Annotated in this window: 51 protein-coding genes, 2 tRNA genes and 1 riboswitch (2 of these 54 only partly in view); of the genes, 32 read left to right on the forward strand and 21 right to left on the reverse strand. The window is 67.4% G+C overall.

Translation table 11 applies throughout. The annotated features are described in order from the left end of the window. From P7D22_RS02235 to P7D22_RS02255, 5 genes are all read right to left on the reverse strand, one after another. Nucleotides 1-267 carry the 5' portion of a RidA family protein gene (locus P7D22_RS02235; RefSeq protein WP_319932573.1) on the reverse strand. 123 nt of this gene lie to the left of the window's left edge, so the window shows 267 of its 390 coding nt (coding positions 1-267); it begins with the start codon at nt 265-267; the stop codon falls past the left edge of the window. A gap of 207 nt (nt 268-474) precedes the next feature. Beyond that, complete coding sequence (hemH, locus tag P7D22_RS02240) at nt 475-1560, reverse strand: ferrochelatase (protein ID WP_442916010.1); 1086 nt, start codon at nt 1558-1560, stop codon at nt 475-477. Then, the gene (locus P7D22_RS02245) at nt 1557-2312 is read right to left on the reverse strand and encodes a metallophosphoesterase family protein (protein WP_319932574.1); all 756 of its coding nucleotides are present in this window, start codon (nt 2310-2312) and stop codon (nt 1557-1559) included. Before P7D22_RS02245 ends, hemH begins: the two co-directional genes overlap by 4 nt. Then, complete coding sequence (gene thiD / locus P7D22_RS02250) at nt 2309-3103, reverse strand: bifunctional hydroxymethylpyrimidine kinase/phosphomethylpyrimidine kinase (protein ID WP_319932575.1); 795 nt, start codon at nt 3101-3103, stop codon at nt 2309-2311. Before thiD ends, P7D22_RS02245 begins: the two co-directional genes overlap by 4 nt. 83 nt (nt 3104-3186) lie before the next feature. Further along, nucleotides 3187-3849, reverse strand: a complete 663-nt coding sequence (locus P7D22_RS02255) for a hypothetical protein (RefSeq protein ID WP_319932576.1) — start codon at nt 3847-3849, stop codon at nt 3187-3189. Between the two features lie 269 nt (nt 3850-4118). Here P7D22_RS02255 and P7D22_RS02260 point away from each other — a divergent pair, with 269 nt between their 5' ends. Beyond that, nucleotides 4119-4604, forward strand: a complete 486-nt coding sequence (locus P7D22_RS02260) for a disulfide bond formation protein B (RefSeq protein ID WP_319932577.1) — start codon at nt 4119-4121, stop codon at nt 4602-4604. On the opposite strand, the gene P7D22_RS02265 is transcribed toward P7D22_RS02260, so the two are convergent. The 3 genes from P7D22_RS02265 to P7D22_RS02275 all read right to left on the reverse strand — a co-directional run bounded on the left by P7D22_RS02265 (nt 4579) and on the right by P7D22_RS02275 (nt 6181). Next, nucleotides 4579-5616, reverse strand: a complete 1038-nt coding sequence (locus tag P7D22_RS02265; RefSeq protein ID WP_319932578.1) for an alpha/beta hydrolase — start codon at nt 5614-5616, stop codon at nt 4579-4581. The two genes, P7D22_RS02260 and P7D22_RS02265, sit on opposite strands and share 26 nt — an antisense overlap. Before the next feature lie 5 nt (nt 5617-5621). Beyond that, a complete protein-coding gene (locus tag P7D22_RS02270; protein WP_319932579.1) occupies nt 5622-5876 on the reverse strand; it encodes a GlsB/YeaQ/YmgE family stress response membrane protein in 255 nt (84 codons plus the stop codon). 86 nt (nt 5877-5962) lie between these two features. After that, nucleotides 5963-6181 (reverse strand): YdcH family protein, encoded by a 219-nt coding sequence (locus tag P7D22_RS02275; protein ID WP_319932666.1) that lies wholly within the window; start codon nt 6179-6181, stop codon nt 5963-5965. 157 nt (nt 6182-6338) lie between these two features. Here P7D22_RS02275 and dapF point away from each other — a divergent pair, with 157 nt between their 5' ends. The 6 genes from dapF to P7D22_RS02305 all read left to right on the forward strand — a co-directional run bounded on the left by dapF (nt 6339) and on the right by P7D22_RS02305 (nt 12760). Continuing rightward, on the forward strand, nt 6339-7205 hold the full coding sequence (gene dapF / locus P7D22_RS02280) for a diaminopimelate epimerase (protein ID WP_319932580.1): 867 nt from the start codon (nt 6339-6341) through the stop codon (nt 7203-7205). Further along, the gene (gene mtaB, locus P7D22_RS02285) at nt 7202-8461 is read left to right on the forward strand and encodes a tRNA (N(6)-L-threonylcarbamoyladenosine(37)-C(2))-methylthiotransferase MtaB (protein WP_319932581.1); all 1260 of its coding nucleotides are present in this window, start codon (nt 7202-7204) and stop codon (nt 8459-8461) included. The genes dapF and mtaB overlap by 4 nt, the downstream gene beginning before the upstream one ends. Nucleotides 8462-8491: 30 nt before the next feature. Beyond that, complete coding sequence (gene uppP, locus P7D22_RS02290; protein WP_319932582.1) at nt 8492-9364, forward strand: undecaprenyl-diphosphatase UppP; 873 nt, start codon at nt 8492-8494, stop codon at nt 9362-9364. Between the two features lie 179 nt (nt 9365-9543). Further along, nucleotides 9544-10980 (forward strand): COG4223 family protein, encoded by a 1437-nt coding sequence (locus P7D22_RS02295; RefSeq protein ID WP_319932583.1) that lies wholly within the window; start codon nt 9544-9546, stop codon nt 10978-10980. A gap of 102 nt (nt 10981-11082) precedes the next feature. Beyond that, nucleotides 11083-12459 (forward strand): heme biosynthesis protein HemY, encoded by a 1377-nt coding sequence (locus tag P7D22_RS02300; protein WP_319932584.1) that lies wholly within the window; start codon nt 11083-11085, stop codon nt 12457-12459. Between the two features lie 227 nt (nt 12460-12686). Continuing rightward, a tRNA-Gln gene (locus P7D22_RS02305) sits at nt 12687-12760 on the forward strand. A gap of 267 nt (nt 12761-13027) precedes the next feature. On the opposite strand, the gene P7D22_RS02310 is transcribed toward P7D22_RS02305, so the two are convergent. Next, the gene (locus P7D22_RS02310; protein WP_319932585.1) at nt 13028-14119 is read right to left on the reverse strand and encodes an NADH:flavin oxidoreductase/NADH oxidase; all 1092 of its coding nucleotides are present in this window, start codon (nt 14117-14119) and stop codon (nt 13028-13030) included. 77 nt (nt 14120-14196) lie between these two features. Between P7D22_RS02310 and P7D22_RS02315 the strand changes: the two genes are divergently transcribed. Together P7D22_RS02315 and P7D22_RS02320 are read left to right on the forward strand one after the other, a co-directional pair. Then, complete coding sequence (locus P7D22_RS02315; RefSeq protein WP_319932586.1) at nt 14197-14523, forward strand: ArsR/SmtB family transcription factor; 327 nt, start codon at nt 14197-14199, stop codon at nt 14521-14523. Nucleotides 14524-14610: 87 nt separating this feature from the next. Beyond that, nucleotides 14611-15990: a deoxyribodipyrimidine photo-lyase gene (locus P7D22_RS02320; RefSeq protein ID WP_319932587.1), complete on the forward strand. Its 1380-nt coding sequence runs from the start codon at nt 14611-14613 to the stop codon at nt 15988-15990. Nucleotides 15991-16006: 16 nt separating this feature from the next. Here the strand turns inward: P7D22_RS02320 and P7D22_RS02325 are convergent, their stop codons facing one another. Both P7D22_RS02325 and P7D22_RS02330 read right to left on the reverse strand, forming a co-directional pair. After that, entirely contained in the window at nt 16007-17176 is a 1170-nt protein-coding gene (locus P7D22_RS02325) for a dimethylmenaquinone methyltransferase (protein ID WP_319932588.1), read from the reverse strand. Between the two features lie 46 nt (nt 17177-17222). Beyond that, nucleotides 17223-19079, reverse strand: coding sequence for an ABC transporter ATP-binding protein (locus P7D22_RS02330; protein ID WP_319932589.1), 1857 nt, complete (start codon nt 19077-19079; stop codon nt 17223-17225). Nucleotides 19080-19216: 137 nt separating this feature from the next. On the opposite strand from P7D22_RS02330, the gene P7D22_RS02335 reads away from it, so the two are divergent. From P7D22_RS02335 to P7D22_RS02355, 5 genes are all read left to right on the forward strand, one after another. Next, nucleotides 19217-20704: a mannitol dehydrogenase family protein gene (locus P7D22_RS02335; protein WP_319932590.1), complete on the forward strand. Its 1488-nt coding sequence runs from the start codon at nt 19217-19219 to the stop codon at nt 20702-20704. Between the two features lie 118 nt (nt 20705-20822). After that, nucleotides 20823-21155 carry a hypothetical protein gene (locus P7D22_RS02340; RefSeq protein WP_319932591.1) on the forward strand — a complete coding sequence of 111 codons (333 nt, stop codon included), beginning with the start codon at nt 20823-20825 and terminating at the stop codon, nt 21153-21155. A 24-nt stretch (nt 21156-21179) separates the two neighbouring features. Beyond that, on the forward strand, nt 21180-21806 hold the full coding sequence (locus P7D22_RS02345) for a hypothetical protein (protein WP_319932592.1): 627 nt from the start codon (nt 21180-21182) through the stop codon (nt 21804-21806). After that, the gene (locus P7D22_RS02350) at nt 21803-22120 is read left to right on the forward strand and encodes a DUF2293 domain-containing protein (protein ID WP_319932593.1); all 318 of its coding nucleotides are present in this window, start codon (nt 21803-21805) and stop codon (nt 22118-22120) included. Before P7D22_RS02345 ends, P7D22_RS02350 begins: the two co-directional genes overlap by 4 nt. 66 nt (nt 22121-22186) lie before the next feature. Then, nucleotides 22187-23116 carry a glycine--tRNA ligase subunit alpha gene (locus P7D22_RS02355; RefSeq protein WP_319932594.1) on the forward strand — a complete coding sequence of 310 codons (930 nt, stop codon included), beginning with the start codon at nt 22187-22189 and terminating at the stop codon, nt 23114-23116. A gap of 15 nt (nt 23117-23131) precedes the next feature. On the opposite strand, the gene P7D22_RS02360 is transcribed toward P7D22_RS02355, so the two are convergent. Beyond that, nucleotides 23132-23488, reverse strand: a complete 357-nt coding sequence (locus P7D22_RS02360; RefSeq protein ID WP_319932595.1) for a YidB family protein — start codon at nt 23486-23488, stop codon at nt 23132-23134. Nucleotides 23489-23630: 142 nt separating this feature from the next. On the opposite strand from P7D22_RS02360, the gene glyS reads away from it, so the two are divergent. Further along, nucleotides 23631-25856, forward strand: a complete 2226-nt coding sequence (glyS, locus tag P7D22_RS02365; RefSeq protein ID WP_319932596.1) for a glycine--tRNA ligase subunit beta — start codon at nt 23631-23633, stop codon at nt 25854-25856. A 210-nt stretch (nt 25857-26066) separates the two neighbouring features. On the opposite strand, the gene P7D22_RS02370 is transcribed toward glyS, so the two are convergent. After that, the gene (locus tag P7D22_RS02370; protein ID WP_319932597.1) at nt 26067-26573 is read right to left on the reverse strand and encodes a cupin; all 507 of its coding nucleotides are present in this window, start codon (nt 26571-26573) and stop codon (nt 26067-26069) included. Continuing rightward, nucleotides 26564-27670, reverse strand: a complete 1107-nt coding sequence (locus P7D22_RS02375) for an SPL family radical SAM protein (RefSeq protein WP_319932598.1) — start codon at nt 27668-27670, stop codon at nt 26564-26566. Before P7D22_RS02375 ends, P7D22_RS02370 begins: the two co-directional genes overlap by 10 nt. A gap of 125 nt (nt 27671-27795) precedes the next feature. Between P7D22_RS02375 and P7D22_RS02380 the strand changes: the two genes are divergently transcribed. From P7D22_RS02380 to P7D22_RS02395, 4 genes are all read left to right on the forward strand, one after another. Next, nucleotides 27796-28464 carry an HAD family hydrolase gene (locus P7D22_RS02380; protein WP_319932599.1) on the forward strand — a complete coding sequence of 223 codons (669 nt, stop codon included), beginning with the start codon at nt 27796-27798 and terminating at the stop codon, nt 28462-28464. A 619-nt stretch (nt 28465-29083) separates the two neighbouring features. Continuing rightward, nucleotides 29084-30940 (forward strand): YadA-like family protein, encoded by a 1857-nt coding sequence (locus P7D22_RS02385; RefSeq protein ID WP_319932600.1) that lies wholly within the window; start codon nt 29084-29086, stop codon nt 30938-30940. 13 nt (nt 30941-30953) lie between these two features. Next, complete coding sequence (locus P7D22_RS02390) at nt 30954-31550, forward strand: invasion associated locus B family protein (protein WP_319932601.1); 597 nt, start codon at nt 30954-30956, stop codon at nt 31548-31550. Nucleotides 31551-31926: 376 nt separating this feature from the next. Next, nucleotides 31927-32003: transfer RNA gene (locus P7D22_RS02395), tRNA-Pro, on the forward strand. Between the two features lie 155 nt (nt 32004-32158). Here the strand turns inward: P7D22_RS02395 and treZ are convergent. The 4 genes from treZ to P7D22_RS02415 all read right to left on the reverse strand — a co-directional run bounded on the left by treZ (nt 32159) and on the right by P7D22_RS02415 (nt 37922). Then, nucleotides 32159-34003 carry a malto-oligosyltrehalose trehalohydrolase gene (gene treZ, locus P7D22_RS02400; RefSeq protein WP_319932602.1) on the reverse strand — a complete coding sequence of 615 codons (1845 nt, stop codon included), beginning with the start codon at nt 34001-34003 and terminating at the stop codon, nt 32159-32161. 46 nt (nt 34004-34049) lie between these two features. Further along, nucleotides 34050-35156: an AI-2E family transporter gene (locus tag P7D22_RS02405; protein WP_319932603.1), complete on the reverse strand. Its 1107-nt coding sequence runs from the start codon at nt 35154-35156 to the stop codon at nt 34050-34052. A gap of 59 nt (nt 35157-35215) precedes the next feature. After that, nucleotides 35216-37171, reverse strand: a complete 1956-nt coding sequence (locus P7D22_RS02410; RefSeq protein WP_319932604.1) for an AI-2E family transporter — start codon at nt 37169-37171, stop codon at nt 35216-35218. Between the two features lie 181 nt (nt 37172-37352). Continuing rightward, nucleotides 37353-37922 carry a hypothetical protein gene (locus P7D22_RS02415; protein WP_319932605.1) on the reverse strand — a complete coding sequence of 190 codons (570 nt, stop codon included), beginning with the start codon at nt 37920-37922 and terminating at the stop codon, nt 37353-37355. Nucleotides 37923-38029: 107 nt separating this feature from the next. On the opposite strand from P7D22_RS02415, the gene P7D22_RS02420 reads away from it, so the two are divergent. The 4 genes from P7D22_RS02420 to P7D22_RS02435 all read left to right on the forward strand — a co-directional run bounded on the left by P7D22_RS02420 (nt 38030) and on the right by P7D22_RS02435 (nt 40987). Then, complete coding sequence (locus P7D22_RS02420) at nt 38030-38689, forward strand: HAD family hydrolase (RefSeq protein ID WP_319932606.1); 660 nt, start codon at nt 38030-38032, stop codon at nt 38687-38689. Nucleotides 38690-38725: 36 nt separating this feature from the next. Next, nucleotides 38726-38840: riboswitch (TPP riboswitch) on the forward strand. Next, on the forward strand, nt 38832-39686 hold the full coding sequence (locus tag P7D22_RS02425; protein WP_319932607.1) for an ABC transporter permease: 855 nt from the start codon (nt 38832-38834) through the stop codon (nt 39684-39686). (Overlaps the previous riboswitch by 9 nt.) Nucleotides 39687-39715: 29 nt before the next feature. Beyond that, complete coding sequence (locus tag P7D22_RS02430) at nt 39716-40651, forward strand: ABC transporter substrate-binding protein (protein ID WP_319932608.1); 936 nt, start codon at nt 39716-39718, stop codon at nt 40649-40651. A 69-nt stretch (nt 40652-40720) separates the two neighbouring features. Continuing rightward, complete coding sequence (locus P7D22_RS02435) at nt 40721-40987, forward strand: accessory factor UbiK family protein (protein ID WP_319932609.1); 267 nt, start codon at nt 40721-40723, stop codon at nt 40985-40987. Here P7D22_RS02435 and P7D22_RS02440 read toward each other — a convergent pair whose 3' ends face one another. Continuing rightward, nucleotides 40988-41506, reverse strand: coding sequence for a VOC family protein (locus P7D22_RS02440; RefSeq protein WP_319932610.1), 519 nt, complete (start codon nt 41504-41506; stop codon nt 40988-40990). Nucleotides 41507-41688: 182 nt separating this feature from the next. On the opposite strand from P7D22_RS02440, the gene P7D22_RS02445 reads away from it, so the two are divergent. The 3 genes from P7D22_RS02445 (at nt 41689) to P7D22_RS02455 (ending at nt 47790) form a co-directional block, all read left to right on the forward strand. Then, nucleotides 41689-43200, forward strand: coding sequence for an efflux transporter outer membrane subunit (locus P7D22_RS02445; protein ID WP_319932611.1), 1512 nt, complete (start codon nt 41689-41691; stop codon nt 43198-43200). After that, nucleotides 43197-44546 (forward strand): efflux RND transporter periplasmic adaptor subunit, encoded by a 1350-nt coding sequence (locus tag P7D22_RS02450; protein WP_319932612.1) that lies wholly within the window; start codon nt 43197-43199, stop codon nt 44544-44546. Before P7D22_RS02445 ends, P7D22_RS02450 begins: the two co-directional genes overlap by 4 nt. A 100-nt stretch (nt 44547-44646) precedes the next feature. Then, nucleotides 44647-47790, forward strand: coding sequence for an efflux RND transporter permease subunit (locus tag P7D22_RS02455; RefSeq protein ID WP_319932613.1), 3144 nt, complete (start codon nt 44647-44649; stop codon nt 47788-47790). A gap of 138 nt (nt 47791-47928) precedes the next feature. On the opposite strand, the gene P7D22_RS02460 is transcribed toward P7D22_RS02455, so the two are convergent. Next, nucleotides 47929-48645: an alpha/beta hydrolase gene (locus P7D22_RS02460; protein ID WP_319932614.1), complete on the reverse strand. Its 717-nt coding sequence runs from the start codon at nt 48643-48645 to the stop codon at nt 47929-47931. Nucleotides 48646-48863: 218 nt separating this feature from the next. On the opposite strand from P7D22_RS02460, the gene P7D22_RS02465 reads away from it, so the two are divergent. The 6 genes from P7D22_RS02465 (at nt 48864) to P7D22_RS02490 (ending at nt 55413) form a co-directional block, all read left to right on the forward strand. Next, a complete protein-coding gene (locus P7D22_RS02465) occupies nt 48864-50027 on the forward strand; it encodes a cysteine desulfurase family protein (RefSeq protein WP_319932615.1) in 1164 nt (387 codons plus the stop codon). Nucleotides 50028-50097: 70 nt separating this feature from the next. Further along, the gene (gene sufB / locus P7D22_RS02470; RefSeq protein WP_319932616.1) at nt 50098-51567 is read left to right on the forward strand and encodes a Fe-S cluster assembly protein SufB; all 1470 of its coding nucleotides are present in this window, start codon (nt 50098-50100) and stop codon (nt 51565-51567) included. 136 nt (nt 51568-51703) lie between these two features. After that, nucleotides 51704-52456 (forward strand): Fe-S cluster assembly ATPase SufC, encoded by a 753-nt coding sequence (gene sufC, locus P7D22_RS02475; RefSeq protein ID WP_319932617.1) that lies wholly within the window; start codon nt 51704-51706, stop codon nt 52454-52456. A 7-nt stretch (nt 52457-52463) separates the two neighbouring features. Further along, nucleotides 52464-53798 (forward strand): Fe-S cluster assembly protein SufD, encoded by a 1335-nt coding sequence (sufD, locus tag P7D22_RS02480; protein ID WP_319932618.1) that lies wholly within the window; start codon nt 52464-52466, stop codon nt 53796-53798. Further along, nucleotides 53774-55021: a cysteine desulfurase gene (locus tag P7D22_RS02485; protein WP_319932619.1), complete on the forward strand. Its 1248-nt coding sequence runs from the start codon at nt 53774-53776 to the stop codon at nt 55019-55021. The genes sufD and P7D22_RS02485 overlap by 25 nt, the downstream gene beginning before the upstream one ends. Then, a complete protein-coding gene (locus P7D22_RS02490) occupies nt 55018-55413 on the forward strand; it encodes an SUF system Fe-S cluster assembly protein (RefSeq protein WP_319932620.1) in 396 nt (131 codons plus the stop codon). The genes P7D22_RS02485 and P7D22_RS02490 overlap by 4 nt, the downstream gene beginning before the upstream one ends. A gap of 78 nt (nt 55414-55491) precedes the next feature. Here P7D22_RS02490 and P7D22_RS02495 read toward each other — a convergent pair whose 3' ends face one another. Next, nucleotides 55492-56599: the 3' end of a YhdP family protein gene (locus tag P7D22_RS02495; RefSeq protein ID WP_319932621.1), read on the reverse strand. 2444 nt of this gene lie beyond the right edge of the window; the window shows 1108 of its 3552 coding nt (coding positions 2445-3552); the start codon falls outside the window, past its right edge — the gene reads right to left on this strand; its stop codon occupies nt 55492-55494.

Genomic DNA, 56599 nt, shown 5'->3' on the forward strand with positions numbered 1-56599 from the left:
ATAGCCCTGCAGGTGCTCGCGCCCCGTCACGAAGGCATTGATGCGGACAACATCGGCGAGCCGCATTCCGGCCTCAGCCAGGATGGCCCCGATGGCGTCGAAGCACAGCGCCGTCTGTTCCTCCACCGTGAGCGGGATCTCGGCCGTGGTGGAGATGCCCAGCTGCCCCGAGCAAAACACGAGCCGCGCGCCGGCCGGAACCGCGATCCCATGCGCGTAACGGGCAAAGGGCGGGTGGAGGCCCGGTGGGTTCAACGTTTTCAGCATGGCGTCACGCTAGGCCGGCCCGGGCGGAGCCGCAAGCCGGCGGGGCGCCAAGCCTGGGGAGCAGGTTCGTTCCCGGGGCCGGCGACCACGTCGATAGGCGTGATCCGTCTTTGCGAGGCGTCGAAGGCGCCGCGGCACCTCAGCCCGACGCCGCAGGTTTGGATGGCTTCGCTCCGCTCGCCATGACGGCTGGGGCGCGACCGGCCCTCAGACCCAGCCCATCAACTCGCGCTGCACGATCGACTCGATCACCGCCATGCCGTCCGGCGAATCGTTCAAACATTCGATGCGGGCGAATTTCTCGCCGCCGCCATGCATGAAATATTCGGCGTTCTCGCCGCCGATCTCCTCGATGGTTTCCAGGCAGTCGGCCGAAAAGCCGGGCGTGATGACGGCGAGGCGCTTCACGCCCTTGGCGGCCAGCGCCTTGATGGTTTCGTCCGTATAGGGCTGCAGCCATTCGGAGCGACCGAAACGCGATTGGAAGGTCAGCATCAGCTTGTCGGGACCGAGCCCCATGGCTTCGCGCAGCAGGCGGGCCGTCTTGGCGCATTGGCAATGGTAGGGGTCGCCCTTCAGCAGGTAGTCCTTCGGCACGCCGTGGAAGGACGCGATGATGACCTCTGGTTCGAAGTCGAGCTTTGCCAAGCCGTCCCGCAGCGACCGGGCCAATGCCGCGATATAGGCGGGCTCGTCGTGGTAGGCGGGCGCGACGCGCAGCGCCGGCTGCCAACGCATCGTCATCAGCGCCTCGAACGCCTTGTCGCAGGCGGTGGCCGAGGTGGCGGCCGCATATTGCGGGTAGAGAGGCACCAGCAGGAACCGGTCGCAGCCCTGGGCCTGCAGCCGCTCCAGCGCGGAGCGGATCGAAGGATTGCCGTAGCGCATCCCCCATTCGACGGCGACGCGGCCCACCGCTGCTTCGCCCAGCAAGCCACCCGCGATGCTGGCCGCGAGCTTGTCGCTTTGGCCCCGCGTGATGGTTTTCAGCGGGCTTTCGTTCAGCTCGCGATTCCAGATCGTGTCGTAGTCTTTGCCTTTGCGGCCGGGCCGCGTCGTCAGGATGATGCCGTTGAGGATCACCCACCAGAGGGCCCGGGGCGCCTCGATGACACGCTTGTCCGACAGGAACTCGGCGAGGTAGCGCCGCATCGACCAATAATCGGTGGCGTCAGGCGTGCCGAGATTGCTCAACAATACGCCGACCTTGCGAGGCATCACGGCGGGGTGGCCGGTCGGCAGCGGGCCGGTGGCCGCCATGGCGGCCCGGGCGGGGGCGAGCGCGACCGTCATGCCGCCACCTGGGGCGTGAAGCCGGTCCGCAGGGCGTGGGCCCAGTCCGGTCGGCCGGCGTCGTCGGCGCGCGCGGCGGCGGCCTCGTGCGGATAAGGGAGCGCGAACATTTCGATCATCGGGGTCGAGTCTGTTGTTTCGAGAATGGCATAGCGGGCCAAGGACGACCCGGATTCGGAGATATGGGGCGGGTTCGTCGAATCGTCGTCATAGGCCGGGCATCCGACGCTGCCGGGGTTCAGCACCCAGCGGCCGTCCGGCAGGCGCAGCATTCCGCCGATGTGGCTATGCGCCGTCAACACCACCGATGCCGTCAGATCGCCGAGGCGGCGCGCGACCGTTTCCGCGGATGCCCGCACCAGGTGGCGACCATGCTGGTCTTCGAGCAGATAGGCCGCGTCGTCATCCGGCCGCGCATGCAGGGCCACGATGCCGTCGTCGAGCCGCAGCAGCGCGGGTCGGCTGCCCAGCCAGGCGCAATCGTCCTCGGACAACCGCTCCCGGGCGAACCGATCCGAGGCGCCGAGTCCAGCCGACGATCCCAACGCGACGGTGCGATCGTGATTGCCCCGTGCGGTCGGCCAGTCGAGGCGCCGCAACAACGCCAGCGTCTCGGCAGGCCAAAGCGGGCCGGACACGCAATCGCCGAGGTTCACCACCGCATCGACGCCGCGCCTGCCGAGATCGGCGATCACGGCCTCGAGCGCCGGCAGGTTGCCATGGATGTCGGCCAGCACGGCCAGCCGGGTCACGCCGTATAGCCGTGGTGGACTGGCCCATGGCCGCCACCGACCGACAGCTTGTCGCTGAAGCGCAGTGCGCCGGTCAGAAAGGCTTTGGCCTCTGCCACCGCCTCGACCAGCGCCGACCCTTGCGCGAGCTTGACCGCGATGGCGGACGACAGCGTGCAGCCGGTGCCGTGGGTGTTGCGGGTCGCCAGTCGCTCGGCCGCGAACCGATGATGACGCTCGCCGTCGAACAGGATGTCGACCGCCTGTTTGCCGGCCAGATGGCCACCCTTGACCAGAACGGCTTTGGCGCCGCGGGCATGGATGGTTTCGGCGATGCGGCGCATCGCGACCTCGTTCTCCGGCACGGGTGCGTCGGCCAAACGCGCGGCTTCCGGCAGATTCGGCGTCACCACGGTGGCCAAGGGCAGCAGAACAGTCCGCAACGCGTCCACCACCCCCGGCGCCCCCAGACTGTCGCCGGAGGTCGCCACGAGCACGGGATCGAGCACCACGTAAGGCTGTCCCTGCGCGGCAAGACGATCCGCGACGGCCGTCACGATGGCGCCGGTCGCCAGCATGCCGATCTTCACGGCGTCAACCCGCACATCCGCGTAGATGGCATCGATCTGCGCCTCCAGAAAATCGACCGGGGGCACGTGCACGGCCGAAACGCCGCGCGTGTTCTGCGCCGTCAACGCGGTCAACACCGCCATGCCGTAGCTGCCCAAAGCCGCAAAGGTCTTCAGGTCGGCCTGAATGCCGGCGCCGCCGCTCGGATCGGATCCGGCGATGGACAGGACGTTGGCGATCATCGGCATCCGTCGGCGACGCGAAAGGGCATGGACCTATTTAACATTCCGCCATTCGGGCGCCCAGCGTACCGATGACGCGGGGTTCAGCCCTTGCGTCGCGCCCGCATGGCCGATTTGGCCGGCACGACGCCGGCACCGGTCGGATCGAAGCCCACCAGGATCGTGTAGTCCTCGTCCGGATGCGCCACGATCGGTACCTGGAACGGTTCGGACACATAGGTGAAGGCGGTCTCGCTCGTGCCCGACGCAATGCTGGCCGAGATGCGGTTGAGCTGCGAAAACACCACCTTCTGCGTGGCATCGTTGCGAACCGCGACGCGGATCGGCACCGTGAAGGCACCCGGCGACCCTGACGGTCCAAGCAGCACCCGCCCTTCGGCCCCGACCTTCAGCAGAAGGTTGCCGCCCGCTTTCGAACATTCCCGCGCGATGTCGCCGAGGGAGAACTGGTAGCGCACGTTGGCGTTGGACTGCTCGCCCGCATAGGTCCGCACCGAGGCCGTGCCGTCCAGCACCTCGATGCTCGGGCATTCGACCTGAACCTCCGTTTGTGGCAGCGGCGCCGCGGAGGGGAACAGCTTGTTGAAGGCGACGAGGTTGGCAAGCTTTGACGACAGGGTCGGGCCGCCCTGGGTTTCGGGCTCGAACCCCGGCGTCCCGGCCGCTCCGCAGCCGGCCAGCACGAGGCACCCCGCCACGCCCATAATGGCGAAGCCGATCCGACGGGCCTTGTCGTGCTGCAACATCCACGGTCTCCCTTCCGGCCACGCTCACGCGCGATGGCGGATTTCGCTGGCGTTGTATCAAGCAGGTGCAGGAATCCAAGTCTTTCGGCAATCCTCGCCCTTCATCACGAGGCGTCATGAGCGCGATGGGAGGCCAAAAACCCAAGACCGGAGTGCCGCCCGGCATTGGCTTCACCGGCCGAAGCGCGTCACGTGGACATAGCGGAGCCGAGCGCCTATGCGTCGCGCCCATGCACGCGCTGCGCTCGAGCCTTCTTTCCCGATCTGCCTTGGCAAGGCCTGCCCTGGCGATCGCGCTCGTGTGCGTCGTCACGATAGCCAGCGTGTGGGCGTTGCAGCACGCCGGCTATGCCCCGTGCGAGCTCTGCCTGCGGGAACGCATCCCATTCTATTGGGGTCTGCCCCTGGCGCTGCTGGTGGCAGCCATCACCGCGCGGGGGCGAGCCGGGCTGCTGCCGGCCGGCTATGTGGCGTTGGGCCTCGTGTTCCTGGCGGGCGCGGGACTGGGGATCTACCATGCGGGGGTCGAATGGGGGATCTGGCCCGGTCCGTCGAGTTGCACCGGTGGCCTCGATCATCCGGCCGCGGTGGAGGACTTCCTGAAGCAGTTGAAGACCACTCAGGTGGTGCGCTGCGACGCGCCTGCGCTGCAGATGGCGGGTTTGTCGCTGGCGGCCTGGAACGCGGTGCTGTGCCTGGCGCTGACCGCGGTGGCGGGATTCGGCTTTCTCAGGAGCGACCGCCAGCGCGGCTGAGCGGTGGGGCTTCCGCCACGGGCGTTGTGGTGCCGGGCACGAAAGCGTCGAAGGCGGCCCAAAAACGGTGTCGCAGCACGTCGCGCTCCATCAGGATCTCGTGACGGGCGCCCGGGATCGACACAAGGGTGCCGGCCTTCAATCGCTGGCCGAAGCGTTCCATCGCAGCAACCGACACCACACGGTCGTCGCCCGGCACCACCATCAGGATCGGGGCGGCGATGCGGGCGGGAAAATCGAAACCGGCCATCGGCGCCATGGCGGCGAGGGCCGCCCGCAGCCAACCGATCGTCGGCGCATCGACGGTCAGGCGGGGTTCGGCCCGGCTGACCGCCATCATGTCGGCGAACCGAACGGGATCGGTGGTCAGCACATTGTCGACGAAGCCTTCTTCCAGCACCGCCGTGCGCTCGCCGGTCGGCACGAACAGCCCGCCAAGGCCGCAAGCCGACGCCAAACCCGACATCACCCGTAAAAACCCCGTCGCCTTGAGGCGGTCCACGGCGATCATCGGGGCCGACAAGACGATCCGCTCGAAGGCGCAAGCGCCCGCCGCATGGCGCAGCATCACGGTGCCACCCATCGAATGAGCAAGGCCGAAGAACGGCTTCGGGCAGGTAGGCTCCAAGACCTCGTCGACGAGGCCAGCCAGATCGGCGTCATAATCGGCGAAGCTGGCGACGTGGCCCTTGCGTCGGTTGGTCAGCGTGCGGGACGACAAGCCCTGCCCTCGCCAGTCGAACACCACCACGGCCAGATGGCGGCGCAGCAGATCGTCCACGACTTCGAAATACTTTTCGATGAACTCGCCGCGCCCGGTGCAGACCAGCACGGTCCCCCGCGCCACCTCTGGCTTCCAGCGTGCGACGCGCAACCTGATGCCGCCGAGGCGGTGCAGCCATTCCACCGTGGCCCCGGGCGGCGCATGGCGTTGCGCGAGCTGGACCAAGGTGGCGGGGGTGTCGGTGTCCAGTTGGGCGCGACCGGATGATGGTCCACCGGTCGCGCCCATGGCGGTCACGCCCGTCTAACGAGACGCAGCAGGAGCAGCAGGATCACGGCGCCGATGAAGGCATCGATCACGGCAGCCACGAAGCCGACGCCCAGGTGCACGCCGATCCGCGGCAGCAGCAGCCCGGCGATGAAGGCCCCCACGATTCCCACCACGATGTCGCCCAGCAGACCAAAGCCGGCGCCACGCACCACGAGTCCCGCCAGCCAGCCGGCCAGCGCGCCGACCACGATCCAGATCAGAATTTCATTCACATCCATCAGCCTGTCTCCTCCAAGGCGAAAGCGACCACCAACGTGGCAGGCGGTCCAACGGTTCCGCTCAAGCTCGCCTTTCGGCGCGGCAATCAGGCGATGATGTCGGGTGTCGACTGGTCATCCAGATAGGCGATGCGGTCGCGCAGCACGAGCTTGCGCTTTTTCAGGCGCTGCAATTGCAGTTGATCCGGCGTTCCGAGATGGATCAACGCCGCGATGGCGCCGTCGAGGTCGCGATGCTCCTCGCGCAGTCGTTCCACCTCCCGCGCGAGCTGAACCTGCTCTTCGGGATTCATGTGCTCGATCATGAGCGGCCAAACTCTCCGGGGGGCGCCGGCCTTTGTCGAATTCACCGGCCGGCGCATAAGTATGGCCGCAGCCGCCTGCGACATCAAGGCAGCGCCCTAGGCTTCGCGGGGCAAGGCCCGTAGAAGATCAGGAAAACATCTCCGAACGCGATCCCCCATGGCGCCTCCCGGCCTCCCCTATTTCAAGATGAACGGCATCGGCAATGCGATCCTGGTGGTCGACGGCCGTACTTCTGGATTCGTGGTGACGTCTTCCACCGCCAGGGCCGCAGCAGCCCAACCAGGGTTGGGCTTCGACCAGTTGATGGCGATCGGGCGGCCCCGTGATGGCCACCGGGACGCCTTCGTGACGATCTTCAATGCCGACGGTACGGAATCCGGTGCTTGCGGAAACGGCACCCGCTGCGTCGCCTGGGCGCTGCTGCGGGACAGTGTCGAGACAGCCGTGACGGTTGAGACAGCGGCCGGTCGCCTGGCCTGCCGGCGCCTGGGGCCGCTACGCTTCTCGGTCGACATGGGTTCGCCGACGCTCGCTTGGAATGCCATTCCGCTGGCGAGGGCGGTTTCGGATCTGCAGCATGTTCCGCTACGGCCCGTCGCGGGCCTTCCGGCGGACCTGTCCCATTGCGCCGCCGTCGGCATGGGCAACCCGCATGCGGTGGTTTTCGTGCCTGACGTTGCCGCGATCCCGCTGGCCGAGGTTGGCCCGGCAATCGAACACGATCCAATGTTTCCCGCCCGCACCAACGTGTCGTTCGCGCAGGTGATCGACCGCAGCACGATCCGGCTGCGGGTATGGGAGCGCAGCGCCGGCGCGACGCTCGCCTGCGGTTCGGCGGCTTGCGCCACTGCGGTGGCGGCGGTTCGCGCCGGGCGCACGGACCGCGAGGTCCGCGTCATGCTTCCAGGCGGCGACCTCGCCATCGAATGGCGCGCGGAGGACGGGCACGTCGTGATGACCGGTGACGTGGTGCTCGAACATGCGGGCCTGCTGCCGGCCGAGGTCGTCGAGGCGACCGGATGAGCGCCGCGCCGCGGGTCGACCTGCTCAGCTTCGGCTGTCGGCTGAACATCGTCGAGTCGGAGGCCATGCGGCGCGAAGCACTGCGAAGCGGCCAGCTTGATCTGACGATCGTCAACACCTGCGCCGTCACGGCCGAGGCGGTGCGCCAGTCCCGCCAGGCGGTGCGACGAGCCCGTGCGGCGCATCCGACCGGGCGCCTCGTGATCACGGGCTGCGCGGCCGAGATCGACCCGGTGGGCTTCGGCGCCATGCCGGGTGTCGACGCGATCCTGCCGAACCGCGTCAAGGCCGATCCCGCGTCCTGGCCGATGGACGAGGGGGCCAGCCCGGAGGCCGACGGCGCGTCGGGCGGGCCTTCCCTCGGCGGGAGGTCGCACTCGAGAGGGTTCGTCGAGGTCCAGAACGGCTGCGACCATCGCTGCACCTTCTGCGTCATTCCGCTCGGGCGTGGCGCCTCGCGTTCGGTCACGCCGGACACCGTTGTTTCGCGCATCCGCGCCTTGGTCGAGGAAGGCGCCAGGGAAGTGGTGCTGACGGGGGTCGACGTGACGTCCTATGGCGGCGACCTCGCTTCAGGGCTCCGCCTCGGCAACCTCCTGGCCCATGTGCTCCGCGCAGTGCCGGAACTGCCACGGCTCCGCTTGTCGTCGCTCGACTGCATCGAGGCGGACCCGGCGCTGCTCGATCTCGTGGCCACGGAGCCACGCTTGATGCCGCACCTGCATGTGTCGCTGCAATCGGGGTCCGACCTGATCCTGAAACGCATGAAGCGTCGCCATGGGCGCTCCGACGCCATCGCGTTCTGCCGAACCTTGAGGGCGCTGCGGCCCGAGATCGTGTTCGGCGCCGACCTCATCGCCGGCTTTCCGACCGAGGACGAGGCCATGTTCGCCGACACGCTCGATCTGATCGAGGCCTGCGGCATCACCTATGTTCACGCCTTCTCCTATTCTCAGCGCCCGGGCACCCCCGCGGCCCGCATGCCGCCCGTGCCGGGCGATGTCGCGCGTGACCGGGGGCGCCGGTTGCGCGAGGCCGGCGAGCGCCGGCTTGGCCAGCACCTCGAGGGCATGGTGGGGCGTACCGTCGAGGTGCTGACCGAGCGCGGCGGTACGGGGCGTGCGCCGGATTTCACCCTGGTGCGGCTGCCACCCGAGACGCCTCCAGGCCTGCTCCAGCCTGCCACGCTATGCGGCCACGACGGACGCGTCGCGATCGCCGATACGGCGGCGTCCGGTCTACGCCGCCCAGCCTGACGAGGTCGCGGCTTCGGGAAGGACATGCCGATGGCTGACGCTTGCACCGGCGGGATCGACACAGGCTTCATCGCGCTCGGCTATGGCAAGGTCGCCGTGCTCGGCGTCGTCCAGGGCCTGACCGAGCTGCTTCCCGTGTCGTCGACGGCCCACATGCGCATCGTTCCGGCGCTGCTGGGATGGCAGGACCCCGGCTCGGCTTTCTCGGCCGCCATGCAGCTCGCAGCCCTGGCCGCGGTGGTGTCGTATTTCTGGGCCGACATCCGCTCGGTCGCCAGTGGGGCGATGAGCGCCATACAGCGCCGCGATTTCCGGGCCTGGGACCTTCGCTTCGTGGTCTGGATCGGGCTCGCCACCATTCCGGGGGTGCTGGGCGGCGCCCTGCTGAAGAGCCGGCTCAACACCTGCGGATCGTCGCTGCGCAGCCTCGAGGTGATCGGCATCGCCTGCCTGGTGATGGGGCTGCTGCTGGCCATTGCGGAGCTTTACTGCAGGCATCGACGCGTTCTGGCAGACATGACGCTGCTGGATGCGATGATCGTCGGCATCGCGCAGGTCGGCGCGCTGATTCCCGGCGTGTCCCGCTCGGGGTCGTCTCTCACGGCGGCGCTGTTTCTCGACCTGCGGCGCGAGGAAGCTGCGCGCTTCTCGTTCCTGCTCGGTCTTCCGTTCATCGCGCTGGCAGGAGCCTTTGAGCTCCTCCAATTGTTCAAGGCTCATCTGGGTGCTCAGGGCTGGTCGATCCTCGCGGTCGGCCTCGTGGTCGGGGCCGTCTCGGCCTTTGCGGCGATCTGGAGCCTGATGCGGATCCTCGAGCGTTTCTCGGCTTGGCCGTTCGTACTCTACCGGATCGTGCTCGGCGTCTTGCTCCTGGTCGGCGCCAAGGCGGGCTGGCTGTCCTGAAGCGCGTCGAGCTTCGGCCCGGCCCATCATGCTGTCGCCCCTTTTGCTTGATCAGCATCGCAACCGCTGACACAAGCGCGGCCTGACCGTCCAACCACGGGGGATGGGACTGGCTTTCGGCAAGCACCGCCCCAAGATGACGAGGGCGGCGCTCGGAAGCGCGAAGCAAGAGGATGGGAATGGCCGACGACGAGGAACGCCGCCAGGGGATGGCCCGGCCGAACCGCCGCGATCCGGCTCGGAGCGGCCGACGCTCGCCTCCGGTGATCGACGGATCGGCCGAGGATGTGACGCCAGCGGGCGAAGCAATGATCCCGGTGAGCCCCGAGGTCGAGCCGTCGCAGGACCAATCCACACCGTCGCCGAACGAGGCGGTGTCGCCCATGCCGGGCGACACCATCGGGACGAGTGAAACGCCACCAGACTCGCACGCTGCCTCGCATCCCTTCACCACGCCCGATCCCGATGCGACGGCCGGTGCGTCGCGGTTCGCGGCATCCAGCTCCGCTATGCCCGCGGCCCCGGCGCGCTCGCCCCTCGCGCTGTTGTCGACCATCGGGGTCCTGATCCTGGCGGCGGGCCTCGTTTATCTGTGGTCGCAATTGACTTCGATCCCGCCGGACCAGTCGGCCGCGGTGGCCGACCTCCGGTCGCGGCTCGCCGCCGTCGAGAACCGCCCCGTGTCAGATGCCGGTGCCGTGGCCGACCGCGTGGCCAAGCTCGAAGCCGCCGCCACGGCGACCCAGTCTATCGAGACCGCGCTTGGCAAGCGCCTTGACGGTGTTGCCAGCGCCATCGCGGCACAATCCGACGTGCCGGGCCAGGTTGCTGCCCTGCGAAGCGCGGCCGCCGGCCTGAAGACGGGTCTCGCCGACGTACAGACGAGCGTCGCCGCCATCCCCCGGCCGGACGTCAGCAGGATCGAGTCGCGCTTCGGCGAGGTCGATACCCGGCTCAACGCTTTGCAGGGCACCGTGAGCGCGATCCCCCACGTCGACCTCGGGCCCATCACGGCCAAGGTGGACGGCATGACGTCCCGCTTGACGCCGCTCGAAAGCGAACTCGCGGCAGCAAGCGCGCCCGACCGGATCGCGCAACGCAAGGCCGCGCCGCTGGCCGTCACCGCCCAGGCGATCGGCGATGCGATCAAGTCCGGACAACCGTTCCCGCAGGAGCTGCGCGCATTGCAGGCCCTCCAGGCGGACCCGGCCCGCATGACGCCGCTCGCCGCCGTGGCTGAGGCGGGTGCGCCGACCTTGCGCGACCTTCAGACGGGTCTCGATGACCTGCGCGGCCGTATCGTCGCCCAGGGTGCCACGCCGCAGAGCGGCTCCTATGTGGATCGGTTGATGGCCGGCGCCTCGAGCCTCGTTCAGGTGCGGCCTCTCGGGAGCGTGGTGGGCGACACACCGTCTGCCGTGGTATCGCGGATGCGCGACGCCATCGCGTCCGACGATCTCGGGGCCGCTCTCGATGACTGGAAGCTGCTGCCAGCCGCGTCGCAGGAAGCCTCGAAGTCGCTCGCCGACCGGATCCGGTCGCGGCTCGATGCCGAGCGCGCCGCCCGCGACATCGCCACCACTGCCATCGGTGCCATGGGATCACCGAAGGGCTGACAACCCCCACGATAGGTCGCAACGCGGCCCATCGTGCGCACGCATGGTCAAAGCTTGGTCGACGCGGCTTGCGGAAGGCCGCTCAGGAAGGTGTCGCGGTCGATGATCCGTGTTCTGGTTTTTCTTGCCGTCGTCTTGTGTCTCGCCTTCGGGGCGAGCTGGCTGGCCGACCACCCTGGCTCGGTCGCCATCACGGTTGGCGGCCAGGAATACCTTTTCTCGACCTTGCTGGGCCTAATGGCCCTGGTGGCCGCAGCCGTGGTGCTGGTCATCGTCTGGTCACTGATCCGGTTCGCCTTCCAGCTGCCGTCCCTGGTCAACGTTGCATCGGCCAATCGCCGCAAGCAGCGGGGCTATGCGGCCTTGTCCCGCGGCATGGTCGCGGTGGGCTCGGGTGATGCCGATCAGGCTCGTCGCTATGCCATGGAGGCGGCGCGCCTGCTCAAGGGCGAACCGATGGCCCTGCTGCTGAAGGCCCAGTCGGCCCAGCTTTCGGGCGACCGTGAGAGCGCCGAACAAACGTTCACGGCGATGCTGGAGCATCCCGAAACCCGCACGCTGGCGCTTCGGGGCCTTTATATGGAGGCCGGCCGCCGCGGCGATCCGGTCGCCGCCCTGGCCCATGCGGAAGCCGCCCAGAAGATCACCACCCTGCCCTGGTCGGCCAATGCGCTCCTGCAGGCCCGTGCCGCCGAAGCCGATTGGCTCGGGGCGCTGCGCATCGTCGAGCGCAACGTCGGCGCTCGCATCTGCGACCGGGCCACCGGCAATCGTCAGCGTGCCGCCCTGCTGGCTGGTCTCGCATTGGACATGCAGGACCGCGACCCCGCTCAGGCGCTCGACGCCGCCCGCGACGCCCTCAAGCTCGCCCCGACCCTGGTTCCGGCCGCCGCCGTGGCGGGCCGCCTATTCAGCCGCAAAGGGGACTACCGCCGCGCCAGCAAGATTCTCGAGCTTGCTTATGCGACAACACCGCATCCCGAACTCGCCAATGCCTACCTGCATGCCCGGCCCGGCGATTCGGCGGCCGATCGTCTGGCGCGCGCCGAAACATTGGCGCGCTACGCTCCCGACGCGACCGAAAGCCGCCTCATCGTCGCCCACGCGGCCATCGACGCGCGAGCCTTCGACGCCGCCCGCGCCGCCCTCGCGCCCCTGGTCGAAGCCGGCCAGCCGACCTGCCGCACCTGCCTGACCCTGGCGGACCTCGAGGAAGCCGAACACGGCCAGACCGGCGCCGTACTGGAATGGACCCAGCGCGCTTCCACCGCCATGGCCGATCCGGCCTGGGTGGCGGACGGACTGGTGTCCGACACCTGGGCGCCCTTCGCGCCCAACACCGGTCGCCTCGATGCCTACCGTTGGGAGGTCCCCCAGACCAACAGAAGCATCGCCCGACCAGCCATCAGGCCGCTCACGGACCCAAGCCTGCCGGAGCTGCCTCGCGAACCATCCGTCGCTATCGTGGCCACCGCGTAAGGGCAAGCAGGCGATCGCGCCGAGCGCGGTTGAGGTCGCGATTGGGCTTCCTCGACCCACGCCGCGCAAAAAATATCCAGTGTGCAGGTCGGGGCGCCCGGGACCGCGGCAGCGCCGCTTCGAACCTGTCCATAAAGTTGATCCCGCGGCTTGCACTCCGGCTTAGCCCCGGCTAAGTAACCGCTCACGACCGACGCACCGCCGATCATCAATCGCGGAACGCCTGGTGGGGGATAGTTCAACGGTAGAACAGCGGACTCTGACTCCGTTAATCTTGGTTCGAATCCAGGTCTCCCAGCCATAAAGCGTCATTGAATCAGGCCTTCGAGCCTATGTTCGGTCGATCTTTGCTTTCCTGACGTTCCGGATCCAGGTCATTCCCGGATGTTGGCGCGGGTGCCTGCTTGCGTTGACGAAGCGCACCGATCAGAACCAGATTTCGCCACCCCAACCGACCTGAGCTGACGCGCGCAACTGCGCCCCAAGGCCATGTGCTTGCTTCCATTGTCCAATGATCCACGATGGGCTGCCCGCCCCGTGAGACGGGACAGCCCTCGACCATCACGTATCAGCGATAGCGCGCCAACCAATGGGCGTAGGGGGCCGGCAGGGTGGCCCAGGCGGCATTGTCGAGGCCGAGCGCCTTGGCGGCCGCGTAGGGCCAATGCGGGTCGGCCAGCAACGGGCGACCCAGCATCACGAGATCCACCTTGCCGTCGCGCACCAGCGCATCCGCCTCGTCGGGTTTCGAGATGTACCAGCTGGTCGTCCCTGGCAGGCCGGTCTCGCGCCGCACCTCGGCCGCGATGTCGCCCATGAAGTTCGGCGCCCACGGGATCTTGGCGTCGGGCGTGTTGAAGCCGATCGACACATCGACGAAGTCGAGGCCCTCGTCCTTCATGCGACGCAGCAGCGCGATCGCCTCGCCCAGCATAGCGTCGTTGCCGTCGAACTCGACGACGCCGAGCCGCACCGTCAGCGGCCTGTCGGCCGGCCACACCTTGCGCACCGCTACCAAGGTCTCGAGCAAATACCGGGCCCGATTTTCAGCCGACCCGCCGTAAGTGTCGCTGCGGTGGTTCGAGATCGGCGAGAAGAAGTTCTGCGCCAGATAGCCGTGCGCCATATGCAATTCGAGCCACTGGAACCCGAGATCGCGGGCCCGGGTGACGGTCGCCACGGTCTCGGCCTGCAGCCGCTTGATGTCGTCGAGGCTGAGTTCCTCCGGCACGCGGTCGAGGCCGCCTCCGAAGGCAAGGCGCGACGGTGCCACCGTGGTCCAGCTGTTCGGCTGGCCCGCGGGGATGTGGTCGTCCCCTTCCCAAGGGCGATTGGCCGAAGCTTTGCGGCCCGCATGGGCGATCTGGATGCCGGGCACCGCACCGGCTTCGACGATGCCTGCCACGATCGGCCGCAGCGCTTCTGCCTGGGCGTCGTTCCAAAGCCCGAGGTCACCCCAGGTGATGCGCCCTTCCGGTGCCACGGCGGTGGCTTCCAGCACGACGAGACCGGCGCCGCCGCGGGCCAGCGAAGCGTAATGCACGCGGTGCCACTCGTTCGCGACACCGTTGACCGCCATATACTGGCACATCGGCGACACCGCGATGCGATTGCGCAGGGTGACGGACTTAAGCTTGTAGGGATCGAACAGGTGCGTCATGGATTCTCCTCGGGTTTGCCTGCCGTCTTAGTTCGATATGTTTCGAACAAAGGCAAGGGGTCGTCGAGGGGGACCGTGTGTTAAAGCAGGAGGCAGCACCGTCGCTCAGGCTGGAAACGATCCTCCACGCGCTCGGCGACCCGGTGCGCCTCGGTATCGTGCGACAGCTCGCCCGCGAAGGCGAAAGCAGCTGTGCGGCCCTGAACGGGGGCCGCTCCAAATCCACCATGTCGCATCATTTCCGGGTGTTGCGTGAGGCCGGTCTGGTGGTCACGCGCGTCCAGGGCGTCACCCACATGAACGGCCTTTGCCGGAGCGCCGTGGAGGCGTCCTTCCCGGGCCTTCTGGCTGCCGTGATCGACTGCCCCGTCGCAGGCGCGCCGGTCGAGAACAGCGCCGCTTGATTCCAGCACCTCAGACGCGCGGCCGCATCCCCTCCGCGGCCTGGCAATGCTAGCTTGGGTTAGCGTCGCAGGTACATCGTTCTCCTCATGATCCAAGCTTCCCGTATCAAGATCCTCAAGGACGGACCCGAAAACCCAGAAGGCGCCTACGTGCTTTACTGGATGGGTTTGTCGCAGCGCGCCGTGTTCAATCCGGCGCTCGAATATGCGGTGGACGAAGCCAACGACCGCAAGCTGCCGCTGGTGGTGTGCTACGGCATCGCGGAAGGCTTCCCCGAGGTGAACGCCCGGCACTGGACCTTTCTGCTGCAAGGCATGGCCGAGATCGGCCCGGCTCTGGCCAAGCGCGGCATCGGCTTCGTGGCCCGGCGCGAAGGTGGCCCGGTCGGAACCGCGCTGCATTATGCCGCCGATGCCGCCACCGTGGTGATCGACCGAAACTACCTGAAGCCGATCCGCGCCTTCTACGACGACTTCGTGGCCCGGGCGCCGTGCCGGGTGGTGCAGGTCGAGGGCGACGTCGTGGTGCCGGTCGAGACGGCCTCGCCGAAGCACGACTACGCCGCCCGCACGTTGCGACCCAAGGTCTACCGGCTGTGGGAGGAATACCTGCACCCGCTACGGCCGCGACCGGTGCATCACCGGGCCACCGCGATCAAGCTCGAATCGACGCTCGATCTCGACGACGTGGCCAAGACGGTCGCCGGGCTCAAATGCGACCAGGGTGTCGGCCCTGTGAAGCGCTTCACCGGTGGCCATGCCGAGGCCGAGCGACGGCTGAAACATTACCTCGGCGGCCCCTTCGCGCATTACGCCACCATCCGGGGTAAGCCCGAGGCGGGCGCCGCGTCCCACATGAGCCCCTATCTGCATTTCGGCCAGATCTCGCCCGTCGCCATGGCGCTGGCGGTCCGGGCCGCGAGGACCGGCGATTCGGACGACCGGGCCGCCTACCTCGAGGAGCTGGTGGTGCGGCGCGAGCTCGCCATGAACCACGTTTATTACCAGCCCGATTACGCGACGCTCGACGCCGTGCCGGAGTGGTGCCGCAAGACGCTGGATCAGCACCGGGGCGACCCGCGACCGCACCGCTATAGCCGGAAACAGTTCGAGGCCGGGGAAACGCATGACCGCTATTGGAACGCCTCCATGCAGGAGATGCGCGAAACCGGCTACATGCACAATCACATGCGCATGTATTGGGGCAAGAAGATCGTCCAGTGGTCGGCCTCGCCCGAGGAGGCCTGGGACATCGCGATCGGGCTTAACAACAAATATTTCATCGACGGGCGCGACGCGAACTCCTTCACCAACGTCGGCTGGCTGTTCGGCTTGCACGATCGGCCCTGGGGCACCCAGCCGGTTTATGGCACGGTGCGCTCGATGGGCGAGGCGGGCCTGAAGAAGTTCGATGCCGACGGCTATGTGCGGGAGGTGGCGCGCCTCGCCGCGGCCGAGCGCGACTGAAGCGTCGAGCCCAGCGTCAGCCTTTCAGCTTCTGCAGCGCCGCGAAGGGGCTGTTCGACAGATCGGGCTTGGGCGGATCGAGGATCGGCCCGACCTGCGCCACTGCGTCGGCGAGCGAGGCCGCCGTGCCGGTGGTCAGGCGACCGCCGGATGCATCCTTGTGGCCGCCACCGCCGAACTTGCGGGCGGCATCGAGCGCGGTCTCGTTGTTGGAGCGGAACGACATCGAACCCGAGCGCTGCAGGTTGATGACGAGCTTAGCGTCGCCGGATGCCATGATGGCGTCGGACACTCGCTGGAAGGTGCCGGCATCGAGGCCAAACGACAGCTTGGCACCGCCTTCGAGCCGTCGGAACAGCGCCGGCGAACGGGCCAGGTAGGGCGCGAGTCGCATCCGGGCCGTCATGGCCGGGTCATCGCCCGGCTGGTCGGCCAGCATGGCGTCGAGAACGGCGGTCCGCAGCGCCCCGACGTCGCGCTCGATGCTGGCCGGGGTGGCGCCGCCGCCGAGCCGCGCTGCCATGCCGAGCAGCAGGCGCCCGATGAAGCGGTCGTGCGACGGATGGGCGACCGGGATGAAGCCCGAAACATTGTCCCAGAACACTTCGTCGAGCACCGCCGCCTGTTTGAACAAGGGGTCGTCCTTGCGCCACAGGTCGACCGCATCGATGGCCGCCACCAACACCGGCAGGGCGGCCGTCACCTCGGCCTCCGGCTCGGTCGTGGCGTAGAGCGACCGATGCTCATAGGCGAGCCGGGTGGCGCAGCGCGCCTCATCAATCATCACCACGATGGCCGGGTCGTCGAAGGCGATGCGGCTGAAGCTCGCCGGCGCATCGGTAGAGGGTGGCGCGGGCATCAGCCCCTGGGCGGCCAGCTGGTCGAGCGAGGAAGCGTGGTGGTCGAGCACGATCAGCCGGTGGGCGCGCTCGGGGCCCCGCTTGGCGTTGAGCGCCGCAAAGTTCTTCAGAAAGGTCACGGCCACGGGCTCGAGCCCGAGATCGGTCATCATCAGCGTTTCGGGCTCGTCCGTGCGGCGCAGACGCCCCAGTTCGGCCTCCACCACCGGCCCGACGTCGGCGTAGCGCGACACATGCACGATGCGACCGACATCCGCATAGGCGCCGACAACCGTCGAGGCACCGTAGCCGTCGAGGTCGTGGTGGGTCAGTTGGGTGATCTTCATCGGGTGTCCATCGAATCGGGCGGCAATGTCCGGGGTGGAGGCTGGGCTAGCGATAGCCCGATGCCTGCAAGGCGAACAGGTCCGCGTAAAGCCCGCCGGTCGCCAGAAGCGCCGCATGGCTGCCGGATTCCACCACCCGACCGCCTTCCAGCACCAGAATGCGGTCGGCCATGCGGACGGTCGAGAAGCGGTGCGAGATCAGGATCGCGGTCTTACCGCGGCTGAGGTCGCGGAAACGCTCGAACACCTCATATTCGGCCCGGGCGTCGAGGGCGGCCGTGGGCTCATCGAGAATCAGGACGTCGGCGTCGCGCATATAGGCCCGAGCGATGGCGATGCGCTGCCATTCGCCGCCCGACAGGTCGACGCCATCGTTCAGGCGGCGCCCGAGCGGCTGCTCGAAGCCGAGCGGCAGCCGGTCGATGACCCGGTCGGCGAGGCTGCGGGCAGCGGCTTCGACGACGCGGGGGCGCTCGGCAAGGTCGCCGATGCGACCGACACCGATGTTCTCGGCCGCCGTCAGGTGGAAGCGGACGAAATCCTGGAAGATGACACCGACGCGGGCCCGCAGCTGCGCCAGGTCGTAGTCGCGCAGGTCGCGGCCATCGAGCAGCACCCGGCCTTCCGTCGGATCGTAAAGGCGCGCCATCAGCTTGACGATCGTGGTCTTGCCGGCGCCGTTCTGCCCCACCAGGGCCAGCACCTCGCCCGCCTGGAGCGTCAGGTCGAGGTGGCGAACCGCCCAGGCGTCCTGGCCCGCATAGCGGAAGCCCACATCCTCGAACACGAAGCCGGTGCGCATCGGCTGCGGCACCGGCAGCGGCACCGCCGCGTCGACGATCGCGGGACGCAGGCCGAAAAAGTCGAACAGGTCGGCCAGGTAGAGCACCTGCCCGGCCAGTTGCGAGAAGCCGAGCAGCAGTCCCTCCAGCAGCCCGCGCAATCGCAGGAACGAGCCCGCCAGGAAGGTCAGGTCGCCAAGGCTGAAGCGCCCGGAGGCCGCGCGCCAGACGATCAGAAAGTAAGCCAGGTAGTAGCTGAGCGTGCCGATGCCGGAAAACACGGTGCCCCAGACGGCACGGCGCACCGCCAAGCCACGGCTGTCGGCCAACATGGCTTGAGCCAGCAGGCCGAAGCGATCCGCCAGGAAGCCGCTCAGGCCGAACAGCTTGATCTCCTTGGCGGTTTCGGTACTGGAACCGAGATAACGCAGGTAATCGAGCTGCCGCCGCTCGGGCGTGCGGAGATAGTCGATGCGGTAGCTTTGTCCGTTGAAGGTCTTCTCGCCGAGGAACGACGGGACCAGGGCAAGGCACAGCAGCACGATCAGCCAGGGCGCATAGCTGAACAGGCTGGCCGCGAGCGCCACGATGGTCAGGCCGTCCTGGGCCTGGCCGAACACCTGGGTCAGCAGCGTGGTGCGGCCGCTGACCTGGCGGCGCGCCCTGTCGAGCCGGTCTTGCGCGGCGCTGCTTTCGAGCTGCTCGAGGTCGAGCGTCGCCGCGTGGGTCATCAGCCGCATGCTGGCGAGCGTACTGTAGCGCTCGGATAACAGGCCATCCACAAGCGCGCTCGCCCGCGCCAGGGCTGTGGCCAACAGCGCCAGCGCGCATTCGAGGCCGAGCAGCACCATCAGGCGATCGAGCCGGCCGGACGCCAGCCCATCGGCGAGGCCGGCGCCGACAAAAGGCTGTCGGGCCTGCGCCACCACGGCATCGATGATGAGCTTGCCGACCCAAAGGGCGAGAAGCGGCTGCACGGCGCGCACGAGGCGCAACACCATGCTGGCCGCCATGAGGGCGGGACTTGCGGCCCAGACCAAGCGGAACAAGGACACGAGATGGCGGAACGGGCCCGCCTTGACGCGAAGCGCGTCGCGCCACCGGCGGACAGTTGAGATCATGGCCGCAAGGTGGGTGGTTCTGGCGCGAAGTCCAGTCGCCCGAGCTCGCGGCGGCGACGCGGCGGAACGGGATGCCGTTGACAGGGCGTCGCAGCCAGCAGTGTCGACGTCATGGCGATCGCCTGTATGGTGGCCGCATGAACGATCATCCCCGCCTTTGCACCGCCACGCTGGACCGCCTGCCCCATGGCGTGGCGCGCCCTTCCTATGACCGCGCCACTCTGGCGACCGGCATCGTGCATCTCGGCATCGGCGCCTTCCATCGCGCCCACCAGGCCGTCTACACCGATTCCGTGCTGGCCATGGGCGACCGGCGCTGGGGCATCCTGGGCGCTTCGCTGCGCAGTGCCGACACGTGCGACGCCTTGGCGCCGCAGGACGGGCTTTACGGCCTCGCGGTGCGGGATGCGGCGGGCGAACGGCTGCAGGTGGTGGGCAGCGTCACGCGGCTCGCGGTGGCGCCCGAGGACCCGGACGCGCTGATCGCCGCCATGGCGGCCCCCGACACCCACATCGTATCGCTCACCGTCACCGAGAAGGGCTATTGCCACCGGCCTGCCACAGGCGCGCTCGACGAAGATCATCCCGACGTGAGGCACGACCTCGCCCATCCTGAAGCGCCGCGCTCCGCCCCGGGCTTCATCGTCGAGGCGTTGCGCCGCCGCCGTGCTGCCGGCCTCACACCCTTCACGGCGCTCTGCTGCGACAACCTTCCCCACAATGGCGCGACGCTACGGCGCGTGCTGGTGCGCTTCGCGGCACTGCGCGACCCCGACCTCGGCCGCTATGTCGAAGGCGAATTGCGCTGCCCTTCGACGATGGTGGACCGCATCGTGCCGGCCACGACGGACGCGGATCGCGCCCGGGTGGCGGATGCGCTCGGCCTCGCCGATGCCTGGCCGATCATGACGGAGCCCTTCACCCAATGGGTGATCGAGGATGATTTCGCTGGCCCGCGCCCGGCCTGGGATGCGGCCGGCGCCACCTTCGTGCAGGACGTGGCCCCTTATGAGCTGGCCAAGCTGCGGCTGCTCAACGGCAGCCATTCGACCCTCGCCTACCTGGGCTACCTCGCGGGCCACGAGACCGTCTCCGACACCATGGCGGCGCCCGGCTTCGCGGCGCTGGTCGAAGCGCTGATGCGCGACGAAGCGGCCCCGACCCTGCCGCCGGTGCCCGGCCTCGATGTGTCCGACTATGCGGCCTCCCTGCTGGCACGCTTCCGCAACCCGGCACTTCAGCACCGGACGTGGCAGATCGCCATGGACGGATCGCAGAAATTGCCGCAGCGCCTGCTCGGCACCGTGCGGGACAGGCTTGTGGCCGGCCAGCCCTTCGGCCGTCTTGCGCTCGGGATCGCGGCCTGGATGCGCTACGTCACCGGACGTGACGAACGGGGTGAGGCCATCGACGTGCGCGACCCGCTGGCGGCGGACCTGCGGGCCAGGACGGCCCCTTGCACCACCGCGGAAGCCTTGATCGACGCCTGCCTCGGGGTGCAGGCCGTCTTCGGCACAGATCTGCCGGCCGAGCCAGCCTTCCGGTCCGCCGTCGGCGTAGCGCTCGCGGCCTTGCTGCAGCACGGCGCCGCCAAGGTCGTCGCGGAGTTCCAACATCCGGCATGATCGTGCCGGCCCGCCGATCCCGGGCGCCGCGATGTGACCAATCGCGCCTCTTTGGGCGGAGGCGCCTCGTCCCCATCTAGGGAAGAGGCCCCGGGTTGGGGGTTCGCGAGATGAGCCGATGTTGTTTCTGATGCGCCCCGCCTTCCTGCTCGGCCTCGTGTTGCCGGCGCTCATGGGCTCAGACCTGTCGGCACAGGCGTCGGCCCGTTATCGTGGCACGGCTGCGCCTGCTTCGGCCTCTTCCAACGGTTACGGCACCAATGCCGCCAACTCGACCGCGGTCGGGGCGCCCGTCGGGGCCTATGGCGGCTACGTGGTCAATAATTACGGCTTCGGCAATTACGTGTCTGGCCCGGCCGGCTATGGCGGCTACCCGTCCGGCAGCGCCGGGGCGCAGATCTGGAAGCAGCGTGAAGAATGGAAGTGCCAGAATTCACCCGAATCGTGCTGAAGTTCTGACGCCGAGGGTCGCCTCATGGCCTTGGACGCCGACCGTCCCGATCCGCCCTCCTCGGCCGACACCGAGCCGGAAGGGTTCGGCGATGCCATCGAGGCTGCGGCCTTGATGCTGGCCCTGATGACGGCGTTGGCCACTGTTGGATTTCAATGGCAACGCGCCCACGAGCGTTCGGCGCAGCGTTTCGCCATCGCGTTGGTGGAGCGCATCGCGCGCCATGGCGAGCGCGCTCTCGTGCCGGTGTGGTCCGGACTCGGACGCGGTCCCACGTCGGTCGAGGCCAGGCATACGTTCCAGGCCCTGCGCGGCCTCGGCCCCCTGCAGGCTTTAAACATCGGCACCTGCCGGGTGGCGAGCCGCTTCGCCCTTTGCCAAGGCACCCGCTATCATTGCCAGGTGTCGGCCACCACGCCGGCCGGGCCCGTTCAGGCGTCCGTCGGCCTTTGCAGCCCCGGCGCACGGGCGCCTTACACATTCGACACCTTCGATCTGACGGTTCCGGTGACGAGCGACGATCGGGGCAATCGCCCGGCCGTCGACATCGGTCGCGACGGCCTGATCCGCTACGGCACGACGGCGCCGCGGCCCGCGCCCCTGCCGGTGCGGTCGCGGCAGCGCCACCTGCCCGGCACGCCCCCGCTGTGAGCCGGCGTCCTCCCGGCCGTCGCGACGCCATCGAGGCCGCGCTACGCCATCTGGCGCCACGCCTGCCGGCCTTCGAGCTCGGCGTCGTGGCCGACCGGGCCCTCGACAGCCGCGGCCTCGCGACCGCAGCACCCGGCGAAGCGGCCTGGCTGGCGCTGGTCAGCACCGCGCGGCATGAAAAGACGGACTACGATGCGCTGCTGCATGAAGGCTACGACCACGACAGCGCCCGCTTTTTCGTGCGCGACCCGACCAATGCCGCCCTGGCGGCCTGGGGCTGCCGACGCCGGGTGACGGGCCTCGAGGTCGAATGAGCTGCGGTTGACCGGCGGGCCTGCGCGCCTCTAGGGTCCGCCCACCTCCCCGACCCGGACCCGTTCATGCCTTTCGACGCCGGCGCGCCCGCCGACCCCAAGCGATCCTTCCAGGACCTGATCCTCACGCTGCAGCGCTTCTGGGCCGACCAGGGCTGCGTCATCCTGCAGCCCTACGACATGGAGGTGGGCGCCGGCACCTTTCATCCGGCCACCACGCTTCGGGCGCTCGGCCCCAACCCATGGCGGGCCGCCTATGTGCAGCCGTCGCGGCGGCCGAAGGACGGGCGCTATGGCGAGAACCCGAACCGGCTGCAGCATTATTATCAGTTTCAGGTCATCATCAAACCCTCGCCACCGAACCTGCAGGAGCTTTACCTCGCGTCGCTCGCCGCCATCGGGGTGGATCTGACGATCCATGACGTGCGCTTCGTCGAGGACGATTGGGAAAGCCCGACGCTCGGCGCCTGGGGTCTCGGCTGGGAATGCTGGTGCGACGGCATGGAAGTGTCGCAGTTCACCTATTTCCAGCAGGTGGCGGGCGTCGAGTGCTCTCCCGTATCGGGCGAGCTGACCTACGGACTCGAGCGTCTCGCCATGTACGTGCAGGGCGTCGAAAACGTTTACGACCTGAACTTCAACGGCCGCGACGGCGACGAGCGCATCAGCTACGGCGAGGTGTTCAAGCAGGCCGAGCAGGAATACAGCCGCTTCAACTTCGAGCAGGCCGACACGACCCTTTTGTTTCAGCACTTCAAGGATGCCGAGGGCGAGGCCAAGGCGATCCTCGCGGCAGGCCACGAGGGCGACCGCCACGCCATGGCGCTGCCGGCCTACGACCAGTGCATCAAGGCGAGCCACATCTTTAACCTGCTTGACGCCCGTGGCGTCATCTCAGTCACCGAGCGGCAAAGCTACATCGGCCGGGTGCGCGACCTCGCCAAGGCCTGCGGTGCCGCCTGGCTAAAGACGGCGGGCGGCGGCGCCCCCGCCTGAGCCGAACCCTTACAGTCAGGGTTGGCCGGTCGCCTTGCCGTCGAGCAAGCCTTGCTTCGCGGCCTGGTTCACCGCGATGGGCAGGTTCTTGGCCAGCACGTCGGCGATCGCATCGATCGGCAGGCCCAGTTGCTTCGCCACCTCCTGCAGCTTGGCATTGCCGAGGCCCTGGCGGATCTCGTCGGCCGTGATGGGCTGGTTGTCGCCCTGGCCGAGCCAGGAATTCACCTTGGCGCCCATGCCGTTCGCATTCAGCTGCTCGACCATCGTGCCCAGCACCGCCGGGCCCACGGCCTCGATCAGCTTCTGCCCGAGCGCCGAGCCGCCGATCCCCTCGACCAGATTGCCGAGTGTGCCACCCCAAGACGTCATGCGCGGTCTCCCCCGATCGAGCCGCACCCTGCGGCCATTCCCGCCCACCTAGGGCGCGGCACGTGGCGCGACCATGCCGGAACGCGCTTGACAATCGGCGGGCCGCTGCCGACCACACCTCCGAACGCGAACGCCGAGACCCATGCCCGACCTTCTGCTCGAATTGTTTTCCGAAGAGATCCCGGCCCGCATGCAGCGGCAGGCGGCGGCCGACCTGAAGAAACTGGTCACCGACGCCCTGGTGGAGCGCGGCCTCGTTTACGAGGGCGCCCAGGCCTTTGCGACCCCGCGCCGGTTGGCCCTGCACATCGCCGGCCTGCCGGCTAAGCAGCCCGATTCGCGGGAAGAGCGCAAGGGGCCGCGCGTGGGGGCGCCGGAGGGCGCCATCCAGGGCTTCCTCAAGGCCGCGGGGCTGAGCCACATCGGCGAGGCCACGGTCACGCAGGACAAGAAGGGCAGCTTCTATACGGCCGTGATCGCACGCGCCGGGCAGGACACCATCGCGGTGTTGGCCGAGCTGCTGCCGACCCTCATCAAGGCCTTTCCCTGGCCGAAGTCGATGCGCTGGGGCCGGGGCTCCTCGAGCCCCGAGGCGCTGCGCTGGGTGCGCCCGCTGCAGTCGATTCTCTGCACCTTCGGGGCCGAGACCGAAGACCCCGAGATCGTGCGGTTCAGCGTCGGCGCGATCGAATCCGGCAACGTGACGCGCGGCCATCGCTTTCTGGCGCCACAGCCCTTCACGGTGCGGCGCTTCGACGATTACGCGCCGGCGCTCTTCGCCCACAAGGTCGAGCTCGACGGTGACCGCCGCGCCGAGATCATCCGGCAGGATGCCCGCAACCTCGCCGGCGCCCAGCTGCTCGAGGTGGTGGAGGACGAGGCCCTGCTGGCCGAGGTGTCGGGGCTCGTCGAGTGGCCCGTGGTGCTGATGGGCAGCTTCGACGCCGCCTTCCTGACCATCCCGGCGGAAGTGATCCGCGCCACGATCCGGGCCAACCAGAAATGCTTCGTGGTGCGGGGCCTCGATGGGGCGCTGGCCAACAAATTCCTGCTCACCTCCAACCTCGTGGCGCCGGATGGCGGCGCCGCCATCGTGGCCGGCAACGAGCGCGTCGTGCGGGCGCGGCTGTCAGACGCCAAGTTCTTCTGGGAGTCGGACCTGAAGGTCCGCCTAGAGGATCGGCTGCCAAAGCTTAAGAATATCGTGTTCCACGAGAAGCTCGGCACCCAGGACGAAAGGGTCGAGCGCATCGTGGCGCTCGCCCGCGAGCTGGCGCCGCATGTCGGTGCCGTCCAAGCCAAGGCCGAGCGCGCCGCGACGCTCGCTAAGGCCGATCTCGTGTCCGAGATGGTGGGCGAATTCCCCGAGCTGCAGGGCCTGATGGGGCGCTATTACGCGGCAGCGCAGAACGAAGACGCGAGCGTCGCCGCGGCGGTCGAGGACCATTACAAGCCGCAGGGCCCGGGCGACCGCGTGCCGAGCGACCCCGTGTCGATCGCCGTGGCGCTGGCCGACAAGCTCGACACGCTCGTGGGGTTCTGGGCCATCGACGAGAAGCCGACGGGCAGCAAGGACCCTTATGCGCTGCGCCGAGCGGCGTTGGGGGTGATCAGGATTGTGCTGGAATGCGAGTTGCAGCTATTGCTCAATTCAGTTCTGTACCCTGCTCAGGCCCGACTAGCAGGTCAGCTAGCCAGAAACCCCTTCATCGATAAGGCAGCTGCTCTCAAGCAATCACCACTACTAACAGGTGATGAGAAGGCTGCTGCCATCGGGCGAAGCATCGATGAAGAGCTAAGCACTTCGAGCATCGCCCGGCGCCGTGCGGAGACTACACGCACTGACCTCCTCGCCTTCTTCGCCGACCGCCTCAAAATCTACCTGCGCGACAAGGGCGCCCGCCACGACCTCATCGACGCCGTCTTCGCCCTGCCGGGCCAGGACGACCTGCTGATGGTCGTGCGCCGTGTCGAGGCGCTGGGCCGCTTCCTTGAGACCGAGGACGGGCGCTCGCTGCTGGCCGGCTATCGCCGCGCCGCCAACATCCTGAAGGCCGAAGAAAAGAAGGACGGCGTCGGGGCCTTCGAGGCGCCACACGATGCTGCCCGGCTCGAACTCGCCGAGGAGCGCGCCCTCGCCGAAGCGCTCAACACCGTAGAGGCGGAAGCCGCCACGGCCGTTGCCGGGGAGGATTTCGAGGCTGCCATGCGGGCCCTGGCCCGGTTGCGCCCGCCGGTCGATGCCTTCTTCGACAAGGTGACGGTCAACGCGGAGGACCCCGCCTTGCGGGCAAACCGACTGCGCCTGCTCGGCGCCCTGCGGCGCGCGACGCTGACGGTGGCGGATTTCGGCAAGGTCGCCGGCTGAGACGCCGACCGGGGCTGGCGCGCTCGGCGGCTTATACCGCCCCAAAGCGATCGTGAACCGTCACCGCCCCTCATTCCGGGGCGGCGCAGCCGAACCCGGAACCGGTGTGCTCCGGTCTGCGACGCCGAAGCTCCCGGTTCCGGGTCTGCGCTGCGCTTGCCCGGAGTGACGGAACCACGGGTGATCAACGCTGCATGGTGTGAGCCGGGCTCAGCGAGCCCAAAGCCGCGGCAAGGCGCCAGCCGCGCCGGTGACGGGGTCTCTCATGGGAAACGACACGCTCCGCATGCGGGCCAGCGCGTCCGGCGGCAGCGGGTCGCGGCGCACGTCGCACACGGCGCCGGGCGGGTAGGCCCCGACGGTGAGAAGGTCGGCTTCGGGCGTCATGTTGCGATGGCCCGTGCCGGCCGGCAGCACGATCACATCGCCGGCCGCGACGGTGACGCTTAGCCCCTCGGGGCCGCCGAGCAGCACCTCCGTGGCGCCGCGCGCGATGCCGAGCACCTCATGAACGTCCGCGTGGTAGTGATGGTAGCTGTAGATGCCGTTGCGCCATTGCGCCGGCCATCCATTCCGGCCGAACAAGGCTTCGAAGGCCGCCGCCATATCGACCGTGTCGGCCGGGAGCGCACCGCGATACACCAACATCGGCAACCAGGGATTGTTCGGCATGGCGCCGCTCGGGCCGAACTGAATGGCTTCGGGGATCAGGTCCAATAGAGCACCTTGGCTTGGGGCAGGACGGCGGCCGCGAGGCGCATCAGTTCGCTTCGCAGCTCGCCCATCGTGGCGGTCGGGTAGACATGCTTGATCGAGCCGAATTTGGTGAACTTGCGGCTGCGCAGCGCTTCGTCCATTTCGAGCTTGGAAGCCGGGTACCAGTCCTGCAGCACCGCCTTCGACTTCGGCGTGAACCGATGGGTGATGAACTCTGCCGTCAGGTCCAGGTTGCGCACGTCGCGCAGCGCCGCCGCGGCCGCATCGAACAAGTCCGCATAAGCGTCCCGCCAACCCTCGAGCGGCTGGATCGGCGCCACCGTCAGGCCCACCTTGTAGCCGGCCCGCGCCAAGGCGCCGAGCGCCGCCAACCGCTCGTCCAGCGAAGCGGTGCCGCCTTCCTGGCGCAACAGCGGCCGGGCATTGACCGACATCCGCACCCGCACGCGACCGTTGTGCGCAAGCCCGAGCAGCGGCGCCACGCCGGCGAATTTGGTGGTGAAGCGCAGTTGCACAGGTGCGTCCCAGGCGCCGAAGCGCTGCACCGCCGCGCTCAGGCTGCCGGACAGATGCTCGATGCCGAGCGGATCGGTGTAGCAGGACGCCTCATAGGTGGTGCCCTCGGCGGCCCGGGCCTCGGACGCGGAGGTGACCGCACCCTTGCCGAGATAATCGGCGAGCCCGTCGAGGATCTCATCGAGGTTCGCATAGACCCGGGTGATCGGCGGCCCGCCGAGCGAGCCTGCGAGATAGCAATATTGGCAATGGGCCGGACAGCCCTCGGCAAGGTCGAAGCGCCAGTCGGCCGACGGTGGGATGGGTTGAAGCCGTCGCTTGGCGGCGGACGCCACGGTGACGGCCAGCGTACCTTTGGCGGCCTTGTAGCGGGCACGGGCATCGCCCTCCTGGCCGAGGCCGACGAGGCGGTCGCCGGGCAGCTCCACCACTGGACAGCCGAGCGCCGCTGCCCGCTCAACGATGGCCCGGCCATGCGGCCAGGCTAGCGCGGCACGCGTCACCAGCACGCGGTCGGGTCGCCATTGGCGCGCTCGGGGCTGCGGCGCCAGGACGTCGAGCAAGGGTTCGGCAAGGCTCATGGGCCACCAACGCCGCAACCCGGCCGACGCATCCCGGGCATGGTGCCGCAGCGCAGCGCCGTCATGCCTTGCGCCGCCGGCGCGCCCGCGCCACAAGCGGCACCACACCCCTGAGGGAGCGACCCGTGCCGGACGATCTGGTGTTTCTCGTCGATGTCGACAACACGCTGCTCGACAACGATCGTTTTCAGGACCACCTGAAGGCCCACATCGCCGACCGCATGGGCGAGGCGGCGCGCGATCGTTATTGGGCCCTGCAGGACCATCTGTTCCATACGCTCGGCTATCGCGACTATCTCGGGGCCTGCCAGACGTTTCGCCTCGAGGCCCCGTCCGACCCGGAGCGGCTTTGGCTCGCGGCCTACATCCTCGACTTTCCCTTTGAGACGCTGCTCTACCCCGGCGCCACCGACCTGCTGGCCCGCCTGCGCGACCTCGGCCGCACCGTACTGCTGACCGATGGCGACGCGGTGTTCCAGCCCAACAAACTGCGCAGGTCTGGCCTGCTCGAAGCGGTCGATGGCGAGTTGATGCTGCCCGTCCACAAGGAGCAGGAGCTGCCCGAGATCGAGCGGCGCTTCCCGGCGCACCGTTATGTGCTGATCGACGACAAGCTGCGCATCCTGTCGGCCGTGAAAGCCGGCTGGAGCGATCGGGTCTATACGGTGTTTCCGCGCCAAGGCCAGTTCGGCCGCGATCCGGCCGTCGTGGCCGCTCACCCGGCGGCGGATCTCACCGTCGAGACCATCGCGGACCTGCTCGACCCCGGCCTGCTAGCCGCTATGCAGGGCTGAACAGGCCGTGACGCGCTTGTGGGAGGCGCCGAGCGCAGAGCGGTCGCGGTTTCGGCGTCGGGCTGAAGGGCTGCCCTGTTGGATGAAAGGCCGGTGAGCCCCGCCGTTTCATGGCGATGATGGCGGCTGCGCCGACGCCGGTCGGGTTGCAGCGGGTCAGGAGCCGGGTGTCTCCACCCGGCTCCCCCGTGTCATCGTGGCAAGTCAACACGTGACACCCGACCCCATCATCAAATCGCGGACCACGACGATCCGTCCCGCGCCGAACCGGCGTTGCATCGTCCGGAACAGTTAATCGTCGGCCGAAAGCCTCGAAAGGCCGCGTGCGACCCTCGCCGGCCAAGGCTTCGGCATATCGTCAGCCTGAGGTGCCGTCGCCTTCGCAGGCGGGACATTAAGGCTGTCCTGGCAAATCCAGATGCGAACGCGCTGAACAGAGCTTCTGCGCGCTCGCGTTTTTTACGGTCGTACAGTCCCATTTCGGATCCGCCATGTCGCATTCCGGCACTGGCCACCCATGGTCGGGCGCCCCCGTCCCAACGCCGCGCGCTCTCCTGAATCCACTACGATTGCTTAACCATTCTTATTCACCCTGAAGTTGCATTCGGAGCGGACGGACATGGGACAGCACGCAAAATTTCATGGTGGCATTTCGTCGAGGTGGGCATGCCGAGCCGGGCTGCTTCTCGGCACCACGGCCTGCATCGGCTTCGGTTCGCCGATGGCCGCCCTGGCGGCGCCGGCGAGCTTTACGGACGTGTGTACAGGGCTCGGGGTGGCGCTGCCGTCGCTCACGGGGGTGGTGCACAGCGCAGACACGACGCTCGGCACGTTGTTGCCGCCCCTCAACACCGTCATCGACGGCGTCAACACCAATGTGGTGGCGCCGTTGAGCGGACGGCAGGTCGGCATCGGCCTGCTTGACCCTTCGACCAACACTTTCGTGACCACGCCGTCGAGCGCCTGCAACCTGGCGCTGAACGGTCTTGCGGTCAACAACGTGGCCGGGATCACCATCGGCGGCGGCCAGATCACCGGGCTCGGCACTAGCGGTACGCCGGCCTCGGCGGGCGCCCTCAGCGCCGTGGCGCTCGGCAATGGGGCCACCACGGCGCCCGGCGTCGCCAATGCCCTGGCGCTTGGCACCGGCGCCACGGCCACCGCGGCCAACAGCACGGCGCTTGGCGCCGGCAGCGTCGCGGCGCGCGGCGCCGTGACGGCCTATGATGCACTTGGCTTGCTTGGCACCCAAAATTCCGCCGGCGAAGTCTCGGTCGGTGCCACGGGCGCGTTGCGGCAGGTCACGAATCTGGCGGCCGGGGCCGCCGACACCGATGCCGCCAATGTCGGGCAGGTGCGGGGCGTGTCGGCCCAGTTGGGCGCCGCCACAGCCGCGACCCTCGGAGGCGGTTCGGTCTATAATCCGCTGCTCGGCACCGTGACGCTGCCGAGCTTCACGATCCGCGGCACTGTTTACGCCAATGTGGGAGCGGCGCTCGACGCGGTCGATGTCGCGCTTGGATCGACCACACCGACGACCGGCGGCACGGCGCCCTTCGTGGGCAACAACACGGCGGCGCGCGCCGCCCCCACGGCCACGGGGGCCGATGCGACGGCCGGCGGCTATGGGGCGACGGCCACTGGCCGCAACTCGGTGGCGCTCGGGGCGGGATCGACCGATGGAGGTCAGGCCGACGTCGTCTCAGTCGGCGCCGCAGGAGCGGAGCGCCGCATCATCAACGTGGCGGCGGGCCAGGTGGCGGCCGGCTCGACCGATGCCGTCAACGGCGGCCAACTCTTCAACACCACCCAGCAGGTCGCGTCGCTGCAGCATGGCGCCGTGCAATACGATCGCGCCACGGACGGCACCACGCTTTCATCGGTGACGCTCGGCAGCGATGCGGGCGGCCCGGTGGTGATCCACAACCTCGCGCCCGGCGTCGCGACCAACGACGCCGCCACCGTCGGACAGGTGCAAGCCGTGGCCGCCACCTCGGTGCAATACACGACCGTCGATGGCGTCAAGACCAACACGATCACGTTGAGCGGTGGCCAGCCCGGCGGCGTTACCATCGGCAATCTGGCGCCCGGCCAACAAGGCACCGATGCCGTCAACCTGAACCAGCTGCAAAGCGCCTCCGCCGGCACCCTCGGGCAGGCGCAAGCCTATACCGATTCGCGCATCAGCAACCTCCAGGCGCTGACCGGGCGCGAGATCGCTTCGGCGCGGCGCGACGCCGCCGGTGGCACGGCCTTGGCGCTCGCGGCCACGGGCCTGCGCTACGACGACCGGCCCGGCAAGTTCTCGGTGGGCGGGGCCACAGCCTATTACAACGGCCAGGTCGGCCTAGCCTTCGGGGTCGCCGGCACATCGGAAACCGGCCGCGTCCGGGTCAATGCAGCCATCTCGGCCGCGCCGACGATCGACCACCCGGATGTGGGCGGCGTCATCGGCGCCTCCTTCGCGATCAACTGAGGCGGGTGCCGTCATGCCTCGCCTTTTGATGCCGGCCTTGGCGGCGCTGCTCATCGCCTTAGCCGCCCTCCCCTCGGCCCCTGCCTGGGCCGAGCCTGCCCTCGCCTCGGCCCCGGTCGAGATCGGCCTGTTCCGCGACGGCGAGGTACAGCGATCGACCGAGACCCACGGGGGATGGACGGTGGTGTGCGACCTCGTTCCCCGCTTGAAACACCGTTTCTGCAGCCTGCGGGCGGCGCCGGTGGCGATCGGGAGCGCCAAGGTGGCCCTGACGGTCTCGACCGGCGACGATGGTCGCCCGGCAGCCTTGTTGAGGCTGCCGTTCGGCCTGTCGCTGCCCTACGGGGTGTGGATCACCGCGATGAATGCCGCCGGCCGCGGCAAGGCGCGGCGCATCCCTGTCGCCTTATGCTCGGCGGATGCCTGCGAAGCCGTGTGGAGCCTCGACAGCGACGAGATCGCCGCCTTGCATCGTGGCAAGGGCCTCCAGGTTTCGGTGCAGGGGTGGCGGTTCACCCCGCTCGGTAAAGCCAACACCGGTCCCGCTCCGATCTCGACGCTGGTTGCGGCACAGGGCTTTGCCGAGGGTGTCGCGACCTCGATGCGTTGAGAGAGCGCCTAAAGGATATAGGTTTTGGCTCAAGGGGATGACACTGAAGCCTCCGAGCCTGAGCTGTGGCAGGACCTCCGATGCCGTCTTCGTTTGTCTTCGAGCCAGCTCGTCCTCGCGTTCCAATGGCCCTGCCAGAAAGTTTGCCGAATCCACGAAACCGGTAACGGCTTGTTAAGCACGTTGCGTCATAAATTCTCCATACCGCATCGTTAAATCATGCGGTGCGCGGGTTGACCGCGCGATCAAAGACCCTGCCACGGATGTACTGGCAGGGTTTTTGCCGTTTATGGCCTGTGATCGTCCGATAATGGCGCTTGCAGGCCGTCGGCGGCCCCAGTATAGAGCAGCAGTCGGCGACGCGATGCCGGCAAGTCGGAGTGTAGCGCAGCCTGGTAGCGCACCTCGTTCGGGACGAGGGGGTCGTAGGTTCGAATCCTATCACTCCGACCATCAATTCAAGACTGTTCGACAATCGTAAAAAGCCGCCTTCGGGCGGCTTTTTCGCGTTTTGGCTTCTGAGGCGCGCATGAAGCGTTTGCCGGATCGTCGCGGCGCATCGGAGGCTGCTTGGTCGGGGAAACCAAGCAGCCTCCGAGAGACTGCGTTCAGCCGGCCAGCAGGATTGCCGCATGGCCTGGGATCGTCCAGCCTTGCGGGCCCACGATCTCCGGCGTGCCGCTGCCGCCATAGGTCGGGTGCTCGCTCGACCACCGCACGGCCCAGTCGCCACCGCGCGGGGGTGCCACCAGCGGGCTCGGGATACTGCGCAGCCGCAGATCGAGGCCAAGGTTGACGAGCAGCAGCAAGGATCGGCCGTCGAGGGGGGTGAAGCGCAGCGCCAGGGCTTCCGGGCCCAGTACGGCGCCATCGACACGCCGCTCGGAGGACCGGACGGTGCGTCGCAGGGCCAACAGATCCCGATGCAACGCCATGGCGCTGGCGTGACGCTCGACTTCCGACCAGTCGAGTCGGCAGCGCGCAAAAGTTTCGATCGCATGCGGCGTCGGGATCACAGCCGTGCAGGCCGGGTCGGCATAGCTCGGGAACTGCGCCAGGGTCTCGATCCGGCCCTTGCGGACCATCTCGGACAACGGCGCCTCGTGGTCGGCGAAGTAATGGAATGGCGTCGAGGCGTTGAACTCCTGGCCCTGGAACAGCATCGGGGTGCCCGGCACCAGCAGCAGCAGCCCCGTCATGGCCCGGAAGCGGCCGGGGCTCGTCATCTGGTGGACGCGTCGGCCATGGACCGAATTGGCGATCTGGTCGTGATTCTCAAGGTAGGTGACGAAAACCGCGGGATCGATGTCCTGGGCCGGCACGCCGCGCGGCTTGCCGTGGAAGGCATACCGCTGCCCCTGGAACAGGTAGCCGAAGCGCGCCGCATCAATGAGCTCCTGCGGCGTCCCCTCATAGTCGACGTAATAGGATTCGTTGCGTCCCGTCAGGGCCACCAGGGCGGAATGCTGCAGGTCGTCGTTCCACAACCCGTCGAGGCCGCAGCCGCCGGCCTCGCGCGGCCTGACCAGGTCCGTGTCCTGGGGCTCGTTTTCGGCCACGACGTAAACCGCGCGTCCCGGTCCGGCTGCGCGGGCGGCCCGCGTCAAGGCCGCGATGACATGGTCGTCGGAATCGTCGTGCATGCTTTGCGTGGCGTCGAGCCTGAGCCCGTCGAAATGGAACTCGTCGACCCAATAGGCTGCGTTGCTGATGACGAGGTCGCGCAACCCATGGGCGTTGCGGCCGTCGTAGTTCAGCGACTCGCCCCATTCGTTGGCGTGGCGATCGGTGAAGTAGTCCTGGCTGTAGGCGCCGATGTAATTCCCGTCGGGCCCGAAGTGATTGTAGACGACGTCGAGGATGACGCCGATGCCGAGGCCATGGGCGCTGTCGATGAAGCGACGCAGATCGTCCGGCGCCCCATAGAGGTGGGTCGGCGCGAACAGGTCGACGCCGTCGTAGCCCCAGCCGAAGTGGCCGGGGAACTCGGCCACCGGCATCATCTCGATCATCGTGATGCCGACGTCGCGCAGGTGGGGCAGCTTGGCGATCGCTGCGGCCCAGGTGCCTTCCGGCGTGAAGGTGCCGATGTGCATCTCATACACCACGCGCTGCGTGGCCGGCACGCCGCGCCACTCCGCATCGCTCCAGGCGAAGCGCGACGGATCGACCACCATCGAGGGCCCATGCGGCCCTTCAGGCTGGAAGCGCGAGGCAGGGTCGGGATAGGCCGTGATGCCGTCCTCGAGCCGATAGGCATAGCGTGCGCCCTCCCCGAGCCCCGGGATATGGATCGCGAAATACCCGTCCTGATCCGGCTCCAGGATGTGTTCGGCGCCGTCGACCTCGATCGCCACGCGGCCGTGTTTCGGGGCCCACACCCGGAACGACACGCCGTCACCCAGACATTCGGCTCCCACCGGATAACGGCGGGACGGAACTTGTGTGGTCATCGATATGCTCATGAGTGATTTGACGCGGTGGACTGGGGACCGGCTGCTAGACGGGCTTCCCGACCGCCTCGTCGCCGACCAGCTCGCGCCACAGCAGGATGGTGGCCGCCATCAGGGCCGGACCGGCGAACAAGCCGACGAGGCCCCAGGTTTCCACACCGCCCAGGATGCCGATCAGCACCCACAGGAACGGCAGGCGGGTGGTGCCGCCGATCAGCGCGGGGCGGATGAAATGGTCGGCCGCGAAGGCCAGGATCGACCCGAGGGCCACGATCACGATGGCGGCCACCACGCTGCCTTGCACCAGCAGCACTGCGCCCGCCAGCAGCAACACCACCGTGACCGCAAAAGGCACCATTGCGGCGACGGCCGTGAGGGCGCCAAACAGAATGGGGTGCGGCAGCCCTGCCACCGCATAGGCGATGCCCATCAGGAATCCTTCTCCGAGGCCAACCAGCACCAGTCCGTCCACGGTGCCGTGCACCGAGGCCACCATCTGATGAGCGATGCGTTCGCCACGCGCGCCAAACAGCTTGCCGCTCGCGACCAGCATCTGCCGCATCAGCGCTTCGCCTTCCTTCAGCAGGAAGAACAACGTCATCAGGGCGAAGAAGAACAGCACCCCGCGATGCACGACATCCTTGGCGATCCGGCGCCCGGTGCGGGCGACCTGCGCCTTGTTGATGCGCTGAGCCAAACCGTCCGGCTCGACACCGTTGGCCAGATTGTCCTGCCACCAGTGCGATATGGCATCGGAGCCGAGTGGCAGGTGGCGCACCCATTCGGGCTCCGGGATGCCGGAAGTGGTGGCCTGACGATACAGCCCCATGACGTCATGGGCTTCGCGGGCCCCCTGGATGACCAGCACCAGCAATGGCAATCCGAACAGGAGCCCGAGGCCCAGCGAGAAGGCTCCCGGCACCAGGATGTTGTGACGCCCCGGCGGAAACCGCCGCAGGGTGCGCCGATACAGCGGCCAGAACGCGATGGCCAGAACGGCTGCCCACACTAGGGCGGGCAGAAAATCGTGGATGGTCCACAGGCTGAGGCCGAGCAGAACCGCAACCAGCGTGAAGCGGGCATTGCGCTGAAGCCGGGAAGACGTGTCGGCCGCATCGAGAGGAACCGGAGGGTTCGACACCGGCATCACCATGCTGCCCTCCTATGCAAAGGGGCAGCATGATGATGCACGTTGATCCAAGCCGGCATGCGTCAGGCTACCGCCTGGATGGCACCGGACGCCCGCGTTTCCGCAGCCTTCTGGTGAGCCACGGCCACGCAGGTTTCGACCGTCTCGCGCAGCGACGTCGTGAAATGGTCAGCCCCGATGACCGACCGCAGGCGCTCGTCCTGGAGCACCTTGGCATCCGCCGGCCAGAGACCAACCAGGATCGACACATTGGGCGCCCGCGCCTTGAGCCGCCGCACGAGATAATGCAGTGCAGCCGGATTGTTGTTGAGATCGAGATAGCTGACGCAGATCATCGCGGTATCGCCGAGGTCGAGCGACCGGATGCCGTCCCGCGACGCGAGGTCGTGCGCGGCCATGCGGCTCCCAAGTCCATGTTTGTCGAGCAACTGCCCGAGGATCGCAGACACGGCTTCGTCGAGCGGACCACGCCCAGCCAGACACAGCACAGGTGCCTCGACCTGCCATTGCGGCGCCAGCTCGTCTTCCGCCGGAGGCGTTGCGTCGATAGCGTTCGGTGCCGGCACATCGCGCTCAGCTTTGGACGTCACGCCAGCGGCGGCGGCTTTTTCCTCCGGGTGGGGGTCACGGTCGTCATGGTGGCCGAGGTCTTCCACCAGGTGCCGCACGCTCATGCGGATGTTGTCGATGCGATCGTCCTGCAGGACGCCACGCGACGCATCATTGGCCGCGAGCTGAAGGCCCTTCAGCACCACCTCGTCGTAGTAAGTCGTGAGCGACCGCTCCTTCAGCAGCAGTTCCGCCTGCTGGAGTGCCTCGTCGGGATCATCGGCCAGCATGCGCTGGTAGAAGTTCTCCACCGGCGTCAGCGCAGGGCGATCGCCAAGCAGCACGTCGAGGAATTCCAACCGGTCGACGTAGCGTCCCAGAACCACGAGGCACAAGGTCAGCGGCGTCGACAGGATGAGGCCGATCGGCCCCCAGATCCAAGACCAGAAGATCGCCGCGATCACCACGGCGGCAGGCGAAAGCCCGGTCGAATGACCATAGATCAGGGGCTCGACCACCTGGCCCGTGATGGTTTCGCTGATCAGGAACAGCCCAGCGGTCCAGATCACCAAGCTCCAGCCAGGATCGACCGCCGCCGCAAGCGCCAAAGGCAGCGCGGCTGCCAGCACGGCACCCACATAGGGAACAAAGCGCAGGATGCCGGCCAGGATGCCCCATAACAGGGCCGACGGCACACCGATGAAATACAGTCCGATGCCGATCACGGCGCCGAACACCGTGTTGATGCCGACCTGGGCGAGGAAGTATTTACTGAGGCGGTGGCCCGCATCGTCCATCGCCACGGTGGTGCGATGAAGGTCGCCAGACCCAGCCAGCCGGATCATCCTGTCGCGCAGATCCTCCTTCTGCATGAGAATGAACACAGCGACGATGAAGATGATCAGCGCGCTCTCGATCGGCTTCAACACCGGTTCGAGGACGTTTCGGGCGATCTCGAGCGGGGTGGACGGAGGCTGGCGCACCTCGACGGTGGTCGGCTTCGCGCCGTCAGGGGACGCGGCTGTTGCCGCCGCCTCGGGAGCGTTGGTGCCCTCGGGCTTCATATGCTCGCCGATGCGTTCGGTCATCGAGCGGAGCCGACCGAGGGTGGCACCCTGCAGGGCCGTCGCCTTGGTCTCGATCGTGGCAGCATAGCGCGGGACGTCGCCCGCCAATCCGGCGATCTGCAATCCGATGATCCCGACCAGAACCCCGATGGCGCCAAGGCCAATGACCACGGCAACCAAAACCGAGGGAATCTGCGGCACGTGGATTCGGCGTAGCAGCGCCACGATCGGCGACAACACGAACGACAACAGGATCGCCAGCGTGATCGGGACCAGCACCTCGCGACCGAGGTAAAGCGCTGCCACGACCACAACGCCGGTGATCAACGTGACGAGGCTGTTCAACCCAGGCAAAGGTGGCGGCGTGACCTGTGCCGGCTGCCGCGCCGTCGTATCCGCCATGGTGTCCATCCCCAAATTCCACGCCACGGCTAAGCCGTGATGGCCAGTCCAGCCCCCGCCGGCAGGCAGCTAACGTGCCGAGGCCCAGATCGTTCGCAGCATGGCCGAGGTTTGTGCCTCAAAATGAAAAAGGCGCGGCACCCGGAGGGTCCGCGCCTGTCATCCGCCTTGTTCAGACGTGTCAGTCCAGCTGCAAGCCAGCCGCGATGGCATCGTGGGCATCCGAGCCGAAGCCGAACGATTCGATGATGCGCTCCTGCAAAACCGTCAGAGCTTCCTTGTCGCGATACATGGCCTGCTCGGCCGCTTCGGCACGCCGCACCATGATTTCAAGGCTGCGCTGGCAGTCTTCGAGCCGCTTCTCGGCCGTGCTGGCGGCATCCTGCCAGCGGGCCGCCTCGGCCTCGGCGGCCTGGATCTGGGCGTTGGACCAGGAATCGACCTGCTTCACGTGGTCTTCGAGCTGCTTGTAGCGGCTGAGGATCAGCGACATGCCCTTGGAGGCCCGGTCCAGGATCTCGAGGCTGGCGTCGCCCGGGGCGGCCCGCTCGGCGCGCCGCGGCATCGCCACCACGGAGGGCTCGGCAGGAAGCTCGGCTTCTGGCAAGGGGGCCCGCTGCACGGTCGCGCGGGCCTCGGTCGCCACCGGCCGTGTCACGAGATCGGCCAGCGACACGCGTGTCAGCTTGGGCGACGTCGGCCGGCTCAGTGAACCGAGATACGAGCGGGGAAGGTCTTCGGCGAGGCTCATGCAGGGGTCCGACGACGGAGGCGGGCGTAAACCGACGCTAAACAAACGCGGTTAACGAAACCTTAACGACCATCGCCGACCCGATCCTGGCCATGCTAGAAGGGTGCATGACAGCGACACTCCTTTTCGACCTCGACGGCACGATCGCGGAAACCGACCACCTGCATTTCGAGGCGTTCCAAAGCATCTTCACGCCCCACGGGGTGGCGGTCGATTGGGACGTCTACACGTCGCGCATCATCGGCCGAAACAACCCCGACATCGCGGCGGAGTTCGTGCCTGGGCTGCCCGAAGCCGACCGTCTCATCCTGATGGACCGCAAGGAAGCGGCCTACCGCGAGCGCCTGCATGCGGTCGAGGCCGCGTCAGGCTTGCTGGGCCTGTTAGATTGGGCCGATGCCGAGGCGGTCCCTTGCGCGGTCGTCACCAATGCGCCGCGCGCCAATGCCGATGCGGTGCTGGCCATGCTGGACATCCGTCACCGCTTCAAGCTGGTGGTGATCGGCCCCGAGCTGCCCCAGGCGAAGCCACATCCCCTGCCCTATCTGACGGCCCTCGACGCCATGGGCGGCGATGCGGCCCGGTCGGTCGGGTTCGAGGATTCACGCACCGGTATCGCCTCGGCCGCGGGCGCCGGCCTCGGCGTCGTGGGCATCGCCTCGACCTTCGACCCCGAGGCGCTGCGGCAGGCCGGCGCCCATGTGGCCGGTCGAGACTTCACCGATCCGGCCATCCTCGACTTCGTGCGCCGCCGCACGGGTCGATAAACCGGGTTGCCGGCGGCCCCGGTCGTCTTTAAGCTTTCCGCTACGTCGGGGTGTTCGGTGTTCAAGCCGAGCTGAGAGCTCTCGCCCGTGAGAGAAACCCGTTGAACCTGAACCGGATCATGCCGGCGGAGGGAACGAAGCGATGCCCAGGCCCGGCCTGCGGTCCGAACCCTGTGTGGCGGGCCCGTCCATTATCCTAAGCCCGCCGGTGCGGGACGACCTCGCTGTTTCGCGGTTCGCGGCTCTCTCGAAGACCGTGCCGTGGACCGCCGTGTCGACGCTCCTCGGGCTGATGGCCGCCTGGGAAATCGCCGTGCGGGCATTCGCGGTGCCGCCGTACCTGCTGCCGGCCCCATCGCGCGTCGCCACAACGCTCGTCATCCGATTCCCGCTGCTGTGGCCCGACGCACTCGTGACCTTCGGCGAGATGATCGGCGGCCTCGCGATCGGCGTCCTGGCCGGCGCCGGTGCGGCGCTCCTGATGGCGCGGGCGCCGATCCTCGAACGCGCCCTCGCGCCCATCCTCGTCGTCACCCAGGCGCTGCCCGTCTTCGCCATCGCGCCGTTGCTGGTGATCTGGCTCGGCTTCGGCATCACGTCGAAGCTCGCCATGGCGGCGCTGGTGATCTTCTTCCCGGTCACCACCACCTTCCTCGAAGGCCTGCGCCGCACGGACGAAAATCTCGTCGACCTGGCGCGGCTGCATGGCGCCAGCCGGCGCGACCTGTTGTTCCTCATCCGCGTCCCGGCCGCCTTGCCGGCGCTCGGCAGCGGGCTGCGGGTGGCGGCCGCCGGGGCACCCATCGGCGCCATCATCGGCGAATGGGTCGGCTCGTCGTCGGGCCTTGGCCTCGCGATGTTGCATGCCAATGCCCGCATGCAGACCGACGTCGTCTTCGCCGGGCTGACGATCCTGGCCGCCTTCTCGGTGGCCTTGTGGGGGCTTGTCGGCCTCCTGACTCGCCGTCTCGTCTTCTGGGCGCCCGACACGCTTTGAACCCGTTCACAACCGGAGAGAAATCCTCGATGCGCTTGATCGCCATGCTGCTGGCCGCCTTCATGGCCACGCTGACCCCGGCCCTGGCCGAAACGAAACTCACGATCCTGCTCGACTGGTTCGTCAATCCGGATCATGCCGCTCTAGTGATCGCCAAGGAGGGCGGCTTCTTCGCCCGGCACGGCCTCGACGTCAGCTTCATCGAACCCGCCGATCCTGCCATGCCGCCGCGCCTCGTCGCAGCCGGACAGGGCGACATCGCGGTCACCTACCAGCCGAGCTTCTACCTGTCGCGCCAGGAAGGCATCGACCTCGTGCGGGTCGGCGCCGCCATCGCGACGCCGCTGAACACGCTGATCGTGCTGGAGGACGGCCCGATCAAGAGCCTCGCGGACCTGAAGGGCAAGTCGATCGGCTATTCGGTGTCCGGCTTCGAGGACGTGATGCTGTCGGCCATGCTGGCCAAGGCCGGTCTCACGGTCGCCGATGTGAAGCTCGTCAACGTCAACTTCGCCCTCACCGAGGCGCTCGTCAGCAAGCAGGTCGATGCCGTGGTGGGCGGCTACCGCAACTTCGAGCTGACCGAGATGAAGCTCGCCGGCCATCCCGGCCGGGCCTTCTACCCGGAGGACGTCGGCTTCCCCGCCTATGACGAGTTGATCTACGTGACGACCCCCGACAAGGCCAAGGCACCGCAAACCCGGGCCTTCCTGGACGCCACCGAGGACGCGACGTTGTTCATCCTCAACCACCCGGCCGAGGCCTGGGCCCAGTTCATCAAGGCCTATCCGAAGCTCGACGACCCGCTCAACAAGCAGGCCTGGGCCGATACCTTGCCGCGCCTCGACCATGATCCCGCCGCTGTGGACCTCGCCCGCTACACCCGCATGGCCGACTACCTGAAGAGCAAGGGGCTGTTGAAGGCCGTCGAGCCGGTGGAGCGCTATGTGGTGCCGGTGAACTAAGGCGCCGCCCACCCTTGCGCGCCGCGACCGTTCGGGCCATCTGGGACCTCAGGTCGAGGGAGAACCAGCATGGCGCCGCGCGGTCGCATATTCGATGAGATGGCCAAGTTGATGACCGATGCCGCTGGCGTCGCCCATGGGGTCCGGCGTGAAGCCGAGACGGCGGTCAAGACCCAGGCCGAGCGGCTTCTGTCCTCCATGGACGTGGTGTCGCGCGAAGAATTCGAGGCGGTGCGCGACATGGCCGCCACGGCGCGCGACGAGAACGAGGCCTTGAAGAAGCGCCTCGTGGTGCTTGAGGCGAAGCTCGCCTCCGGGGCTGCGACGGCCGGCTGATCATGCCGGCGGGATCGGCTCGGCCAGCAGGGACTTGAGGTCGAGCGCTAGCGACACCATCGCGAGTCCACCCTCGCGGTCGAGCGGCCAATCCGTTTGCGGCCGGTCCCAATAAAGTTCGACACCATTCTGGTCCGGGTCCCTCAGGTAGAGGGCCTCGCTCACGCCATGGTCGGACGCTCCATCGAGCGATACGCCGGCCGCGATCAACCGGCGCAGCGCCGTCGCAAGGTCGGCGCGCCGTGGATACAGGATGGCGAGGTGGTAGAGCCCTGTCGTCCCGGCCGCAGGCGGCGACCCGCCATGGCTTTCCCAGGTGTTGAGACCGATGTGGTGGTGGTAGCCGCCGGCCGACACGAAAGCCGCCTGACGCCCGAACCTCTGCATCAAGGTAAAGCCCAGCACCCCGCAGTAGAACCCGAGAGCCCGGTCGATATCGGCCACCTTGAGATGGACGTGGCCGATGCGGGCGCCGGACGCGATCGCCTCGCCGGGAACGGGGCTTGATGTCGTGGTCATAGGCGAACCGTCCTTACCTGCGCTGGGCTTCCATGACGCATCACCCGGCCCTTTCACGCCATCCACAACGATGGCTTCGGGGTCATGGGTCGTCGCTGTCGTTCTGCCATAATCCTGAAGCTTAAGCTGCGGGCAATATTCCCGCGGCGGCTTGGTCACGAGTGCGACACCGAGAAGACCAGATGTCCACAACGCGCGGCGAGGCCCGGCGTGTTGTAACGGCCCTCGCCGTTTCGTTCGGGCTATCGGCCTGCGTGCTCGACACGACGCGGCCGGGCGCCGACCTCGCGGTTCCGAACCGCTTCGACCATGCCGGAGCGACACCGAGCCCGTCGATCACCACCGACTGGCCTGCCTTGTTCGGTTCGCCGGAACTGACGCGGCTGGCTCGATCGACGGCCGACAACAACCTCGACGTCCAGGCCGCCGCGGCTCGCATCATCCAGGCCGACGCGCAGGCGCAGATCACCGACGCGGCCTTGCTGCCGACGCTCGACAGCAACACCAGTTCTTCGCGGAGCTGGACGCCCAGCACGGCGCGCTCGACGGCGAGCCCGTACACCACGACGGCGCTAGGCTCGCATCAATTGGGGCTGAGCGCTTCCTACGAGCTCGACCTTTGGGGCCGCAACCGCCTCGCCGGCCTCGCGGCCGAAGAAACCGCGGTGGCGACCCGCTTCGCCAAGGACACGCTGGTCCTGTCTTCGGTCGCTGCCACGGTGAACGCCTACCTCACCCTGTTGTCGGCGCAGGACCGGATGGCGGTCGCAGTCACCAACCTGAAGGATTCGCGTTTCATCCTGGAGGCCATCAAGAGCCGCCTCGCGGTTGGCACCGTGTCGCAGCTCGAAGTGGCCCAGCAGGAAACGCTGGTGAACCAGGTGCTGGCCCAGTTTCCGCCGCTGCAGCTTCAACTGCAGCAGGCCAAGACGCAGATCGCCATCCTGGCCGGCCGGACGCCCGAAAGCCTGAGCATCAAGGGTGGCACCCTGACCCGTCTGAAAACGCCATCGATCCCGGCCGGCGTCCCGTCGCAACTGCTGCGCCGGCGGCCGGACGTCGCCGAAGCGGAATCGACGCTCGCGTCATCCGACGCCAGCGTCGGATCGGCCAAGGCCGCCTTCTTTCCCACGCTCAGCCTGACTGCGAGCGGCGGCTTCGAGAGCACGGTGTTGAAGACCCTGCTGCGGCCCGAGGCGGCTTTCGGCTCCGTGGCGGCCGGGCTGACGCAGCCTTTGTTCGACGGTGGGGCCCTGCAGGGCGATTTCGCTTTGGCGAAGGGTCGCAATCTCGAAGACCTCGCCGACTATCGCAAAGCCGTCATCCAGTCCTTCGTCGATGTGGAAAATGCCTTGATCGCGGTGGAACAGGACACGGAGCTGCAAAAGCGGCTCTCGACCGCGGTCGACTCGTCACGGCGTGCCTATGACATCACGGCCGAACGCCTCAAGGAAGGAACCATCGACATCGTGCAGGTGCTGCAGGCGGAGCAATCCTTGTTTTCCGCGCAGGACGCGCTGGTCACGGCGCGGCTGAGCCGCTTTCAGGCCCTTGCCAGCCTGGCGCAGGCGCTCGGCGGCGGCTGGGTGCAGCCGGCCGCCGTCACGGTGCCGCCGCTCGATGGTGCGCTGCCGGGGCTCGCGCGCGCTTTGTCGGGCCCGGTCGCGGCAGGGCTCGAGGGTCCGCGGTCGTGAGGCGCCTCGTTTGGCTCGTCCTGATCCTGCTGGCTGCCTTTGTGGCGGTCGAGCGCATCCCGGCTTTGCACACACGGCTGCCCTGGCTGCCCGACGTGCCGGGGTTGACGGTCACAAACCACGAGACGGCCGACGCCGGCGGCGCAGCCCAGGAGTCTGAACCGCAAGGCCAGGGCCGACGCCGACGTGGCGGTGGCGGTGGTCGGCGCGGCGGCCCCGATGGCACCACGCCGGTGCTGGCCAGCCCCGTCGAGCGCGCCGACGTGCCGGTGACCGCGGAGGTGCTGGGCACCGTGCAGGCGACCAACAGCGTTACGGTCAAGAGCCAGGTCGACGGCAAGCTGGTCGAGCTCGCCTTCAGGGACGGGCAGGACGTGGCCAAGGGCGACATCCTGGCCCGCATCGACCCCGTCACCTTTCAGGCCGCCTACGATCAGGCCGTCGCCAAGAAGGCTCAGGACGAGGCCACCCTGGCCAATTCACAGGCCGACCTCGTGCGCTACACCAAGCTGGCCTCGACCCAATATGGCTCGGCCCAGCAGGCCGATACCCAGAAGGCCCAGGTGGCGCAGAACAGGGCCTTGATCGAGCAGGACACGGCCGCCATCGACAACGCCAAGGCGACGCTCGATTACGCCACCATCCGGGCACCTATCTCGGGCCGTACCGGCATCCGGCTCGTCGACGCCGGAAACATCGTGCATGCGTCCGACACCACCGGCATCGTCACCATCGCGGAAGTGAAGCCGGTCGCGGCCGTGTTCAACCTGCCCCAGCAGCTGCTCGGCCAGATCAACGCCGCCCAGGCGGGCGGCCCGCCGTTGAAGCTCGAAGCATTCAACCCCGACACCCGGCAGCTGATCGACACCGGCGTCCTCGACGTGGTGGACAACACGGTCGACCAGACCACCGGCACCGTGAAATTGAAGGGCAGCTTTCCCAATACGGCGCTGCAGCTTTGGCCCGGCCAGTTCGTCAACCTGCGGCTCACCATCGCGACCGACCCCGACGTGGTGGTGGTGCCGACCCCGGCGGTGCAGCGCGGCCCGGACGGTGCTTTCGTCTTCGTGGTGAAGCCGGACTCGACCGTGCAGCTGCAGAAGATCACCGTCGGGCGGCAGACCGAGGATCGCAGTGTCGTGACGGCGGGCCTCGCCCCGCCGGCCGAGGTGGTGACGACCGGCTTCACGCGGCTGACAGACGGCGCCAAGGTTGCGGTGGCGGACGCGACGGCTCCGGAAGGCGCTTCCCCGCCGCAAGCCAAGCCGGACGCCAACGGGGCGGAGCCACATCGCAGAAACCGGAACGCTGGCGGGCAGGAGCGCACCGGCGCGCGGCAGGAGTGAGCCCCGGTTCACAGAGCCGCACCGCACCGCTCCACCGGTGGCCTTGCTTTGACCATGCGATGGCAGCATGCCATCGGGCGAACCTCGGAACGCCGCGCCCATGAGCGTCTCCTCACTCTTTATTCGCCGGCCGATCGCCACGGCCCTGCTGGCCGTGGCCGTGCTGCTGGCCGGCATCCTGGGTTATCGGCAGCTGTCGGTGTCGTCCCTGCCGCAGGTCGACTTCCCCACCGTCCAGGTGACGACGCAATTGCCCGGTGCCAACCCGGACACGATCGCGGCCCTGGTGACGGCTTCGCTCGAACGACAGTTCGGCCAGATCCCGTCCTTGCAGACCATGTCGTCGCAGAGCTCCTTCGGGCTGAGCCAGATCACGCTGCAATTCGAACTCGGACGCGACATCGACGCCGCCGCCCAGGACGTGCAGTCGGCCATCAACGCCGCCGCCTCGACGCTGCCGAAGAATCTCCCTTACCCGCCCACCTATTCGAAGGTGAACCCGGCCGACACGCCGATCCTCACGCTGGCGCTCACCTCCGACACGGTGCCGCTGCGCGGGCTGTCGGACGTCGCCGACACCCTGCTCGGGCCCCGCCTCAGCCAGGTGACGGGCGTCGGCCACGTGGCGGTCGAAGGCAACATCCGCCCCGCCATCCGCATCCAGGCCGACCTGACGCGGCTTGCGGCCTACGGGATCGCCATCGAGGATCTACGTACCGCGATCAGCAACGCCAATGTGGCAGGTTCGAAAGGCTCGCTCGACGGCAAGGCCCAGGCCTATACGATCGCGGCCAACGACCAGATCGATGCGGCCGACACATACAAATCCATCGTCGTGGCCTACCGCAACGGCGCCCCGGTGTTGCTGCGCGACGTGGCCGACGTGGTGGACGGGCTCGAGAACGCCCGCGTGGCCGGCTGGTACAAGGGCCACCCGGCCGTCATCATCGACGTTCAGCGGCAGCCCGGCGCCAATGTGGTCGAGACGGTGGACCGCCTGAAACGGGAGCTGCCGAAGCTCAGCCGCTCGCTCGCGGCCGGCGTGACGCTCGAAACCGTGCATGATTCTACCGAAACCATTCGCGCCTCGATCGCCGATGTCGAGTTCACCCTGGTGTTGTCGGGCGCCCTGGTGGTGCTGGTGGTGCTGGTGTTCCTGCGCACCTTGCGGGCGACGATCATCGCCGGCGTGGCCTTGCCGCTCTCGATCGTCGCCACCTTTGCGGTGATGTGGGCAGCGGGCTTTTCGCTCAACAATCTGTCGCTGATGGCGCTGACGATCTCGACCGGCTTCGTGGTCGACGACGCGATCGTGATGATCGAGAACATCGTCCGCAAGATCGAGGAAGGCGAAACGCCGCTCGATGCGGCCCTGTCGGGCGCCCGCGAGATCGGCTTCACGGTGATTTCGCTGACGGTGTCGCTCGTCGCGGTGTTCATCCCGCTTTTGTTCATGACCGGCATCGTGGGCCGCATGTTCCGGGAATTCGCTTTGACGCTCACCTTCTCGGTGGTGGTGTCGGCGGTGGTGTCGCTGACCTTGACGCCGATGATGTGCGGGCGGCTGCTGAAGGCCGTGCCGCGTGACGCGCGCGAGCCCTGGCTCATGCGGCTCGCCGAAGCGCCGATCAACGGCCTGGCCCGGCTTTATGGTGTGACGCTGCATTGGGCGTTGCGCCGGCAGACGCTGATGCTGCTCGTGACCCTGGTGACGATCGGTATCACGGGCTGGCTGTATGTGATCGTCCCGAAGGGGTTCCTGCCGGCCCAGGATACCGGCCTCATCAGGGCGGTGATCGAGGGCGCGCCGGCTGCGTCCTTTGCCGATATGAGCCGCTTGCAGGCGGAAGCCGAGGCGGCGTTGCGCGACGATCCTGATGTGACGGGCGTCGTCACGGTGCTGGGCGTCGGCCTGCTCAACCCGACCCCCAATATCGCCAACCTGCAGATCGGCCTCCGCCCGGCCGAACAGCGCCGGGCGACCGCTGCCACGGTCGCCGAGCGGTTACGCGGCAAGCTCGCCGGTATTCCGGGCCTGACCGCCTATGTGAAGCCGGTGCAGGACATCCAGATCGCCACCGCGTCAAGCCGCTCGCAATATCAATATACCTTGACCTCGACCGACACCGCTTCGCTCGCCGAATGGGCGCCGAAGCTCGTCGACGCGATGCGCCGCGACGGCACCTTTCAGCACGTCGCCAACGAGGTGCAGGACGGTGGCCTGCGGGCCTTCGTGGACATCGACCGCGGCAAGGCCGGGCGCCTCGGGATATCGGCCCAGCTGATCGACGACACGCTCTACGATGCCTTCGGGCAGCGGCAGATCTCGACCATCTACGCCCAATCCAACCAATATCGGGTCATTCTGGAGGCGGCGCCGCGCTATCTCGCCGATCCGGCGGTGTTGAACACCCTTTACGTCGGCATCTCGGGCGGCGCCCAGGTGCCGCTCGTTTCCTTCGCGACCCTCAAGCGCACCACGGCGCCGCTGTCGATCGCCCACCTCGAACAGTTCCCGGCCGACACCGTGTCGTTCGATCTGCCCGAAGGCACCTCGCTCGACATGGCCGTCCAGCGCATCGCCACCCTGCAGCGCGAGATCAACATGCCCGATCAGGTGATCGGCTCGTTCGGGGGCGATGCGGCGGAGTTCCAGAAATCGCTCGCCGGCGAGCCCTGGCTGATCCTCGCGGCCGTGGTGACGATCTACCTCGTGCTGGGCGTGCTATACGAAAGCTTCATCCATCCGCTGACGATCCTCTCGACCCTGCCATCGGCGGGCGTCGGCGCCATCCTGGCCTTGATGGTTTGTGGACAGGAACTCTCGGTCGTGGCGCTGATCGGCATCATCCTGCTGATGGGCATCGTCAAGAAGAACGCCATCATGATGATCGACTTCGCTACGGCGGCGGAGCGCGAGGAAGGCCTGTCGCCCTTCGACGCCATCGAGCGCGCCTGCCGGCTGCGCTTCCGTCCCATCATGATGACGACGCTGGCGGCGTTGTTCGGCGCCGTGCCGCTCGCCTTCGCGCATGGCAGCGGCGCCGAGTTGCGGGTGCCGCTCGGCATCACGATCATCGGCGGCCTGCTGCTCAGCCAGGTGCTGACGCTCTACACGACGCCGGTGATCTACCTGGCCATGGAGCGGCTCGGTGGACGGTTCGGCCTCGGCACGAAGCGCGACATCCCGATCCCGGTCGAGGAGGAGCGCTATCCTGCGATGCCGCGTCGGGCGGCGGAGTGACGTGGGTCTATCGACAATCCTCATTCCGGACGAAGCGAAGCGAAGATCCGGAACCGGGGAGCCTGCGAAGCGAAGGTTGACGCACACCGGTTCCGGGTTCCGCGTCGCGGCCCCGGAATGAGGGAGTTTTGAGGGTGTCTACGCCTCGTCCCCGCGCTTCGGCGCCGGCAGCGCCTGGACGCGCTCGGTACGGGTCGGCGTGGCATTGCGGGTCGGGTTGTTGAGCCGCCGATCCAAATAGGCCCCGACCTCGGCGATCAGCGGATCGACACAATTCTCGAAGAAGTGGTTCGCCCCGTTGATGACGGCATGCTCGATCGCGATGCCCTTCTGGGTCTTCAGCTTCTCGATCAGCGCCGTCACTTCCTTCATCGGCGCGACGCGGTCCTTATCGCCATGCACGAAGAGGCCCGAAGACGGGCATGGGGCCAGGAACGAGAAATCATACAGTGTCGCGGGCGGCGCGATCGAGATGAAGCCTTCGATCTCAGGACGGCGCATCAGCAACTGCATGCCGATCCACGCCCCGAACGAGAAACCGGCGATCCAGCAGGCGCGCGCCTCGGGGCTGATGGTCTGGGCCCAGTCGAGGGCCGCCGCCGCATCCGACAGCTCGCCAGAGCCGTGATCGAAACTGCCCTGCGAGCGACCGACGCCCCGAAAATTGAAGCGCAGCACCGAGAAGCCCCGCTCCGCGAAGGCGTAATACATGTTGTAGACGATCTGGTTGTTCATCGTGCCGCCGAACTGCGGATGCGGATGCAGCACGATGGCGATCGGAGCCCCGCGTGCCTTGGCGTGATGGAAGCGGCCCTCGAGCCGTCCGGCCGGACCGTTGAAGATGACTTCGGGCATGGAGACCTCGGGAAGACGCCTTTCGCCGCAGCCCCGCAAGGCACGGCAAAAGTGAGAATGATTTTCACATCGAACCTTGACTCACGGCGCGCCGCATGGTGCTAGAATAATTCTAACAGGTGGCGGGGCCGCGCCGTCGCGGGTCCGTTGCGGGTGATCGCAAGCGGCGCGTGCTTACCATGGCCGCCGTGTTCCTTTGCAAGCTTTTTGAGTTCTGGATGTCCGCTCCGCGGTGCTACCTCGACTACAATGCCACGACGCCGCTCCGCCCGGGCGCGCGCGCGGCTATGGTCGCGGTGCTTGAGGCAACCGGTAACCCATCCTCGATCCACGCCGAAGGCCGTGCGGCGCGGCGGGTGGTCGAGCAAGCACGCGCCCAGGTAGCGGCGCTGGTGGGCGCCGCGGCGGACGCCATCGTCTTCACCGCCGGGGCGACCGAGGGTGCCGCTCTCGCGCTGTCGCCGACCCTCGCGGGCCCGACAGCCCCACGCGGCGTCCGACGCCTTCTCGTGTGCGCCACCGAACATGCAGCGGTGCGCCACGGACACCGCTTCGCCGAAGCCGACGTGACGGTGCTGCCGGTGGACCGACACGGCGTTCTCAGGCTCGATGCCTTGGCGTCGGCCTTGGCGGACGACGGCGGCAGCCCCGCCCTTCTGGCCCTGCAGGCCGCCAACAACGAGACGGGCGTGTTGCAGCCGACGCGCGTCGCCGCCCAACTCGTTCACGCGGCCGGTGGGCTGCTGGTGTGCGACGCCGTCCAGATGGCCGGACGCATGCCGTTCGGCCTCGAAGAGTCCGGTGCCGACGTGGCGCTGCTGTCGAGCCACAAGATCGGTGGTCCGCAGGGCGTCGGCGCTGTGGCCTTGGCCCCCGGGGTCGTGCTTGGGGCCGCTCTCGTGCGGGGCGGTGGCCAGGAACGCGGCGCCCGGTCAGGCACGGAGAACGTCGCCGGCATTGCGGGCTTCGGCGCAGCCACCCTGGAGAGCCGCGACTCCGAGTCGGATCGCCTCGCAGCTCTGCAGCACCGCCTCGAACACGGCTTGGCGGCGCTCGACGCGGAGGCCAGCGTATTCGGCGGCGCGGTGGCGCGCCTGCCCAATACCACCGCCTTCGCGGTACCCGGCATGGCGGCGGAGACGTTGCTGATCGCTCTGGACCTGGCCGGTTTGGCAGTCTCGTCAGGCTCTGCCTGCGCGTCCGGCAAGGTGGCGCGCTCGCATGTGCTCGACGCCATGGGAGTGCCGGCCATACTGGCGCAAGGCGCGCTGCGACTCAGCACCGGCTGGGCTTCGACCGCAGCCGACATCGATCGCTTTCTCACCGCCTTCGACGTCGCAAGACGCCGCATGCGCAAGGGGCCGCTACCCATCGCGGCCTGACCACCCCATCTGAGGCTGACAGCCTTCGCATCACCTCGCGGCTTTGAACCGCCGAGCCAAGGAGCACCGAATGCCCGCCGTCCAGGAAACAGTGGATCGCGTCAAGGAAATCGAAGTCACCGAGTACAAATACGGCTTCGTCACCGAGATCGAGTCCGACAAGGCCCCGAAGGGCCTCAGCGAAGATATCGTGCGGTTCATCTCGGCCAAGAAGAACGAGCCGGAATGGCTTCTCGAGTGGCGCCTCGATGCCTACCGCCGTTGGCTGACGATGCGTGAGCCCGATTGGGCGCGTGTCGAATATCCCCGGATCGACTTCCAGGATCTTTATTATTATTCCGCCCCGAAGGGCACCACGGGTCCACGTACGATCGACGACGTCGATCCGGAACTGCTGCGCACCTATGAGAAGCTCGGCATCCCGCTGCGCGAGCAGGAAGTGCTGGCCGGCGTGCAAGAGCGCCGCGTTGCGGTCGACGCCGTGTTCGACAGCGTTTCGGTGGCCACCACCTTCAAGGACGAGCTCGCCAAGGTCGGCGTGATCTTCTGCCCGATTTCGGAAGCCGTGCACACGCATCCCGAGCTGGTGAAGCAGTATCTCGGCTCGGTGGTGCCGACCTCGGATAACTTCTACGCCACCCTCAACGCGGCCGTTTTCTCGGACGGGTCGTTCGTCTACATCCCGCCGGGCGTCCGCTGCCCTATGGAGCTGTCGACCTATTTCCGCATCAACGAGCAGAACACCGGCCAGTTCGAGCGCACGCTCATCATCGCCGACAAGGGGTCCTACGTCAGCTACCTCGAAGGCTGCACGGCACCGAAGCGCGACGAGAACCAGCTCCACGCAGCCGTTGTCGAGCTCGTTACGCATGACGATGCCGAGATCAAATATTCGACGGTGCAGAACTGGTATCCGGGCGACGCCGAGGGCAAGGGCGGCATCTACAACTTCGTCACCAAGCGGGGCGACTGCCGCGGCGCCAACTCGAAGATTTCCTGGACCCAGGTCGAGACGGGCTCGTCCATCACCTGGAAATATCCGTCCTGCATCCTGCGCGGTGACAACTCGCGCGGCGAGTTCTACTCGATCGCCATCTCGAACGGCCGGCAGCAGGTCGACTCGGGCACCAAGATGATCCATCTCGGCAAGAACACGACGAGCCGCATTATCTCGAAGGGCATCTCGGCCGGGCACTCGCAGAATACCTATCGCGGCCTCGTATCGGCGCATCGCAAGGCCACCAACGCCCGCAACTTCACCAATTGCGACTCGTTGCTGATCGGCGAGAACTGCGGCGCCCATACGGTGCCGTATATCGAGGCCAAGACGTCCACGGCGCAGTTCGAACACGAAGCCACCACCTCGAAGATCTCCGAAGATCAGATGTTCTATTGCCGTCAGCGTGGCCTGTCGGATGAGGAAGCAACAGCGCTGATCGTCAACGGCTTCGTGCGCGACGTGCTGCAGCAGCTGCCGATGGAATTCGCGGTCGAGGCGCAGAAGTTGATCGCCATCTCGCTCGAAGGCAGCGTGGGGTAAAGGCTGCCGCGGAAAACCAATCTCATCGTCGTCCTTGCGAGGAGCGGAGCGACGAAGCAACCCAGGGGTGCGCCTCGGTGCCCTGGGTTGCTTCGCTCCGGTTGCACTGACGAACAAGCTCTTCAGGAACACCAGCATGCTTGAAATCAAGAACCTTCACGTCGAAATCGACGGCAAGAAGATCCTCAACGGCCTCAACCTTCAGGTGAAGCCGGGCGAAGTGGCCGCCATCATGGGCCCGAACGGCTCCGGCAAGTCGACGCTGTCCTATGTCATCGCCGGCAAGGATGAATATGACGTCACCGACGGCGAGATCCTCCTCGATGGCCAGAACATCCTCGAGATGGACCCCGAAGAGCGCGCCGCCGCAGGTGTGTTCCTGGCCTTCCAATACCCGGTCGAGATCCCCGGCGTGGCCACGATGACGTTTCTCAAGGCCTCCCTCAATGCGCAGCGCAAGTCGCGCGGCGAAGCGGTGTTGTCGACTCCGGACTTCATGCGCGCCGTTCGCGAGGCCGCCGATACCCTGCAGGTCAACCCCGACATGCTGAAGCGGCCGTTGAATGTCGGCTTCTCGGGTGGCGAGAAAAAGCGCATGGAAATCCTGCAGATGGCGCTGCTGGCGCCACGCTACGGCATTCTGGACGAGACGGATTCCGGCCTCGACATCGACGCCCTGCGGATCGTCTCGGAAGGCGTCAACAAGCTGCGCGCCGCGAACCGCGGTTTCCTGGTCATCACGCATTACCAGCGCCTGCTCGACTACATCAAACCCGATGTCGTCCACGTCATGTCGAAGGGTCAGATCGTGAAGTCCGGCAGTGCCGACCTGGCGCTCGAGCTCGAGAAGAGCGGCTATCGCGATTATGTCGCGGCCGAGGCGGCGTGAGGCCCCGATGACCGCCGAGATCACCCGCATCAACACGGCCGCCGAAACCAAGCTCACCGAGCAGTTTCGCTCGGCGAACTACAGCGCCCACGCCTTCGATCCGGCCTTTGACCGGAGCCGGGCTTTCGAGCGTTATTCCAAGGCCGGTCTGCCGCACCGCCGCATCGAAGCGTGGCATTACACCGATCTGCGCGCCATCCTGCGGGATGCCCACGCGCCGACGGTGGCGCCGAGCGCCGACCTCGTGGCGCAGGCTAAGGCGCATCTCGCCAAGACAGCCGAAGTCGCAGGCGCTCGCGTGGTGCTGATCGACGGGCATTTTGAGCCGTCCTTGTCGCGTGACCTCGAGCAGCCCGGTCTCAGCGTGCGGTCGCTGCTCGACGTATTGGGCGCCGGCGCTTCGGACGCGACGGCGCTGCTCGCGACCCATGCCGAAGAAGAGGCGGAAGCCGTCCTGGCCCTCAATGCCGCGTTGATGCAGGGCGGCGCGGTGGTGACGGTGACGGCCGGCGCAACCATCGCCGAGCCGGTCGAAGTGGTGATGCTGACTTCAGGCGCCCAGCCGAGCGCCGTCACGACCCGCTCCTTGGTGGCGGTCGGCGCAAAGGCGTCGGTTGTCGTCCTGGAGCGGCAGGAGTCACTCGGCCAAGCCCCCCAGCAGAGCAACCATGCGTTGATCCTGTCGGTCGGCGACGGGGCCACGCTGCACCATGTGGTTCTGCAGGACGGCACCGACACCGGCACGCAGGCCGTCACCACGGTGCTGGCGCGGCTCGGCGCCGAGTCCAACCTGATGAGCTTTGCGCTCGTGACCGGGTCGGGCTTTGTGCGTCGCCAGAATTTCATGGAATTCGCGGGCGATACGGCCAAGGGCGCGCTGCGCGGCGTGGCGCTGCTCGACGGCAAGGCCCATGCCGACACCACCCTTGTGGTCACCCACAAGGCGCTGCATTGCGAAAGCCGCGAGCTTTACAAGCACATCCTCGACGACGAAACGACCGGCATCTTCCAGGGCAAGGTCATCGTGGCACCGGGCGCTCAGAAGACGGACGGCAAGATGATGAGCCGCGCCATCTTCCTGAACGATGGCGCCACCATGTATAACAAGCCCGAGCTCGAGATATTCGCCGACGACGTGGTTTGCGGCCATGGCGCCACGGCCGGCTTCCTCAACGAAGACCAGCTGTTCTACCTGCAGGCCCGTGGCATTCCGAAGGCGGTCGCCGAAGGCCTGCTGCTCGAGGCCTTCGCGGCCGAGGCGGTGGAAGACGTCGGCACGGAAGCGATCCGGGACCAGCTCACCGAAAGCATCGGCCTATGGCTGCATCAGCGACACCAGTGACGGGCTTCGACGTCGAAGCCGTGAGGGCCGATTTCCCGGCCCTCACCTCCGTGCGGCCCTATGGCAAGCCGCTCGTTTATCTCGACAATGCCGCCTCGGTGCAGAAGCCGAGGGAGGTGATCGAACGCATCTCGCATGCCTACGAGTATGAATACGCCAACGTGCATCGTGGCCTGCACTACCTCGCCAATGCGGCAACGGATGCCTACGAGGCGGCGCGCGAGCAGGTCCGGTCGTTTCTGAACGCCGAGACGGTGGATGAGATCATCTTCACCCGCTCGGCCACCGAGGCGATCAACCTCGTGTCCTATACCTATGGGGCCGAGCGTATCCGCGACGGCGATGAGATCGTGCTGTCGGTGATGGAGCATCACGCCAACATCATCCCCTGGCACTTCCTGCGCGAACGCCAGGGCGCGGTGCTGAACTGGGTGGATGTCGACGACGACGGCAATCTCTCGCTGGAAGCCTTCGAGCAGGCGCTTTCGCCACGCACCAAGCTGGTCGCCATCACTCACATGTCCAACATGCTGGGCACGGTGACGCCCATCAAGGACATCGTGCGGATCGCGCATGCGCGGGGCATCCCGGTGCTGGTCGACGGTTCGCAAGGCGCCGTGCACCTCGAGGTGGATGTGCGGGACCTCGATGCGGACTTCTACGTCTTCACCGGCCACAAGGTCTACGGGCCGACCGGCATCGGCGTGCTTTACGCCAAGCGCGAGATGCTCGAAGGCATGCGGCCCTTCAACGGCGGCGGCGAGATGATCGACCTCGTCACCAAGGACAGCGTGTCCTACAACCGGCCCCCACACCGCTTCGAGGCCGGCACGCCGCCTCTGGTGCAGGCGATCGGCCTCGGTGCCGCGCTGGCCTATATGGACCGCATCGGCCGGGACAAGATCCATGTGCACGAGCAGGACCTGACGGCCTATGCGCATGAGCAGATGGGCCGGATGAACTCCATCCGTATCTACGGCAATGCCAAGCACAAGGGTGGCATCGTCGCCTTCGACATGAAGGGCGCCCATGCCCATGACGTTGCAACCATCATCGACCGATCGGGTGTCGCGGTGCGAGCCGGCACGCATTGTGCCATGCCGCTGCTGCAACGCTATGGTGTCACGTCGACCTGCCGGGCCTCCTTCGCGATGTACAACACGCGGGGAGAGGTCGATACCCTCGTCGCAGCCCTTCAGAAAGCCGAGGCCCTGTTCTCATGAGCCAAGACAAAGTCGCGCCGGACGTCGTCGAGCCGGCATCCCAGCCCAATACCCCGGCGATGGCCAGCGCCCTGCCGCCCCAGGAGATCGACGCCCTGACGGACAGCATCGTGACGGCGTTGAAGTCCGTCTACGATCCCGAAATCCCGGCCGACATCTATGAGCTGGGCCTGATCTACAAGATCGACATCGACGACAACCGCTTCGTCGCCCTCGACATGACGCTGACGGCGCCGGCCTGTCCGGTGGCCGGCGAGATGCCGGGCTGGGTCGAGACGGCGGTCAGCGCCGTGCCGGGCGTGTCGGGGGCCAAGGTCACCATGGTGTTCGATCCGCCGTGGGATCAAAGCCGCATGTCCGACGAGGCCCGCGTCGCGCTTGACATGTGGTGAGCGGCGAGCGTCGTATCTGAAATCTGAAAAGGCCGGCGCTCAGCGCCGGCCTTTTCGTTTATCGGCGAGGCCATTTCGCTATTGGTCGACGGTGTCCGGCACCGACTGTTGTCGGCCGAGCGTCGGAGCGGCGCTTTCCTGCGTGGCATCCGTGATGGCGCCGAAGATCTTGCGCAGGAACCCTGGCGCCAGCGCCGACAGAGGGTCCACGGTGAGATTGGGGGCGTCGGTTGAGCCGTTCAGCTTGAAATTGATGCCGAACAGGCCTTCGTGCGATCCGCCACCAAGGATCGGTCCGAAAACAGGAATCTGCGAGAACAGGTTGTTGACCCCATAGGCCGGCACATAGGTGCCCCCGAGTTGCAGCTTGTTGGCACCGAGATCGATCCAGCCCTGCACGGTGGCACCCATCTGGGGCCCGAACATGCCGCCTTCCTTGATGTTCATGCGCGATCCCGCCTTGGTGAAGATCACGTACAGCTTGCTGAAGGCGATGTTCGAGGGGTCGATCTGCGCCGCCCCCTTTCGATCCTGCGACAAGCCTTCCTCGGTCAGGCGCTTCATCGCCACATCGTCCCGCAGCAGGAAGTCGTGGACGGTCGCGTAGCCGTCGAATTTGGTTTCCGACAGGTGGATCGTGGCACTCAGCTTGCCGCTGCCGACCTTCTTGTAAAGGTCGAAGAACGCCAGGGTGGCACCGGCATCGCCTGAGGTCGCGTCGATCAGCAGCTCGCGCCCCTGGTAGGTCGACTTGATGTCGAAGGGGGCGCGACCGAACTTGCCGTTGAGTTGCAGGCGCCGGACCTGCCCGTCGCGCTTGACCACACGCAGGTCGACGCCCGTCAAAGCTTGGCTGTTCTGACCGGTCAGCACGGCCGAATGCAATTCGAGATCGAGAGCCTTGGTTCCGTCGGCGCTGTCGCCGCTGCCGGTCAGGTTCTTCAGAAAGGGGCGGGCATCGATGTTGGCGCCATGCACCACCAGCTTGAGACCATCGCTGCCACCGGTCGCGTCGAGCCGCATGTCGTCGCCCGGCGAGAGCCGGACCTGGGTGAAGTGCGCCGACTGAAAGTCGCCGTCCTGGCCGAGGCTTGCCGAGCCGCGCAAGGAGAAGTTGCCGATATCGCAGGCGATGGCATCGACCGTCACGCCATTGCCGGTCGGTGTCACGGTCATCGTGGCGCGC

The organism is Lichenihabitans sp. Uapishka_5, assembly GCF_033947565.1.
GTDB lineage: Bacteria > Pseudomonadota > Alphaproteobacteria > Rhizobiales > Beijerinckiaceae > Lichenihabitans.

What these genes read in the sequence shown, in the direction of transcription:
- P7D22_RS02405 (WP_319932603.1), bottom strand. Translation starts at nt 35,156, where the DNA reads ATGGTGATGCCGGTGTCGAACCCTCCGGTTCCTCTCGATGCGGCCGAC.
- P7D22_RS02255 (WP_319932576.1), bottom strand. Translation starts at nt 3,849, where the DNA reads ATGTTGCAGCACGACAAGGCCCGTCGGATCGGCTTCGCCATTATGGGC.
- P7D22_RS02275 (WP_319932666.1), bottom strand. Translation starts at nt 6,181, where the DNA reads ATGATCGAGCACATGAATCCCGAAGAGCAGGTTCAGCTCGCGCGGGAG.
- P7D22_RS02270 (WP_319932579.1), bottom strand. Translation starts at nt 5,876, where the DNA reads ATGGATGTGAATGAAATTCTGATCTGGATCGTGGTCGGCGCGCTGGCC.
- P7D22_RS02345 (WP_319932592.1), top strand. Translation starts at nt 21,180, where the DNA reads ATGGCCTTGGACGCCGACCGTCCCGATCCGCCCTCCTCGGCCGACACC.
- P7D22_RS02300 (WP_319932584.1), top strand. Translation starts at nt 11,083, where the DNA reads ATGATCCGTGTTCTGGTTTTTCTTGCCGTCGTCTTGTGTCTCGCCTTC.
- hemH (WP_442916010.1), bottom strand. Translation starts at nt 1,560, where the DNA reads ATGACGGTCGCGCTCGCCCCCGCCCGGGCCGCCATGGCGGCCACCGGC.
- P7D22_RS02415 (WP_319932605.1), bottom strand. Translation starts at nt 37,922, where the DNA reads ATGAGCCTCGCCGAAGACCTTCCCCGCTCGTATCTCGGTTCACTGAGC.
- thiD (WP_319932575.1), bottom strand. Translation starts at nt 3,103, where the DNA reads ATGATCGCCAACGTCCTGTCCATCGCCGGATCCGATCCGAGCGGCGGC.
- P7D22_RS02425 (WP_319932607.1), top strand. Translation starts at nt 38,832, where the DNA reads ATGCCCAGGCCCGGCCTGCGGTCCGAACCCTGTGTGGCGGGCCCGTCC.
- sufC (WP_319932617.1), top strand. Translation starts at nt 51,704, where the DNA reads ATGCTTGAAATCAAGAACCTTCACGTCGAAATCGACGGCAAGAAGATC.
- uppP (WP_319932582.1), top strand. Translation starts at nt 8,492, where the DNA reads ATGGCTGACGCTTGCACCGGCGGGATCGACACAGGCTTCATCGCGCTC.
- dapF (WP_319932580.1), top strand. Translation starts at nt 6,339, where the DNA reads ATGGCGCCTCCCGGCCTCCCCTATTTCAAGATGAACGGCATCGGCAAT.
- P7D22_RS02295 (WP_319932583.1), top strand. Translation starts at nt 9,544, where the DNA reads ATGGCCGACGACGAGGAACGCCGCCAGGGGATGGCCCGGCCGAACCGC.
- P7D22_RS02420 (WP_319932606.1), top strand. Translation starts at nt 38,030, where the DNA reads ATGACAGCGACACTCCTTTTCGACCTCGACGGCACGATCGCGGAAACC.
- P7D22_RS02375 (WP_319932598.1), bottom strand. Translation starts at nt 27,670, where the DNA reads ATGAGCCTTGCCGAACCCTTGCTCGACGTCCTGGCGCCGCAGCCCCGA.
- treZ (WP_319932602.1), bottom strand. Translation starts at nt 34,003, where the DNA reads ATGACCACACAAGTTCCGTCCCGCCGTTATCCGGTGGGAGCCGAATGT.
- P7D22_RS02455 (WP_319932613.1), top strand. Translation starts at nt 44,647, where the DNA reads ATGAGCGTCTCCTCACTCTTTATTCGCCGGCCGATCGCCACGGCCCTG.
- P7D22_RS02460 (WP_319932614.1), bottom strand. Translation starts at nt 48,645, where the DNA reads ATGCCCGAAGTCATCTTCAACGGTCCGGCCGGACGGCTCGAGGGCCGC.
- P7D22_RS02410 (WP_319932604.1), bottom strand. Translation starts at nt 37,171, where the DNA reads ATGGCGGATACGACGGCGCGGCAGCCGGCACAGGTCACGCCGCCACCT.
- P7D22_RS02465 (WP_319932615.1), top strand. Translation starts at nt 48,864, where the DNA reads ATGTCCGCTCCGCGGTGCTACCTCGACTACAATGCCACGACGCCGCTC.
- P7D22_RS02490 (WP_319932620.1), top strand. Translation starts at nt 55,018, where the DNA reads ATGAGCCAAGACAAAGTCGCGCCGGACGTCGTCGAGCCGGCATCCCAG.
- glyS (WP_319932596.1), top strand. Translation starts at nt 23,631, where the DNA reads ATGCCCGACCTTCTGCTCGAATTGTTTTCCGAAGAGATCCCGGCCCGC.
- P7D22_RS02325 (WP_319932588.1), bottom strand. Translation starts at nt 17,176, where the DNA reads ATGAAGATCACCCAACTGACCCACCACGACCTCGACGGCTACGGTGCC.
- P7D22_RS02355 (WP_319932594.1), top strand. Translation starts at nt 22,187, where the DNA reads ATGCCTTTCGACGCCGGCGCGCCCGCCGACCCCAAGCGATCCTTCCAG.
- P7D22_RS02330 (WP_319932589.1), bottom strand. Translation starts at nt 19,079, where the DNA reads ATGATCTCAACTGTCCGCCGGTGGCGCGACGCGCTTCGCGTCAAGGCG.
- P7D22_RS02445 (WP_319932611.1), top strand. Translation starts at nt 41,689, where the DNA reads ATGTCCACAACGCGCGGCGAGGCCCGGCGTGTTGTAACGGCCCTCGCC.
- P7D22_RS02340 (WP_319932591.1), top strand. Translation starts at nt 20,823, where the DNA reads ATGTTGTTTCTGATGCGCCCCGCCTTCCTGCTCGGCCTCGTGTTGCCG.
- P7D22_RS02390 (WP_319932601.1), top strand. Translation starts at nt 30,954, where the DNA reads ATGCCTCGCCTTTTGATGCCGGCCTTGGCGGCGCTGCTCATCGCCTTA.
- P7D22_RS02385 (WP_319932600.1), top strand. Translation starts at nt 29,084, where the DNA reads ATGGGACAGCACGCAAAATTTCATGGTGGCATTTCGTCGAGGTGGGCA.
- P7D22_RS02360 (WP_319932595.1), bottom strand. Translation starts at nt 23,488, where the DNA reads ATGACGTCTTGGGGTGGCACACTCGGCAATCTGGTCGAGGGGATCGGC.
- mtaB (WP_319932581.1), top strand. Translation starts at nt 7,202, where the DNA reads ATGAGCGCCGCGCCGCGGGTCGACCTGCTCAGCTTCGGCTGTCGGCTG.
- P7D22_RS02485 (WP_319932619.1), top strand. Translation starts at nt 53,774, where the DNA reads ATGGCTGCATCAGCGACACCAGTGACGGGCTTCGACGTCGAAGCCGTG.
- P7D22_RS02265 (WP_319932578.1), bottom strand. Translation starts at nt 5,616, where the DNA reads ATGGGCGCGACCGGTGGACCATCATCCGGTCGCGCCCAACTGGACACC.
- P7D22_RS02435 (WP_319932609.1), top strand. Translation starts at nt 40,721, where the DNA reads ATGGCGCCGCGCGGTCGCATATTCGATGAGATGGCCAAGTTGATGACC.
- P7D22_RS02320 (WP_319932587.1), top strand. Translation starts at nt 14,611, where the DNA reads ATGATCCAAGCTTCCCGTATCAAGATCCTCAAGGACGGACCCGAAAAC.
- sufB (WP_319932616.1), top strand. Translation starts at nt 50,098, where the DNA reads ATGCCCGCCGTCCAGGAAACAGTGGATCGCGTCAAGGAAATCGAAGTC.
- P7D22_RS02335 (WP_319932590.1), top strand. Translation starts at nt 19,217, where the DNA reads ATGAACGATCATCCCCGCCTTTGCACCGCCACGCTGGACCGCCTGCCC.
- P7D22_RS02440 (WP_319932610.1), bottom strand. Translation starts at nt 41,506, where the DNA reads ATGACCACGACATCAAGCCCCGTTCCCGGCGAGGCGATCGCGTCCGGC.
- P7D22_RS02430 (WP_319932608.1), top strand. Translation starts at nt 39,716, where the DNA reads ATGCGCTTGATCGCCATGCTGCTGGCCGCCTTCATGGCCACGCTGACC.
- sufD (WP_319932618.1), top strand. Translation starts at nt 52,464, where the DNA reads ATGACCGCCGAGATCACCCGCATCAACACGGCCGCCGAAACCAAGCTC.
- P7D22_RS02310 (WP_319932585.1), bottom strand. Translation starts at nt 14,119, where the DNA reads ATGACGCACCTGTTCGATCCCTACAAGCTTAAGTCCGTCACCCTGCGC.